The organism is Acidiphilium rubrum (genome assembly GCF_900156265.1).
Lineage (GTDB): Bacteria > Pseudomonadota > Alphaproteobacteria > Acetobacterales > Acetobacteraceae > Acidiphilium > Acidiphilium rubrum.
Window position 1 is genome coordinate 1 of record NZ_FTNE01000019.1, and the last position, 57,671, is coordinate 57,671.

General features: G+C 63.6%; 42 protein-coding genes (1 of these 42 running past the window's edge). 19 read left to right on the forward strand and 23 right to left on the reverse strand.

The genetic code is table 11. The annotated features are described in order from the left end of the window. The 5 genes from BW994_RS13395 to BW994_RS13415 form a co-directional block, all read left to right on the forward strand. A partial coding sequence (locus BW994_RS13395; RefSeq protein WP_076454637.1) for a transposase occupies nucleotides 1–175 on the forward strand: 175 nt, incomplete at its 5' end. A 1,246-nt stretch (nucleotides 176–1,421) separates the two neighbouring features. After that, on the forward strand, nucleotides 1,422–3,194 hold the full coding sequence (locus BW994_RS13400) for a ShlB/FhaC/HecB family hemolysin secretion/activation protein (RefSeq protein ID WP_081849143.1): 1,773 nt from the start codon (nucleotides 1,422–1,424) through the stop codon (nucleotides 3,192–3,194). A 29-nt stretch (nucleotides 3,195–3,223) separates the two neighbouring features. Continuing rightward, nucleotides 3,224–10,660: a two-partner secretion domain-containing protein gene (locus BW994_RS13405; protein ID WP_029312640.1), complete on the forward strand. Its 7,437-nt coding sequence runs from the start codon at nucleotides 3,224–3,226 to the stop codon at nucleotides 10,658–10,660. Between the two features lie 251 nt (nucleotides 10,661–10,911). After that, nucleotides 10,912–14,076, forward strand: a complete 3,165-nt coding sequence (locus BW994_RS13410) for a CHAT domain-containing protein (RefSeq protein ID WP_245594163.1) — start codon at nucleotides 10,912–10,914, stop codon at nucleotides 14,074–14,076. A 1-nt stretch (nucleotide 14,077) separates the two neighbouring features. Next, nucleotides 14,078–15,811, forward strand: coding sequence for a serine/threonine-protein kinase (locus BW994_RS13415; RefSeq protein WP_029312638.1), 1,734 nt, complete (start codon nucleotides 14,078–14,080; stop codon nucleotides 15,809–15,811). On the opposite strand, the gene BW994_RS13420 is transcribed toward BW994_RS13415, so the two are convergent. The 7 genes from BW994_RS13420 to BW994_RS13450 all read right to left on the reverse strand — a co-directional run bounded on the left by BW994_RS13420 (nucleotide 15,791) and on the right by BW994_RS13450 (nucleotide 24,460). Then, nucleotides 15,791–16,372, reverse strand: a complete 582-nt coding sequence (locus tag BW994_RS13420; RefSeq protein ID WP_245594162.1) for a nucleoside 2-deoxyribosyltransferase — start codon at nucleotides 16,370–16,372, stop codon at nucleotides 15,791–15,793. The genes BW994_RS13415 and BW994_RS13420 overlap by 21 nt on opposite strands. Further along, nucleotides 16,353–18,137, reverse strand: coding sequence for an acyl-CoA dehydrogenase C-terminal domain-containing protein (locus tag BW994_RS13425; protein WP_029312636.1), 1,785 nt, complete (start codon nucleotides 18,135–18,137; stop codon nucleotides 16,353–16,355). Before BW994_RS13425 ends, BW994_RS13420 begins: the two co-directional genes overlap by 20 nt. A gap of 21 nt (nucleotides 18,138–18,158) precedes the next feature. Continuing rightward, nucleotides 18,159–20,519, reverse strand: coding sequence for a 3-hydroxyacyl-CoA dehydrogenase/enoyl-CoA hydratase family protein (locus BW994_RS13430; protein WP_029312635.1), 2,361 nt, complete (start codon nucleotides 20,517–20,519; stop codon nucleotides 18,159–18,161). Further along, the gene (locus BW994_RS13435) at nucleotides 20,519–21,655 is read right to left on the reverse strand and encodes a thiolase family protein (RefSeq protein WP_029312634.1); all 1,137 of its coding nucleotides are present in this window, start codon (nucleotides 21,653–21,655) and stop codon (nucleotides 20,519–20,521) included. The genes BW994_RS13430 and BW994_RS13435 overlap by 1 nt, the downstream gene beginning before the upstream one ends. A 24-nt stretch (nucleotides 21,656–21,679) precedes the next feature. Beyond that, on the reverse strand, nucleotides 21,680–22,198 hold the full coding sequence (locus BW994_RS13440; protein ID WP_342667853.1) for a MerR family DNA-binding transcriptional regulator: 519 nt from the start codon (nucleotides 22,196–22,198) through the stop codon (nucleotides 21,680–21,682). Between the two features lie 224 nt (nucleotides 22,199–22,422). Next, nucleotides 22,423–24,075, reverse strand: coding sequence for a long-chain-fatty-acid--CoA ligase (locus BW994_RS13445; protein WP_029312632.1), 1,653 nt, complete (start codon nucleotides 24,073–24,075; stop codon nucleotides 22,423–22,425). A gap of 181 nt (nucleotides 24,076–24,256) precedes the next feature. Further along, a complete protein-coding gene (locus BW994_RS13450) occupies nucleotides 24,257–24,460 on the reverse strand; it encodes a cold-shock protein (protein WP_029312631.1) in 204 nt (67 codons plus the stop codon). A 304-nt stretch (nucleotides 24,461–24,764) separates the two neighbouring features. On the opposite strand from BW994_RS13450, the gene fghA reads away from it, so the two are divergent. Continuing rightward, entirely contained in the window at nucleotides 24,765–25,616 is an 852-nt protein-coding gene (fghA, locus tag BW994_RS13455) for an S-formylglutathione hydrolase (RefSeq protein WP_342667852.1), read from the forward strand. A gap of 17 nt (nucleotides 25,617–25,633) precedes the next feature. On the opposite strand, the gene BW994_RS13460 is transcribed toward fghA, so the two are convergent. Then, nucleotides 25,634–25,951 carry a PepSY domain-containing protein gene (locus tag BW994_RS13460; protein WP_029312629.1) on the reverse strand — a complete coding sequence of 106 codons (318 nt, stop codon included), beginning with the start codon at nucleotides 25,949–25,951 and terminating at the stop codon, nucleotides 25,634–25,636. A gap of 105 nt (nucleotides 25,952–26,056) precedes the next feature. Beyond that, entirely contained in the window at nucleotides 26,057–27,472 is a 1,416-nt protein-coding gene (locus BW994_RS13465) for a glycosyltransferase family 2 protein (protein WP_029312628.1), read from the reverse strand. Between the two features lie 129 nt (nucleotides 27,473–27,601). On the opposite strand from BW994_RS13465, the gene BW994_RS13470 reads away from it, so the two are divergent. Continuing rightward, the gene (locus tag BW994_RS13470; protein WP_029312627.1) at nucleotides 27,602–28,162 is read left to right on the forward strand and encodes a cytochrome b; all 561 of its coding nucleotides are present in this window, start codon (nucleotides 27,602–27,604) and stop codon (nucleotides 28,160–28,162) included. A 49-nt stretch (nucleotides 28,163–28,211) separates the two neighbouring features. Then, complete coding sequence (cueR, locus tag BW994_RS13475) at nucleotides 28,212–28,634, forward strand: Cu(I)-responsive transcriptional regulator (protein ID WP_035229403.1); 423 nt, start codon at nucleotides 28,212–28,214, stop codon at nucleotides 28,632–28,634. Nucleotides 28,635–28,672: 38 nt separating this feature from the next. Here the strand turns inward: cueR and BW994_RS13480 are convergent, their stop codons facing one another. Genes BW994_RS13480 through BW994_RS13490 form a run of 3 tightly spaced genes read right to left on the reverse strand, consistent with a single transcriptional unit; the run spans nucleotide 28,673 to nucleotide 33,244 of the window. After that, nucleotides 28,673–30,850, reverse strand: a complete 2,178-nt coding sequence (locus BW994_RS13480) for an Orn/Lys/Arg family decarboxylase (RefSeq protein WP_029312625.1) — start codon at nucleotides 30,848–30,850, stop codon at nucleotides 28,673–28,675. A gap of 40 nt (nucleotides 30,851–30,890) precedes the next feature. After that, entirely contained in the window at nucleotides 30,891–32,333 is a 1,443-nt protein-coding gene (locus BW994_RS13485) for a sensor histidine kinase (RefSeq protein WP_245594161.1), read from the reverse strand. Continuing rightward, nucleotides 32,330–33,244 (reverse strand): patatin-like phospholipase family protein, encoded by a 915-nt coding sequence (locus BW994_RS13490; protein WP_029312623.1) that lies wholly within the window; start codon nucleotides 33,242–33,244, stop codon nucleotides 32,330–32,332. The genes BW994_RS13485 and BW994_RS13490 overlap by 4 nt, the downstream gene beginning before the upstream one ends. A 374-nt stretch (nucleotides 33,245–33,618) precedes the next feature. On the opposite strand from BW994_RS13490, the gene rpmH reads away from it, so the two are divergent. From rpmH to BW994_RS13530, 8 genes are all read left to right on the forward strand, one after another. Further along, on the forward strand, nucleotides 33,619–33,753 hold the full coding sequence (gene rpmH, locus BW994_RS13495; RefSeq protein WP_076454639.1) for a 50S ribosomal protein L34: 135 nt from the start codon (nucleotides 33,619–33,621) through the stop codon (nucleotides 33,751–33,753). A gap of 50 nt (nucleotides 33,754–33,803) precedes the next feature. Then, nucleotides 33,804–34,202 (forward strand): ribonuclease P protein component, encoded by a 399-nt coding sequence (rnpA, locus tag BW994_RS13500; RefSeq protein ID WP_029312622.1) that lies wholly within the window; start codon nucleotides 33,804–33,806, stop codon nucleotides 34,200–34,202. Further along, a complete protein-coding gene (gene yidD, locus BW994_RS13505; protein ID WP_051657453.1) occupies nucleotides 34,199–34,495 on the forward strand; it encodes a membrane protein insertion efficiency factor YidD in 297 nt (98 codons plus the stop codon). The genes rnpA and yidD overlap by 4 nt, the downstream gene beginning before the upstream one ends. Further along, nucleotides 34,488–36,269, forward strand: a complete 1,782-nt coding sequence (gene yidC / locus BW994_RS13510; RefSeq protein WP_029312620.1) for a membrane protein insertase YidC — start codon at nucleotides 34,488–34,490, stop codon at nucleotides 36,267–36,269. The genes yidD and yidC overlap by 8 nt, the downstream gene beginning before the upstream one ends. A 2-nt stretch (nucleotides 36,270–36,271) precedes the next feature. Then, nucleotides 36,272–36,931, forward strand: a complete 660-nt coding sequence (yihA, locus tag BW994_RS13515; RefSeq protein WP_051657452.1) for a ribosome biogenesis GTP-binding protein YihA/YsxC — start codon at nucleotides 36,272–36,274, stop codon at nucleotides 36,929–36,931. Nucleotides 36,932–37,054: 123 nt separating this feature from the next. Next, on the forward strand, nucleotides 37,055–37,954 hold the full coding sequence (gene argB, locus BW994_RS13520) for an acetylglutamate kinase (protein ID WP_029312618.1): 900 nt from the start codon (nucleotides 37,055–37,057) through the stop codon (nucleotides 37,952–37,954). A gap of 398 nt (nucleotides 37,955–38,352) precedes the next feature. After that, entirely contained in the window at nucleotides 38,353–39,501 is a 1,149-nt protein-coding gene (locus BW994_RS13525; protein WP_029312617.1) for an efflux RND transporter periplasmic adaptor subunit, read from the forward strand. Nucleotides 39,502–39,505: 4 nt separating this feature from the next. Further along, nucleotides 39,506–42,661: an efflux RND transporter permease subunit gene (locus tag BW994_RS13530; protein ID WP_029312616.1), complete on the forward strand. Its 3,156-nt coding sequence runs from the start codon at nucleotides 39,506–39,508 to the stop codon at nucleotides 42,659–42,661. Between the two features lie 68 nt (nucleotides 42,662–42,729). Here the strand turns inward: BW994_RS13530 and BW994_RS13535 are convergent, their stop codons facing one another. From BW994_RS13535 to BW994_RS13545, 3 genes are read right to left on the reverse strand one after another with little or no spacing between them, the layout of a single operon-like run. Then, a complete protein-coding gene (locus BW994_RS13535) occupies nucleotides 42,730–45,780 on the reverse strand; it encodes an efflux RND transporter permease subunit (RefSeq protein ID WP_029312615.1) in 3,051 nt (1,016 codons plus the stop codon). Nucleotides 45,781–45,783: 3 nt separating this feature from the next. Next, nucleotides 45,784–47,037, reverse strand: a complete 1,254-nt coding sequence (locus tag BW994_RS13540; RefSeq protein WP_081849141.1) for an efflux RND transporter periplasmic adaptor subunit — start codon at nucleotides 47,035–47,037, stop codon at nucleotides 45,784–45,786. Continuing rightward, complete coding sequence (locus BW994_RS13545) at nucleotides 47,034–48,623, reverse strand: efflux transporter outer membrane subunit (RefSeq protein WP_081849140.1); 1,590 nt, start codon at nucleotides 48,621–48,623, stop codon at nucleotides 47,034–47,036. Before BW994_RS13545 ends, BW994_RS13540 begins: the two co-directional genes overlap by 4 nt. 201 nt (nucleotides 48,624–48,824) lie before the next feature. Here BW994_RS13545 and BW994_RS13550 point away from each other — a divergent pair, with 201 nt between their 5' ends. Continuing rightward, complete coding sequence (locus tag BW994_RS13550; RefSeq protein WP_081849139.1) at nucleotides 48,825–49,535, forward strand: TetR/AcrR family transcriptional regulator; 711 nt, start codon at nucleotides 48,825–48,827, stop codon at nucleotides 49,533–49,535. Here the strand turns inward: BW994_RS13550 and BW994_RS13555 are convergent. Next, nucleotides 49,500–50,360, reverse strand: coding sequence for a PaaX family transcriptional regulator C-terminal domain-containing protein (locus BW994_RS13555; protein WP_029312611.1), 861 nt, complete (start codon nucleotides 50,358–50,360; stop codon nucleotides 49,500–49,502). The two genes, BW994_RS13550 and BW994_RS13555, sit on opposite strands and share 36 nt — an antisense overlap. A 75-nt stretch (nucleotides 50,361–50,435) precedes the next feature. Between BW994_RS13555 and BW994_RS13560 the strand changes: the two genes are divergently transcribed. Next, the gene (locus tag BW994_RS13560; protein WP_029312610.1) at nucleotides 50,436–50,777 is read left to right on the forward strand and encodes a CidA/LrgA family protein; all 342 of its coding nucleotides are present in this window, start codon (nucleotides 50,436–50,438) and stop codon (nucleotides 50,775–50,777) included. Beyond that, nucleotides 50,777–51,511 carry an LrgB family protein gene (locus tag BW994_RS13565; RefSeq protein WP_029312609.1) on the forward strand — a complete coding sequence of 245 codons (735 nt, stop codon included), beginning with the start codon at nucleotides 50,777–50,779 and terminating at the stop codon, nucleotides 51,509–51,511. The genes BW994_RS13560 and BW994_RS13565 overlap by 1 nt, the downstream gene beginning before the upstream one ends. Nucleotides 51,512–51,534: 23 nt before the next feature. Here BW994_RS13565 and BW994_RS13570 read toward each other — a convergent pair whose 3' ends face one another. The 7 genes from BW994_RS13570 to BW994_RS13600 form a co-directional block, all read right to left on the reverse strand. After that, nucleotides 51,535–52,734 carry a pyridoxal phosphate-dependent aminotransferase gene (locus BW994_RS13570; protein ID WP_029312608.1) on the reverse strand — a complete coding sequence of 400 codons (1,200 nt, stop codon included), beginning with the start codon at nucleotides 52,732–52,734 and terminating at the stop codon, nucleotides 51,535–51,537. A 32-nt stretch (nucleotides 52,735–52,766) separates the two neighbouring features. Then, nucleotides 52,767–54,965 (reverse strand): tetratricopeptide repeat protein, encoded by a 2,199-nt coding sequence (locus tag BW994_RS13575; protein ID WP_029312607.1) that lies wholly within the window; start codon nucleotides 54,963–54,965, stop codon nucleotides 52,767–52,769. Beyond that, entirely contained in the window at nucleotides 54,958–55,725 is a 768-nt protein-coding gene (locus BW994_RS13580) for a tetratricopeptide repeat protein (RefSeq protein ID WP_029312606.1), read from the reverse strand. Before BW994_RS13580 ends, BW994_RS13575 begins: the two co-directional genes overlap by 8 nt. 29 nt (nucleotides 55,726–55,754) lie before the next feature. Further along, nucleotides 55,755–56,645, reverse strand: coding sequence for a DUF1217 domain-containing protein (locus BW994_RS13585; protein WP_029312605.1), 891 nt, complete (start codon nucleotides 56,643–56,645; stop codon nucleotides 55,755–55,757). Between the two features lie 18 nt (nucleotides 56,646–56,663). Further along, nucleotides 56,664–57,005, reverse strand: a complete 342-nt coding sequence (locus BW994_RS13590) for a flagellar biosynthesis regulator FlaF (RefSeq protein ID WP_162176806.1) — start codon at nucleotides 57,003–57,005, stop codon at nucleotides 56,664–56,666. A 16-nt stretch (nucleotides 57,006–57,021) separates the two neighbouring features. Beyond that, nucleotides 57,022–57,420, reverse strand: a complete 399-nt coding sequence (locus BW994_RS13595; protein ID WP_029312603.1) for a flagellar biosynthesis repressor FlbT — start codon at nucleotides 57,418–57,420, stop codon at nucleotides 57,022–57,024. 70 nt (nucleotides 57,421–57,490) lie between these two features. Next, nucleotides 57,491–57,671, reverse strand: the end of a protein-coding gene (locus tag BW994_RS13600) for a flagellin (protein ID WP_029314138.1). It continues 707 nt past the right edge of the window; 181 of the gene's 888 nt are visible here — the last part of the coding sequence; its start codon lies off the right edge, out of view; the stop codon is at nucleotides 57,491–57,493.

Consider the following 57,671-nt stretch of genomic DNA (forward strand, 5'->3'; position numbering starts at 1 on the left):
GCGTCGCTCACGCTGGCGTGGTATCCAGTTCGATACCTTGCGGCTACGCCTGATCAAACTCGCCGTCCAGGTCGAGACATTGAAGAAATCAATTCGCCTGCATCTGCCGCGATCGATGCCGGATCAGGTCATTCTCCGCTACGCTCTGGCCAGACTGCCCAGGTTACTGGTCTGAGCCCAGGGGCGGTTGCCCCGACCGGTCCCGATCTCATCCAACTCCAGCGCCGACACATCGCCAAGCTCATCAAAACCAGCCCAGAGCGGCCGGTGAGTCGTCACGCGCCCACGACGTCAGGTTGCATAGCTAATTGTAGAAGAATTGAATGAAACGCCCTCATGAATAAATGCGGCTAGTAGATTTGCTTAAAAACGTCGAGATATAGTCAGTCGCAGATTCTCGTGAATCACCACTGGACCTGCTCAGCGCCAGCTGTCTCATCGATACGTTGCGTTTCGCTGAAACAGCGCCTCGCACCGCGGCGGGGGCCAATGTTCGGTATGTCGCGATAGCAGAGAGACATGGCTTCACTTCAGCGACGACACGTATCTGTTCGTTAGCTCGCATTGCGGTTTACAAATTAAAAATGTATTATGAGATGAAATATCGAAATTAAAACCTAATTGGCCTGACTATTTTTATTTAATCGCCAAATTTTTACAATGAAAGCCAAGATAAAAATTATGCTTATAACAGAAAATGCAGTTGATAGATAGTATAGAATATCTGATACGAAGCCAAATAATTTTGGATCGCTTGAAAATAAATTTTTAAGGCCAAAATTTAGCCCGAGCGAAAGTAATTGCGTCAAAATCAGTGGACCAAGACTTACTCTTGTTACATAAAATAACATCTTAACCCACCAGAAGAAAAATGTAGCGGAAATTAGAAATACTGGGGATGCCCTGAAATTTTCGAAGTACGGCAGGTTGGTTGTATAATTCAGTGCTACGAAAAATAACGAAACTCCTACGAAGGCAATTGAATAGGTCAGAGGCCGCACGACACTTCCTCCGACTCATTGGCTATGTGCTGTACGCCCGCCTTAGTCACATCAGTCGCCCCTTTAACTCACAACTCGCAGAATTGAGGCGAAGGCACACTCCACCACATTTGGTGTGTTGCCCGACGCTTATCCGATACTTTGGCAATCGGAGCGCGCAAGCACCATCGGACCCATGCTCTGCAACGCTACCTCCTTTGCCAATATGAAAGGAGGGAAGCAAGGTGCAGATCGAGTAAATGGCAATCTTCGAACGCCCCGCTTTTTCTCTACGTCACGTTCGTTGCCGTCTCAGGTTTGTCCAAAAAACCACGCCTCGCCCAAATATCGTGAACGGCGCGTTCGTTTCGGTTAAGCGGCCTTCATGTTTTGGCCACCTTGTGTTATCAATCTGTTAATGGGTACGGAGTGGCGAGACGGATGAGACGGCGGTCGGGGTGGTTGTTGGGCCAGGGGTTTGGCCTGCTCATGGTTGTGGGCGGGACCGTGGCTTATGGCCAGACGGCAGCCCCGCCGGCACTGCTGAATCAGGTGCCGCAGGCATCCCCCATCCCACATATTCTGCCCAAGGCGCCGCCTAATCTCGGCCGGTCGCTGCCGAATTTCCAGCCGCTCGGGCAGGAAGGTGCGGTGCCGCATGCCGCCGTGCCGGTGCGCTCGGCCGCGGTAATCGGGGCGACGGCGTTTCCAGCGTCGGTGCTCGCCCATACCATCGGCCCGCTGGTCGGCCCGGCCGTGCCGCTCGCCAGCGTTGAGGCGGCGCGGCTGCGACTGGTGTCGCTGTATCGCGATCATGGCTTCGTGCTGACGGCGGTGTCGGCCGAGATCAACGCCGGCGGCGATCTGCGTTTCATCGTTACCGAAGGCCGCATCGTCACCGTCAAACTGTCGCGCGACATCGGGCCGGTCGGCTCGCTGGTGCTGAAATTCCTCGATCATCTGACCCGCGAACGCCCGGTCCGCGAAGCCTCGCTCGAACATTGGCTGTTGCTGGCGGAGGAAATCCCCGGCGTTTCGGTCACCGCCGTGCTGCAGCGCAACGATGCCGCCCCCGGCGCGCTGACCCTGGTGGCGGAGGTGCGACACCAACAAGTCTCCGGCCTGCTGACCGCGGATAATCGTGGCTTTCGGGAAACCGGCCCGGCCGAGGGTCTTGCGGTTGCCGATGTCAACAGCATGACCGCGCTGGGCGATCAGACGCAGATCTCGCTGTTTCATACCTCCGGCAGCACCAATAATTTCGGCCAGGCGGCCGAGAGTTTTTTTGTCGGTGCCAGCGGGTTGCGCATCGGGGTCTATGCCGGTGCCGGGCGATCGCAGCCGAGCGGGGTGCTGCGCGAAATCGGCTATAAATCCTACCTCGAAGTGTTTGGGATCAATGCGAGCTATCCGCTGCTGCTGCGGCGCGGCGATACGCTGGCGGCCAAACTCAGCCTCGATGGCACGCAGAACCTGATCGACACGGCATCGGGCATCGGCGGCGGCGAGGCGGCGACATCGAGCGATTCGGTGCGCGCCATCCGCTTCGAACTGAACGAAGCCTTCACCGATGATGCGCTGGGCGGTGATCGCGTGGCGCTGACCACCGCATCGCTGCTGCTCTCGAAGGGCGTGTCGATCCTGGGCGCCTCGGCCAACGGGCGGACCAATGCGGGGCGGGTGGGAGAGACGTTCACCTTCTTCAAGCTCGATGGCGCGATCGAGCGCACCCAGACCCTGTTCAGCCCGTTCGCCGGCGCTACCGTGGCGGTGCAGGGCGCGCTCGGCGGCCAGTATACGCCGGATGTGCTACCCTCGTCCGAAGAGTTCTACCTCGGCGGCAACCGCATCGCTCAAGGCTATTATTCAGGTGAGGTGACCGGCGACAAGGCGCTTTATGCCAGCGCCGAGGTGCAGTTGAACACGCCGGTCGATTTCACGGCGTTCGGTCGGCAAATCAACCTCGGCAGCCAATTTTACGGGTTTTATGACTATGGCGAGAACTGGCAGAACGATAAATTGCTGGCGGGCGAGACGCATAACAACTACCGCCTCGCCTCGGCCGGCATCGGCGCGCGGTTTCGCCTGACCGCAACGCTTGAGTTCGATATCGAGGGGGTTCACCGCTTCGTGACACGGTTGCAGCCGGTCAACAGCGGCGTGGCACCGTTATCCGGCACCGCGGTTTATTGGGGCGTGGTAGCACGCTATTGATGGGCATATGATCGATCGGGCAGCACCTCATGATTGACCATACGGGCGACCTGCACAGCGCGCGGCGGCGTCGATTGTTGCTTGCGTCTACCGCGCTGAGCGCCGCCTTGGTGGCGAGCGGGCCGGTGCGGGCCAATCCACCGGCGCTGCCCGCCAACACCACCCCGCAGGGCGGCCAGGTGGTCGGCGGTCAGGCGAGCATCGCGCAGGCGCCGGGCAGCGTGACCATCACGCAGTCGAGCGCCCGGACCGCGATCAACTGGCAGAGCTTCAACGTGGGCTCGGCCGCGAAAGTGACGTTCAAGCAGCCGAACGCGCAGGCGATCGCGCTGAACCGGGTGATTTCGAACAACCCCTCGATCATCGCGGGGCGAATCGATGCGAACGGCCAGATCGTGCTGATGAACCAGTCCGGCGTGGTGTTCACGCCCGGTTCGCAGGTGAACGCGGAGAGCCTGGTGGTCAGCACCGCCGGCATTTCCGCCAAGAGTTTCATGGCCGGGCACATGGTGTTCGATGCACCGCCGAAGCCGGGCGCGCGCATCGTGAACGACGGCACCATCACGATGAAACAGGCCGGCCTCGCCGCCTTCGTTGCCCCGCAGGTGATCAACCGCGGCACCATCACCGCGACGCTTGGCCATGTCATTCTGGCCGGTGCCTCGACCTTCACGCTCGATATTTCCGGCGATGGGCTGGTCTCGATCGATGTGACGCAGGCGGTGCGCAAGGTCGATCTGGGCGGCCGCGTGGTCGATGCGCTGGTGACCAACCAGGGGCTGATCGTCGCAAACGGCGGCACGGTCACGCTGACGGCGCAGGCGGTCGATGGCGTGATCCAGCACTTGCTCGATGTGCGCGGCGTGGTGCAGGCCGACAGCGTCGGCCAGAGCAAGGGTGCCATTACCATCGCCGGCATCGGCGGTGATCTGCAGGTCGCCGGCAGCCTGCTCGCGCGCGGTACCCAACCTGGCAGCGGCGGCGGCACCATCGCCGTCGATGCCACCGGTGCGGTAAAACTGGCGTCCACCGCCATGATCGATGCGTCGGGTCAGTCCGGCGGCGGTATCGTTGCACTTGGCACCGATGCGGCAAGGGCGGTGGCGGGCACCGCCGACCGCACCGCACCGAAAGCCCAACGGGTCAGCATCGCGCCGGGTGCGGTCGTCCGCGCCGATGCGACGCAGGCGGGCACCGGCGGCACCATCACGGTGCTGTCGGCGCAACGCTCCGATCAGAACGGCGCCTTGTCGGCTCAGGGCGTCGACGCCGGCGGCCGGATCGAAACCTCGAGCGACGGGGTAATCTCGCTCTCCGGCACCGAGACGGTGTTTTCCGCCCACGGGCATGACGGCACCATCCTGCTCGATCCGGCGACGCTGGTGATCGGCAACGGACCCACCGCCGCCGGCACCACCGTGCTCGGCGGCGTCACCACGATCGGCACCGATTCCAACACGATTTCCTATGTCGATCCTGCCAGTCTCGCCGCGCTGACCGGCACGGTGGTACTGACCGCGACCTCCGCACTCTCGGTGCAATCGGCGATCGCGATGGCCGATACCAGCCCGGTCACCCTGGCCTCGGGCGGGTCGCTGGTGATTTCGAGCCCGGTGCAGGTCGGGGGATCGCTGGAAATCGATGCCGCGGGCACGCTGTCGATCGGTGCTGCGGTCAGTGCCACCAACATCACCATGCTCGACCCCGGCAGCCACGGCACGATCGAGATCGACAATATCGTCACCGCCGGCACCCTGCTCGCCATGCTGTCCGGCGGCGGCATCACCGAGGCCAGCGGCGGCTATGTCGTGGCCCCGACGCTCACCTCCGCCGGCGGCACCGTGGGCGGTGACGTCCTGCTGAACGACGCACCCGCAGTGCTCGCCAAAAACGCCATCGGCACGCTCGGCGCCTTCGCCGCCACGGGTACGATTTCGATCAGCGACCGGGCCGTACTGGATATTCTGGATACGCCCCTGACGATCGCGGGACCGGTCAACGCCCGCGATGCGAGTTTCGCTGCCGGCGGCATCACCATCGACGGCGCGGTTTCCACCACCGGTACGCTGGCGCTCGACAGCTATGGGGTGTTGGGCACCAACGGATCGATCACGCAATCGGCCCTCGGGGTGATCACCGCCGGCACGCTGAGCGGCGCGGCCGGCGACGTCACACTGAACAATGCTGCGAATTCGATCACCGTGCTGGAAAATTTCGCCGCAGGCCGGGGGTTGGCGCTCGACGACAGCGCGAGCGCCTTGCTGATCGGTGCCGGCGTGGGTGCCGGCAGTGCCACGATCAACGCCGCCGGCATCACGATCGGCGCCCCGCTGACGATATCGCCCGGCCTCGGCTTCGGCGCGCTGACTTTGGGCAGCACCGGCGGGATCAGCGAGACCGGAAACGGCGGGATTAACGCGGGCGTGCTGAGCAGTGCGGGCACCATCACCGGCGGCGCGGTGAACCTCGGCGGGGGCAACAATATCGGCGAACTCGGCGGATTTACCGCAGCCAGCGCATTCACCCTCGCCGATACCGCGCCGATCACGATAGCGGGCGCGTTGCAGGCGACTGCGGCGACGCTGGTCAGTGACCGCATTTTCATCGATCAGCCGATCTCGGTGAGCGGCGTGCTGGCGCTGGCGGGGAGCGCCGGGGTCGATCAAACCAGCAACGGCACCATCACCGCGGGCACGCTGACCAGTGGCGGCATCACGATCGGTGGCATCGACTTGCTGCTGGGTGGGACGGCGAACACCATCGCGACGCTCGGCGCCTTCGCAACGACCGATGATGTCATCCTCAACGACAGCGGCTCGCCGCTGAGCATCGCGGGGAGTTTCACCGCGCCGAACGCCAGCATCACGGCACAAGCCATGCTGTTCACCGGGGCCGCCACCATCGCCGGACAGCTTGTCCTTGCGAGCACCGGCACGATCGCCGAAGCGAACACGGCGACGCTTACGGCCGGAACGCTGACCAGCCTCGACAACACGATCGGTGGCGATGTCGTCCTGGGGAGCAGCTTCAACCAGATCGGCACGATCGCGGCACTCGGCGTCGGCGGCAGCCTGGTCGTGAACGACGCGGCACCGCTGAGCATCACCGGCCCGGTGCGGGCGGGCGGCATCACCCTGATCGATGCCGGTGGTCTCACCCTCGCCGGATCGCTCACGGTCGGCACCGGCCATGCGATCAATCTGGTCGCCGGCACGATCACCGATGCCAATGCCACGCTGAGCGCCCCCAGCGGCACCATCGCGCTCGCGCCGTTCACCCCGGGCACGCCGCTCGATTTCGGCGGCACCACCGATGGCGGTCTCGCGATCGCGCCAAGCTTCGCCACCGCCGTGGCCGGATCGGGCGCGCAGGATATTGTGCTGGGTCGGGTGCTGCTGCCCGGCGTGACCTATGGGGCCGATACAATCCTCACCGAAGGCGCGCTGCCCAGCTTCGCCGCGACCATCACCATCGATGCCGGCAACACCATAACCAACACCGCCGATCTGCGGGCTCAGGCGATGACTCTGGCTGGCGGCAGCATCGTCAATGACGGCACGCTGGACGCCACCGCCCTCGCGCTGAGCGGCACCGGCTTCAACGGCACCGGCGTGGTGATCGCGCCGACGCTTGCCGGCAGTTTCAGCCAGGCTGCGGTGTTCGACGATGCCAGCAACGCGATCGGCCTGATCAGCGGCCTCACCGCCGGCAGTGGCAGCCTGCTGCTACTCGATGGCGCAACACCCACGATCGGCGGCACGATTGCGGTCGCCTCCGGCGCCGATCTCACGGTCGCGGCGAACCAGATCGCGCTCGGCAGCGGCGGCGCGTTCAGCGTGCCGCAGGGCACAATCACCTTCGAGCCGCTGGTCGCCGGCACGCCGATCGCGCTCGGCGGTACCGGCGCCGGTACGCTCGATATCGGCGCATCCCTGCTCGCCGCCATCACGCCTGGCGCCGCCGTGCTCGAAATCGGCAACAGCCTGTCCGGGCCGCTCGATGTCGCCGCCGCGTTGAGCCTGACGATCCCCGACATCGTGCTGCACGGCAACGGCGTCGCGGTAAACGCATCGCTGGCGGCTGCCGACACGCTCGACCTCGAAAGCACCGGCTCGATCAGCCAGACGGCTCCGATCAGCGCCACTCGGCTGATCGGGGCGGCCAACGGCACGGTGCTGCTGACGGCATCGAACAGCATCGGCATGCTGGGTGGCTTTACCGATCCGAACGGCAATTTCGACCTGACCGACAGCGGCACATTGGTGGTCGCCGGCCCGCTCAGCGCCGCCAATGCCGCCCTGATCGCCGGCGATCTGGCGATTCCCGGTGCGATCACCACGGGGTCGCTCGCCCTGACCGCAACCAGTACCATCGCAGGCACCGGCACGCTGACCGCGCAGACGCTGACCGGCACCGCCGCTGACCTGAGCCTGACCGGTCCGAACCAGATCGTCACGCTCGGCGCGCTCGCGATCACCGGCGATGCGCTGTTCAACGACGCCACCGCGCTCACCATCGCCGGTCCGGTCAGCGCCACCATGCTTGCCCTGGGTGATAGTGGAGCGATCACCGAAACGGGTAGCATTACGGCGAAGACGCTCGCGAGTTATAACACGATCGGCGGCAATGCAGCGCTTACCGGTACCAACAGCATCGCAACACTCGGCAGCTTCGCCGATGCCGCCGCTATCACGCTCGATGATAACGGCCCCCTCAGCATCGCCGGCCCGCTATCGGCAGCCAGCGCCACGCTCAACACCGGCGCGCTCACCGAACCGGGCAGCATCACCGCCGGATCGCTCTCGGCCGATATCAGCGGATCGCTCGCGCTGACCGGCACCAACAGCATCGCCACACTCGGCAGCATTATCGCAGCCGGCAATGCCACCATCACCGACGATAGCGCGGTCATGCTCGATGGCACGTTCACCGCACCGAACGCGACGATCACCGCCCCGGGAATCGGCATCAACGGCGGTATCCAGACCGGTCTGCTCTCACTCGCCAGCACCGGCAGCATCACCGGTGCCGGCCCGATCAGCGCCGCCACGCTGACCGGCAGCGCCGGCCCGCTGGTCTCGCTCACCGGCGCCAACGCCATCGCCAACCTCGGTCCGTTCACCGGTACCGGCAGCATGGCGTTCAACGACACGGTCGCTCTGCTGATCACAGGCTCGCTCACCGCTCCCGCCGGTCTCGCGCTCGGCGATGCCGCATCGATTACCGCAACCGGCGGCATCACCACGGGCACATTGACCAGCATCGGCACGATCGGCGGTGCAGCCCGCCTGGCCGGGCTGAACACCATCGCAACGCTTGGCGATTTCGCCGCCGCCGGCACGCTGAGCCTCGCGGATCAGACCAACGTGATCATCGCGGGCGCGGTCGCCGCCGCCGACGCCACGCTCACCACACCGGGCAGCATCACTGAAACCGGCAGCCTGGCCACCGGCAGCCTCACTGGCAGCGCCGGCGCGCTGGAACTCACCGGCACCAACACCATCGCCACGCTCGGCGCCCTCAGCATCGCCAACGCTCTGCTTCTGCAGGACGCAACCCCGCTCACCATCGCCGGCCCGGTTGCCGCCGGCACTCTGGCGCTGGGCGATACCGGTGCGATCACCGAACCCGGCAGCATCAACGCGGCAACCCTGGCGAGCCTCGGCACCATCGGCGGCTCCGTCGCGCTCACCGGCACCAACACCATTGCCACACTCGGCAGCTTCAGCGCCGGCAACACCGTCGCGCTCGATGACACCGCGCCGCTGACCATCGCCGGCCCGTTCACCGCACCCGATGCCACGATCGCCGCCGCCGGCCTCACCGTGCCGGGCACCATCACCACCGACACGCTCGCCCTGCTGAGCGCCGGCGCCATCACCGCGACCGGCCCGATCGATAGCGCAACCCTGCGCGGGCGCGCCGGCGGCACTCTGGCACTCACCGGCGCCAACCAGATCGGCACCATCGCCAGCTTCACCGCAACCGGCGACGCCACCATCAACGATGCCGCCCCCCTCACCCTCGCGGGATCGTTCACCGCCCCCAACGCAACCATCACCGCCGCCGCCATCGCCATCCAGGGCAGCATCGCCCTTCAGACCACGCTCGCCCTCGGCAGCCCCGGCAGCGTGACGGAAACCGGCGCGATCACCACTCAAACCCTGACATCCGAGGGGATAATCGGCGGCAGCGTCGTGCTGACCGGCACCAACACCTTCGTCGCCCTCGGCGATTTCGCCGCCCGCAACGACATCATTCTGCTCGATACCGCGCCCCTCACCATCGCCGGCACGCTCAGCGCCGCCAGCGCGACCCTCGGCAGCGCCGGCCTTTCGATCCCCGGCGATATCGCCGTGCCGGGCACCGTTTCGCTCGCCAGCACCGGCGGCATCACCGAAACCGGCACGATCGACCCTGCCCTGCTCACCGGCAGCAGCGCCGGGCCGGCCAGCCTCACCGGCACCAACGTCATCGCCACACTCGGTGCCTTCACCGTCGCCGATGGCGCCTTCATGCTGAACGATACCACGCCGCTCATCGTCACCGGCCCGCTCACCGCGGCCGATATCGCCCTGACCTCACCGGGCCTCGCGGTTCCAGGCACCATCACCACGCCGGGCACCATCACCATCGCCGGCGGCGGCGTCAGTGAAACCGGCGCCATCGCCGCCAACCTGATCCAGACCACCGGCAGCCTCACCGGCGACGCCAGCCTGATCGGCACCAATCAGATCGGCACGCTCGGCAGCTTCAACGATACGGGCCATTATCTCTCCCTGAACGATGCCAGGGCGCTCACCCTGATCGGCCCGGTCACCGCCCGCGCCATCACCATCGCCGCCGCCGGCCAACTCGTGCTCGATGGTACCGCGGGCGGCGGCCTGTTCATCCAGGGCCAGGGCCTCGCCACGCCGATCGCGCCCGACGTGCAGCCCCGCGCCGGCATCGATTCAGTGCTCAGCGTCACCAACGGCGGAGCCCAGCAATTGCTGCAAACCGGGGCCTTCACCATCGATACCGGCCCGGTCGCGCAGGCCGCCGGCCTCGCCAACCAGCCCAACGGGGTGTTCATGCTGCTGCCCTCGACCGGCAGCGCCACCTTCGCCGACCTGCTCGCGCCCAACACCACCCTGGTCATCAACCTCGGCGGCGGCATGGCCAGCGGCCAGATGGCGCTCCACTTCCTTGTCGTCGCCGGCAGCGCGGCCGGACAGACCAATTTCGACGGCTCGCTCGGCAATCTGTCCGGGCAGGCCGCCGCACACAACGGCGTCGTGGTCCCGGTGCCCGGCACCAACTACCGCTTCAACGCTTGCATCATCGGCTCGATCAATTGCACCGTTCTGCCGATCCTGAACCTGCCCGAAGCCAGCCCGATCCAGGACTACGACCTGGCCCCGACACGACGCCGCCGCCTTGACCGCGACGTCCGCCTGCCCGGCGTCGCCGCAAAGGACTACTGACCATGCCACGCGCCACCGGCATCACCCCGACCAGACCCGGTGATGAGACTTCGTCAAGCAAGGCAAGGGGCTCCGCCCCTAGACCCCGCCAAAGGCGGAGCCTTTGGAATCCACTAGTTTTAGGATTGGGGAGGGCGGGCACGGGATTGGTCGCGGCGATCGTCGCGACGCCCTTCCCAATCCTAAAACTAACGGGTTCTAAGGGCTCCGCCCTTAGTGGGGGTCCAGGGGGCAAAGCCCCCTGGCCTTGCTTGACCCGAATCCCATCACCACGCGCGATCGGCGTCATCGCCGTGCTGGGTCTGGCGCTGGGCCTTGCCGGTTGTGCGCGGCCGCCGTCGAGTGCTTATCAGGCGGCGGGCAATGTTGGGGCGGGGCTGACCGGCCCGCAGTATGCCCTGGGCCACAACAGCAGTGGTGAGGCGTGTACGGCCAGCCGCGCGAAGGGTGGCGCGCTGGTCTATTGCGGCGGTTGGCAGCATCCGAGTGCGCGGGTGGTATCGGGTCCGGCGACGAATGCCGCGGGGCTGGTTGCGCTGGCGACGTCCGGTTCGTGGCGTGGCGGGCTGGAGGAGCGGTACGTGTGCGCGGCACCGCGCCCGACGACCGTGTTGGGGCGTTATCCGGGCGAGGTTTTGTTGTGCACGCAGCGCATCGGCGGTTGGCCGCATGTCGCGCTCGCGGCATTGATCGATGGCCATGCCTGGCTGGCCGATGGTGTGCAGCCGGCGTTTCCGGTGATGCAGCGCGCAATCGGGCTGGTGAGCGGCGTGGCCACGCCCTCGACGGTGCGGGACGTTTCGGTCGCGACGTCGGACCGGCTGCTGGCGAACCGTCTCGCGGCGGCGGCGTTCAGTTCGGGCGATATCGGCCAGTACGACGCGTTGATGCAGGTCGGCAACAATGCCAACCAGGCCGAGGATTATGCGGCGGCGGTCACCGCATACCGCGCCGCGCTTGCGTTGCAGCAGAAGAGTCTCGGCCCGGACAACCCGAACACCGTGTCGCCGATGGTCGATCTGGCGCTGAATTTGTCGGATGAGGGGCGGTATCGCCAGGCGGATGCGCAATTTGCCCAGGCGCGGGTTCTGGCACCGCACGCGGCGGATGCCACGGCGCTGCCGCGGCTGCTGCATTATCGCGGGCTCGATGCGTTGAACCGCGGCGAGTACCGCCGGGCGATGGTGCTGCTGGCCCGGGCGGAACAGGGTTATGCCGCGCTGTTGCCGGCGGCGGTGTTGCAGCCGCACGCGCTGGTGACCGCCGATGAGTCGAGTTTCGGCGTCGCGGCAAATGGCGGCACGGCGCAGATCCTGACCGCGCAGACCACGCTGCTCAGCCCGGTCAGCCAGCAGGCGCTGCTCGGCGTGATCGAGACGCTGCGCTATTATGGCGTGGTGTTGGCCGATCTCGGTCATCCGCACGCGGCGGCGGCGAAGCTGCGCCTGTCTTCGATGATCGCGGCAGCGAATGGCATAGGCGCGCCGATCCTGCAGGCGCGGCTCGACCGGACGGCCGCCACGATCGACAGCGACACGGGCAATACCAGTGCCGCGGTGGGTCAATTGGCCAACGCCGCGCGCCAGTTCGCCCAGGCGCTGCCGGGCTCGCGCCCGGTCGCTGATACCGCGCTGCTTCAGGGCGCGGTGCTGATGCGCGCGGGCAATGCCGATGAAGCGGTCACCGCGTGCCGCGCCGGCGTCACGTTGCTGAACCGGTTGCGGCTCGGCACCTCGGCGCGGCTGATCGCGCCGTGCCTGTCAGCGCTCGATCGTGTGGCTCTGACCCGGCCGGGCGCGGCGCAGGCGCTGTATGGCGAAATGTTCGCCATGGCCGAACTCGCCCAGGGCAGCACGACCAGCCAAGAGATTGCGGAATCTTCGGCGCGCCTGGCGGCGGATGCCCACAACCCGAAGGTCGCCGCCGCGATCAGAGCGCATCAGGACGCGGTGGTGGCACTCGCCCGGCTATACCGCACGCGCGATGATCTGGTGCACGGCCGTGGCGGCGCGGCGCCGGCGGCCAAGCCCGGCAGCCCATTGGCGATCACCGCGCTCGACGCCAAAATCGCCGCCGCCACCAGGCAACTGGCCGATGCGGACGAAGCGGTGCAGGCGGCAGCGCCGAATTTCGGCCAGCTGGTGCAGGAATCGGTGCCCGCCACCGCGGTGATGCAGCAGTTGCGCCCGAACGAGGCGTTCCTCGACATCATGCTCGCGCCGCATCATGCGTGGCTGTTCATGCTGCAGAACGGCCGGATCGCGGTGGCCCGGACCGGCGTGGGTGAGGCACCGATGACCAAACTGGTCGAGGCGGTGCGCCACAGCATCGAGCCGACCCAATCCGGTCTACCGCCGTTCGCGATGGACGATGCCGCGGCGATCTATCAGGCGACCATCGCCCCGTTCAAGACTGACCTCACGCATACCGTCGCGATGGTGGTGGCGCCGTCCGGCCCGCTGTTGTCGCTGCCCTTCGCCCTGCTGCCGACCGGCCCCGCCATGACCGCTGGCCCGGCCACCACCTCGGGCGGCAACCTGGGCATGACACCGTGGCTGATCCGCAAAATGACCCTGGTCTATGTGCCGGCGGCGGCGAATTTCGTTTCGCTGCGCGCGGTGCAGGGCAATTCCCGCGCCACGCGCCCCTGGTTCGGCTTCGGCGATTTCAAACCAGTCACGCCAACCCAGGCCGAGGCCAGTTTCTCCGGCGGGGCGTGCGGCCAAAGCGCGCAGTTGTTCGCCGGTCTGCCGCCGCTGCCCTATGCCAAACTCGAACTCGCCGCCGCCCAGGCGATTTTCCACGCCCCGGCCAGCGATGAATTGCTCGGCGCGCAGTTCACGGTGCCCGCCGTCGAACACGCAGATCTGGCCGACTACCGGATCCTGCATTTCGCCACCCATGCGCTGCTGCCCTCGGAACTACCCTGCACGCAGGAACCCGCGATCGTGACCTCTGCACCACCTGATGCGAAATCCGCCGCGCGGGCGATGCTGACGACCTCGGACATCACCAACCTGCATCTCAACGCCAATCTGGTCATCCTGTCGGCCTGCAACACCGGCGGCAGCAACGGCCGGGCCGGTGGCGAGGCGCTGTCCGGCCTCGCGCGCTCGTTCTTTTTCGCCGGCGCCCGCGCGCTGATGGTGACGCAATGGGCGGTGAACGATCAGGTCAGCTCCTATCTGGTGGCGACCACGCTCGAACACGTCGCCGCCGCTGACGATGGCGGTGCCGCATCCAGCCTGCGCAGCGCGCAGCTTGCCCTGATCGACAGCGCCGGGTCGGGCGGCGTGCCGGCCAGCGTCGCCGATCCGTTCTACTGGGCGCCGTTCGTGGTGATCGGCGATGGCGGACGGCCGGCGCCGAACCTGGCCAATTACCGGGCGGTCGGTCAAGCGAAACGGTCCTTCTGAGATGGCCGGTGACGATCCGGCCACGCTCGGTAAATACGATGTGGTCCGCCCTTTGGGCCGTGGCGCGATGGGCGTGGTGTTCGAGGGGTTCGACCCGATCATCACCCGGCGCGTCGCGATCAAGACGGTCCGGCTCGACCGCATCGATGAGACCGAGGGAGCAGAGGATCTGCTGCGCTTCAAGCGCGAGGCCCAGGCCGCCGGTCGGCTGACTCACCCCAACATCGTCGGCGTCTACGATTACGGCGAAACCGATGCACTCGCCTACATCGTGATGGAATTCGTCGAAGGCGACACGCTGAAGTTCCTGCTCGATCGCGGCGATCGCTTCACCCCGGCCGATGCCGTGGCGATGATGGAATCACTGCTTGCCGGCATCGCCTACAGCCATGACAATGGCGTGATCCATCGCGATATCAAACCCGCCAATGTCATGATCACGCGCGATGGGCGGGTGAAACTGGCCGATTTCGGGGTTGCACGGATCGAAAGCTCTAGCCTGACCCAGGCGGGCACCATGATCGGCACGCCGTCGTATATGTCGCCCGAACAATTCATGGGTCAGACCATCGATTCGCGGACCGACATCTATTCCGCCGGCGTGCTGCTGTATCAACTGTTGACCGGCGAAAAACCGTTCGAAGGCTCGGTCACCGCGATCATGCACAAGGTGCTGAACACCGAGCCGCCGCCGCCCTCCGCGCTGTCGGTTTCGGTGGCCCCCGCGCTCGATGCGGTGGTGCGCCGCGCGATGGCGAAACGGCCGGAGGACCGCTTTGCCGGCGCCCGCGATTTCGCCCAGGCCCTGCGCGATGCCACCGCCACGGCCGATGATGCCGATGCCACCATGATCGCGACACCCGCCCGCCCGACGATGCGCGTTGCGGACGAACCGGCAGTTCGCCCGCGCCGCACCGGGCTGATCGCGGGCATTGCCGGTGCTGCGTTGATTGCGGCAGGCATCGCCGCCTTCATGGTAACGCGCCATCCCGCGCCGCACGCGGCAGCGCCGCCGAAAACAGCCGCAGTCGCCCGCCCGGTCGCGCCGGCACCGCAGCCGAGCCTCGCGACGCTGCGCCACAAACTCGCCGCCGCAGTGGCCCCGATTTCCTGTACTCTGCTGCACGGCACCATCAGCCCCGGTGGCGCGGCGCTAACCGGCATCGTCGGCACCGGCGAACAGCAGGCGCTCAACACCGCCGCAACCAGCGCCATCCCCCCCCTGCCCGTCACCCTCGCGCTGGAACCCTTCACCGGCCCCTATTGCGGCGTGCTCGATGCGGTACGCGCGGACGCCCCGCCGTTCGCGGCCGACCCCGATCGCCTGCGCCTGCGCCTTGCGCACCACGCCACCCGCCTGGTCGCCGGCCAGCATATCGTGGTCGATCTCACCCTGCCTGACTTCGCTGGCTACGCCGAGGTCGATTACATCTCGAGCAGCGGTGCGATCTATCGCCTCTACCCCAGCCCCGCGCTGCCCGCGGCTCTGCTCCCGGCCTCCGATCATCTGGTGCTCGGCAAATCCGCCGCCGCAAGCTGGGCGGTTGCTAAGCCCTTCGGCCGCGACATGATCCTCGCCATCGCAAGCTCCGCGCCGATCAACACCATGCCGAAATCGTTATCGGGTGATATGAAGGCCTTCCTACCCGCGCTCAAGGCCACGCTGGCAAAGTTGCAGGCGCAGGGTGCCACCATCCGCACCGCCGCGATCGTGCTAGATACCGTCCCCCAGTAGCCGGCGCGCCGCCAGCGCCACGCAACGCTCGAACGCCACCAGCGAATCGAACGCCAGTTCCTCGCCCAGGTGCGGCAGCACCACCGGGCAGGACCCGCCAAACTCCACGGCGCCCACCACCATCAGATTATCCGCGAGCCCGAAGCTCTCGTGCATCAGCCCCGCGACATCATCGGCGATCCTCCCCGCCTGCGCCCGGCTGCGCGCGGCGAACGGCACCGCGCTGTTGGAATACCCGAACACTGGCTTGCCGTGCCCGAAAAACCAGCCCACTTCAACCAGCGTGCCGGCGTCAGCCGAGGCGCCGCGAAACGGCGTGAGGTTCGCGATGATGATGTCGCTCGCCTCCATCATCGCCACATCCTTGCGAAAAATCGCGCGCCACGCCTGATCTTCGCTCATCGCCGCCGTGCTCGCATCATCGAGCGGTGCGAGCCCGACAATGCCATAGCGCGCCGCGATCGCGATTTTCCGCGCCGCCTGCGCGGCCGCATCCGGCAGGAACACATCGGGTCCCGCCAGATACGCCGTGATCGCCCGATCAGAAGGCAGCGTCTTCAAACTCCATCATGGTCGCCGAGCCGGATTGGATGGCGGCGAGCAACGCGCCGGTCTGCGGCAACAAGCGCTCCATGAAGAATTTCGCTGTCTGCACCTTGGCGCGATAAAACTGTGCATCCTCGCTCTCCGCCTTCGGTGCCGCGATCGCGACCATCCGCGCCCAGACGAACGCGAGTGCCGCCAGCCCGAACAGCCGCAGATAATCGACCGATGCCGCGCCGATTTCATCATGGTTCGACATAGCGTTTTCCATGATGAACCCAGTCGCGATCTGCACATGCTCGATCGCCTGCTGCAACGGCGGCAGGAACGGCGCCAGCGCCAAGTTGCCCTCATGCGCCTCGATAAATTCCAGCACCGGATCGAGGAAACGGGTGAGCAGCCGCCCGCCATCCTGCGGCAACTTGCGCCCTACCAGATCGAGCGCCTGGATGCCGTTGGTGCCTTCATACAGCATCGAAATCCGCGCATCGCGCACGTATTGCTCGATGCCATGGTCACGAATATAGCCGTGCCCGCCGTAGGTCTGCACCGCCAACGAGGCAATCTCGAAGCCCAGATCGGTGAACATCGCTTTGACGATCGGCGTCATCAACGAGGCGAAATCATCCGCCGCCTGCTTTGCATCGCTATCGTCCGATTTCGCGAGTATCTCCAACTCGCGCGCCACCCAGCCCGCGAGCGCACGGCAGCCCTCGATGTAGGCGCGCATGGTGAGCAACATGCGCCGCACATCCGGGTGCACCATGATTGGATCGGCCTGCTTGTCCTCGGCCTTGATGCCGGTCAGCGAGCGCCCCTGAATCCGATCCCGCGCATAGGCGACCGCATTCTGATAGGCGGTTTCAGCAACACCAAGCCCCTGGATTCCCACCGAAAGTCGTTCCGTATTCATCATGGTGAACATCGCGCGCAAACCCTTGTGCGCCTCGCCCACCAGCCAGCCCGTCGCACCATCGAAACTCATGGCACACGTCGCCGACGCCTTGATGCCCATTTTGTGCTCGATCGCGGTGCATTGCAGCCCGTTGCGCGGCCCGACCGAACCATCCTCGCGCAGTAGAAATTTCGGCACCACGAACATCGAAATCCCCTTCACGCCGGCCGGTGCGTCCGGCAGGCGGGCGAGGACGAGGTGGATGATGTTCTCGGTCAGATCGTGCTCGCCGGCGCTGATGAAGATCTTGTTGCCGGTGATGCTGTAGCTGCCGTCATCGTTCGGGACCGCACGGGTGCGCAGCATGCCGAGATCGGTGCCGCAATGCGGTTCGGTGAGGCACATGGTGCCGGACCATTTGCCGGATACCAGATTGGGCAAATAGGTTTGTTTCTGCTCCTCGCTGCCGGCGTGTTTGAGCGCGACATAGGCGCCATGCGTGAGGCCGGGATAGAGACCGAACGCGACATTGGCGGAGCAGAGCATCTCTTCGATCATCATCGCGGCCGGGATCGGCATGCCCTGGCCGCCAAAAGCGGGGTCGGCCCCCATGGCGGTCCAGCCGCCATCGCAGAACGCCTTGTAGGCGTCCTTGAAGCCGGTGGGCGTGCGAACGACGCCGTTTTCGTAGGTACAGCCTTCAAGATCACCCGACTGGTTGAGTGGAAACAGCACGCCCTCGGAGAATTTCGCGGCTTCGTCGAGCACGCTGTCGATCAGTTCGGGGGTGAAGTCCTCGTTGCCGGGCAGGGCCGCGATGTCGTTGCTGTCGAACAGCTGGTGCAGGACGAAGCGCATATCTTCAAGCGGGGCTTTGTAGAGGGGCATCGGTCTCTCCGTTCGGTTGGATCAATTACGCAAAGGTCGGCCGGTTTCCAGCGTGTGTTTGATACGCGCCTGGGTTTCCTTGGTACGGAACAGCGCCATGAAGGCCTCGCGTTCCAGCGCCATCACATCCGACTCAGTGACCGGGTCAATGATATCCGCATCACCGCCGGTCAGCACCCGCGCGAGATTGGCCGAAACCGTCACATCATGCGCGGTCGCCATGCCCTTCTTGCGGAACTCCGCCACCGCCATCCCAAGCCCGACCCGGCCGGACTCACCGGGCAGTTGCAGCACGACAGGCTCGGGAGGCCGATATCCCGCCACCTTTGCCAGTGCCAACGCCTTGGCATCGGCCAGCACGCGCATCCGATTCATCGTAATTCCGTCATCGGGTCTCAGGAATTTCAAATCCTTCGCATCCGCCGCCGAAGTCGAGACTTTCGCGGTCGAAACCATCTCGAACACTTTGGCCACAGCCGGCATCGGCCCCTTCGGCGCGTCCTTCGGAGTCTGCCAACGTGCCAGCATCGTGGCACAACCGCCCCACCCCGGCACCAGCCCGACACCGCATTCCACCAACCCTATGTAGCTCTCGGCGTGGGCCTGCACCGCAGCGCAATGCAGTAGAATCTCGCACCCGCCGCCGAGTGCGCGCCCCGCCGGCGCACCGATCACCGGGAACGGCGCATAGCGCAACGCCTGATAGGTTTTCTGACCGTCCTTGATGCTGCCTTCAATCTTGCCCCACATCCGCAAATTCGCGGCGAACACCGCAAGTCCAAGATTGGCCCCGACCGAGAAATTCTCCCGGCCCGGCCCCGCGCGGAGATTTTCGTTATAGATTACCAGCGCCTGGTAACTCTTGGCGACCAGTGCAACGGTTTTATCAAGCAACGATAAAATATCGCCGTCCAGCGAATTCATAATCGAGTGGAACTCAAAACACAGAACACCATCACCGATATCCCACACCGACGCCGATTTATTGGTCAACACTGGCTTCTGGCCGCGCTTGATATCTTCGAGTAACACAACGCCCGCGGGACGTCGCACCGGGCGATAAGTGCCCGCGCTGTCGAATTGCATCAAGGCACCGTCGACAGTTTTATAAAATGTCCCGTCTACAAGCTTCGCCAGGATCGGTGGCACCGCAATGCCGAGCGGACCCAACCGCTCGGCGACCCACGCCGCGCCAAGCTTGTCGATCAACTCGAACGGGCCGTATTTCCAAGTATAGCCCAGGCGCATCGCCTCATCGATGTTGCTGATGTCATCGGCAATCTCGGGTACCAGTGCCGCCGCATAGGCGAGCACCCGCCCGAGCACGCCCCAGGCGTATTGACCGGCAACGCTCTTGGCGCCCACCAGCTTCTTCAGATCCTTTTTGGCGTCCTTCACCTCGGCGATGTCGGATTTCGTGGTCTTGCGCCATTCCAGCACGCCACCGGCGGCCGCCTTGAGCGACAAGGTCTCGCGCAACGCCTCTGCCCCCCGGCCGCTGCGCCGATAAAACCCACCCTTGCCTTTTCGGCCGGTATAGCCTTGATCGATCATCATGCCGATCATCGGCATGTCCCGATTCATCGCATGAAACGCATCCCCTGGCGGCAACAACCGCGCGAGCGATGCATTGACATGCGGCCCCAGATCGATCCCGACCAGATCCATCAACCCGAACACGCCGGTCGATGGCAACCCCATCGGCTTGCCCATGATCGCATCGGCATCCTCGATTTCGATGCCCATCTCCATCGCCAGCACCAGCGCCGTCTGGATCCAGTAGGTCCCAATCCGGTTAGCGATGAAGCCCGGCGTATCACGGCACGCGATTACTGATTTGCCGAGCATCACGTCACAAAACCGCGTGATAGAATCGACGGCGTTTGCATTCGTCTCCGGTCCGGTGACCAGTTCGAGCAGCCGCATGTAGCGTGGCGGATTGAAGAAATGCGTGATCACGAAATCCGGCCGCAGGCTTGCCGGCATCGCCGCCATCAATTCGGCAAGCGGAATCGTCGATGTGTTGGATGACACGACCGAACCCGGCTTCCGCACCGCGGCCAGCCGCGCATACAGCGCCTGCTTGACATCGAGCCGCTCGATCACCGCCTCGACGATCCAGTCGCACGCGGCCAGACGCGCGAAATCATCCTCGGTGTTGCCCGGCGTGATAAGGCGCGCCGCCTTCGCTGACATCAAAGGCGCCGGCTCGATTTTTTTGAACCGCTCGATCGCCCCTTTGGCAATCGCGTTGCGATCCGCGCTGCCCGGCTTGACGATATCGAGCAGCATCACCTTCACACCGGCATTGGCAACATGTGCGGCAATCGCCGCCCCCATCACGCCCGCGCCGATCACTGCAACCGATTTGATTTCGGACATCAAACCGCCTCCAGCACCGTAGCGATCCCCTGCCCACCGCCGATGCACTGCGTCGCCAGCGCATACCGCCCGCCCTGGCGCTGCAACAACTGCGCCGCCTTGCCGGTAATCCGCGCCCCGGTCGCGCCGAGCGGGTGGCCAAGAGCGATGGCCCCACCATCAAGATTGACGCGCGCGGCCTCAAGCTCCAACTCGCGCATGCAGGCCAGCGCCTGGGATGCGAAGGCCTCGTTCAACTCGACCACATCGATGTCGCGCGCCGTAATGCCTGCCCGCGCCAGCGCCTTGCGCGACGCCGCGACCGGCCCGATGCCCATGATATCCGGCGCGCAACCGGCCACTGCCACCGCGGCGATCCGCGCCATCACGGTCAGACCATGCGTGCGCGCATAATCCTCCGAACACACCAGCACGGCAGAAGCGCCATCGGTCAGCGGCGAGGATGTACCGGCGGTCACAGTGCCGTTGGCATCGAACGCCGGTTTCAAGCTGGCAAACCCCTCGCGCGAGGCGTCGTGGCGAATGCACTCGTCCTGCGTCGCGTTCGCCTTGCTCAGCGTGATCGGCACGATCTCATCGGCCAGACGCCCAGCCGTCTGCGCGGCCGATGCCTTCATATGGCTTGCCAGCGCGAACTCCTCCTGCGCTTCGCGGGTAATCTGCCAGCGCTGGGCGACGTTTTCGGCGGTGTCGCCCATTCCCATGTAGGCCGCGGGGTTTTTTGCATGCAGCGCGGGCGAGGGCATCGGATTGTATCCACCCATCGGCACCCGCGTCATGCTCTCCACGCCCACCGCAATGAACGCCTCGCCCGCCCCCATCGCAATCGCGCCCGCCGCCATATGGATCGAATACATCGATGATCCGCAGAACCGGTTGACCGTGGCACCCGCGACCGTAATCGGCAGATCTGCCAGCAGCGCAATCAGCCGCGCCACGTTCAGCCCCTGCTCGGCCTCGGGAAACGCGCAACCGACAATAATATCCTCGATGTCTTCCGGGTTCACCTTGCTGCGCGCCACCAGAGCGCGTACCACCTCCGCCGCCATTTCATCGGGGCGCACCCGGGTCAGCCCCCCCTTTCGGGCCGGTGCGAGCGGGGAACGGGCATAACCGGCAATGACAGCATTGGTCATGATAGTGACTGGCTCCTGAAAATTTTATTTTTGCAGTTTCTGGATCGCGATTTCCGACTGGCGCTCGATATCACCAAGCTCGGCAAGACTCTGTTCAAGCGCGGCACGCTGCTCCTGCAGCTTCGCAATCCGCTTGCGCACGGCAGCCAACAACTGGCGCACCTGGGTATGCTGCGTCGGGTCGATATCGTACAGGTCGAGATAATCCTTAATCTCCCGCAACGAAAAACCCAGCCGCTTGCCGCGCAAAATCAACATCAGCCGCGCCCGATCGCGCGGTGTGTAGACGCGCGTGGTGCCGGCCCGGCTCGGGTTAACCAGCCCCTTGTCCTCATAGAAGCGAATGGTCCGGGCGGTCACGCCAAGCTGGCGCGCCAATTGGCTTACCGAATACAGCGCGCGTGGTGTCCCGCCGGCATCCGCAACCTCCCGCTCATGGCGCGCATGCAGCGCAGCCATCGCCGGGCTCTCAGTCGTCAATACAGTCATGCCCAATCCTGGATATTTTGAAACAAAGTTTCCGGTTTCCGTGTCGATGAACATGGACGATTCCGCGCGTTTACGCAAAGAGGATGGCTATTACGTATAGGATATACCCCACCGATTGTCCAGTGTCGGAAGCCGATGTTAGGCGACGGTAGCAAGGCCTTCTTTTTTGAAAAAAAGAAGCAAAAAACTTTTATTCGTCGGAGCCCATGCCGGTAAAACCGGCCGTACCTAAATCCAAAAAAGTTTTTTGCCAGTTTTTTATGAAAACTTAGTCTTCCCTATGCCTGAACCTTGGCCATTTCCTCAGCCACCAACTCCTTCTTCGACAATTTACCCACCATCGTCTTCGGCAGGCTCTCACGAATCTCGACCGTCTTCGGAATCTCGATCCGGTTCAAATGCGCCTGGAGAAATTCGAGTATCTCGGCCTCGGTCGCCGCCGTTCCGGGCCGCAGCGTCACGAACAGCTTGGGCGCCTGGCCGCGATACGCATCGGGAATGCCGATCGCCACGGCATCCTGCACCGCAGCGTGCTGATACGCCGCCTCCTCGATCACGCGGGGATACACGTTGAACCCGCCACACAGGATCAAATCCTTGATCCGGTCGACGATGAACAAATACCCATCCTCATCCAGATACCCGATATCGCCGGTCCGCAACGCACCATCGACAAAGCTCGCCGCGGTCTCCGCCGGCCGGTGATAATAGCCGCGCATCACCTGCGGCCCGCGCACGCAAATCTCGCCGCGCGCGCCCTGCGCCAGCACGACCTCAGGATGGTCGGGGTCACGAATTTCCACAATCGTACCCGGCAGCGCTCGGCCGACCGAGCCGATCTTCACACGGTCCGGTGGCGTGGTCGTCACGATCGGCGAGGTTTCGGACAGCCCATAGCCTTCCAGAATGGGGCAGCGCGACAGGCGCTGAAACCGCTCCATCCCCTCGAGCGACATCGGCGCGCCGCCGGACATGCAGAAATCGATGAACGATAAATCCATCCCCGCACCGGCAGCGTTGCAGATCGCGGTATACAGCGTCGGCACGCCCGGCAGCATGGTCGGCCGCTTGCGCGCAATCGTCGCCATCAGCAGTTTCATGTCGAGCCTGGGCAGCAGGATCAACTCGGCGCCGATCGCCACACCCAGATTCATCACGCCGGTCATAGCGAAGACATGAAACAGCGGCAGAACGCCCACGATCCGCTCCGTGCCGCGTCCAATCGTCGGGTTCGCCGCCAGAACCTGCTGGATATTGGCGGTGATATTGGCATGCGTCAGCATCGCGGCCTTCGGCGTGCCGGTGGTGCCGCCGGTATATTGCAGCACCGCGATATCCTGCACCGGATCGATCACGACAGGCTTGGGTTTCGCTGCCCCGGCAATCAGCCTATCGAACCGCAGATACACTTCGCCATCCGGCACGGCGGCAAGATCCCTCGCCTTGAACGCGCGGAACAGCAACGCTTTCAGCAGCGGAAGGGCCGCCACCATCGAACAGACGATCACCCGGTCCAGCAACCCCTGATCCACCAGCCGGCCGATCTTTGCCTGGATCATCGCGATATCCAGCGTCACCATGATCCGCGTGCCAGAGTCCTTGATCTGCCCGGCCAGTTCCCGCTCCGTATACAGCGGATTGAAATTCACGACCGTGCCGCCGGCCTTCAGGATTGCGAAATACAGGATCACCGAATACGGCGTGTTTGGCAGACACAGACCGACGCACACGCCCTTGCCTACCCCCAGCGCTTGCAACCCCGCGGCCGCACGATCGGCCAAATCCGCCACCGTTCCCCAGGTCTGGCCACGCCCCAAAAAATCGATCGCCGGGCGCCCGGCAAACCGGCGCGCCGCGTCATCGAGCAAATCAATCAGCGGCGTGGGAACGGCAACAAAATCGACATCGGCATGATTGGCGGTAGCGTCCACTTCGGTGTCCTCCAGAGCCGGCCGGGTTTTGTCCAATGCCGTATCGAACTACCGCTTTGGATGATCCCTTGCCGTTAACGTCAATACTACCAAGCCGGCCCCGCCTTGGCAAGAATGCCGCCCGCGCAAAAAAAACGGGGCCCAGAGGACCCCGTGATCGACAACCCCGAAGTCAGAAACTTCAGACGGCTTTCAGGTTGATGGCGGCAGCCTTGCCCCGTTCCATCGCGATTTCGTATGAGACTTTCTGGCCTTCATTCAGGCCGCGCATGCCCGCTGCCTGAACTGCCGTGATATGAACGAATACATCCTTGCCGCCATCCTGCGGTACGATGAACCCGAAACCTTTTGTGGTGTTAAACCACTTGACAGTGCCGATCGCCATTGTTGCGTCGTCGCTCCTAAGACACACCCACCGTGCGACCGCCGCACGGCTCAAGAGGGACAACCGGGTTTTGGACGTCTTGGCCGCGTACGGAGACCCGTCTCGTGCAACAAGGCAAGCCAAAGTCGATTGCACAGTTAATGACGCAGAAAGATGCGTGCCTGTCAACGCGAATACGCATGGCTTCCGCTATCGATTCACCCTTTCCCGCACGACGTGACAATATTCTCGGCCGATCGCCCTATTTGCACCCGACCCGACGAACGGCGATAAGCACAAGCGTCTGTTCCAGGGAGGATAATCCGTGATCGTATCAAAAAAATTTGAGACAATTTCGGCTCAGAAAAGCTTCGGCGGCACGCAGAGCGTGTATCGCCATGCGTCCACGGAAACCGGCTGCCCGATGCGCTTCGGCGTGTTCATCCCACCCCAGGCCGCTCATCGCCCCGTCCCCGCGCTCTACTACCTCGCCGGTCTCACCTGCACCGAAGAGAATTTCGTGGTCAAGGCCGGTGCGCAGCGCATCGGCGCCGAACTCGGCATCGCGCTGATCGCGCCTGATACCTCGCCCCGCGGCCTGCACTACCCCAGCGAAGACGATGCCTACGATTTCGGCTCCGGCGCCGGCTTCTATGTCGATGCGACCGAAGCACCCTGGCAGACCGGCTATCGCATGTATTCCTACATCAGCCGCGAACTGCCCGACCTGTTGAACGCCGAACTCCCGATCGATCCCGCCCGCATCGGCATCTTCGGCCATTCGATGGGCGGCCACGGCGCGTTGACCATCGCGCTCAAACACCCCGAAACCTTTAAATCGGTCTCCGCCTTCGCGCCCATCGTGTCACCGATGCGCTGCCCCTGGGGCGAAAAGGCGCTCACCGGCTACCTCGGCACCGACCGCAATGCCTGGCGTGCGTACGACGCGACTGCCCTGATCGAAGAGCGCGGCTGGGCCGGCCCGCCGATCCTGATCGATCAAGGCACCGCCGATCCGTTCCTCGAGCGCGAACTCAAGCCCGAACTGATCCGCGCAGCGTGCGCCGCAAAAACCATCCCACTCGATCTGCGGATGCAGGACGGTTACGATCATTCGTATTTTTTCATCGCAACCTTCATGGACGATCATTTGCGCCACCACGCCAGATATTTGTGACGTGGTGGCGCGTCGCCTCAGTCCGGTTTGGCGCCATCGACGCTGTTTTCCAGAACCGCACCGCTCTTCGCATCGACACCGACCTCATGCGTGGCACCTGCCACCTTGATGTCGAACGAATACCGCAGACCCGAACCGCCGCTTTCACGCTCCAATTCCATGTCGGCGACGGTGCCGGCTTGCGCCTTCAACGCAATCGTCTGCGCCTGGGTTGGCGTGATCGACGCATCCTTCTGCAAACTCTGCCCCGTATAGGCGAGGGCCGCACCGCATGACGCAATCGACAAAAAAGCGCCGAGCCCGATCGTCCTGATCGATAGAGTGTGTTTGGTCATTGATCTCTCCTGATGCAGCGGCCGATGCCTGGCCGCATCGCCACAGAACACCATGGCGCCCGACCAGATCATGTCGCCACCTGTGTCGATCGGTAACACGCCGCGTCAGGCGTCCGACTTGCCGGCGAGCGCAACGACACGCTTCTGCACCCCCCAGACGCGTTTGCCGGTCAGAAAATATACCCAGCCCCAGCTTGCACCCAGGTGTCGGAACAGCTGGAAGCTGAAGGGTTCGATCACGGCGGCCAGAATTGCCAGGCCCGGCTTTGCCTGGGTCCGCCCGCCGACCCAGTTGCGATACAGATGCACCGACCAGCCATGAAACCCGAGATCGATCACGATCTTGCCCAGAATGAACCCACCCACCGGAATCAGCATCGCGACCCGGCCGGTGCCGACGTACCACAGCAGCAGTGCGAACGCGCACAGCCCATAGATGGGCTGCATGGTATCGATCGCTTTGACCGGCAGCATCCACGTCCCCAACCGCCGGTAGCGCGCCGCGCCCACCATGTCGCGATACCAGAACTGGGTCTGCAGAAATCCGCCGAACCAGCGCCGGCGCTGGCGCAGAAACGCGGGCAGGTTGGCAGGCGCCGAGGTGCGCCCGCGCGCCGCGCCGATTACCGCGCTATGCCAGCCCAACCCGTGCAGAAACCCGTAGCGGCGCAGGCGGTGGATCAATTCATAATCCTCGACCAGGCAATCCGGATCGAACCCGCCCACCAGCGCCAGGGCATCGCGCCGGAACCCGGCGAACGCGCCCGAAATCAGCAGCAGGCTGTCTTGGCGCATCCAGGCGTAGCGCGAGAGAAAATTGCGGATATATTCATAGGTCTGAAACCACTCGAACACCCGCCCGCTCAGGCTGGCATCGCACACCGGCGTCAACACTCCGGTCGCCGCCACCAGACCCGGTGTGGTCGCGAACGCGGTGCGCATCGCCCCGATCGCGTCGCCGTCCAGGATGGTATCGGCATCGACCGTCAGAACCAGATCGGTCGCGAGATGAACCAGGCTCGCGTTGAGCGCCACCGCCTTGCCGCCGTGCGGCAGGCGCAGCCAGCGCAGCTGCGGCACGATGGGGCTAGGCGCGCTGATGGTACCCGCCACCGGCGGCTCAAGTCGATAGACCGATCGCATTACGGCGGCCGTGCCATCGGTCGAGCCATCATCGGCGATCACGATCACCTCGGGCGGATCGCTCTGCCCGATCAGCCCGGCCACCGTCGCCTCGAGCACCGATGCTTCGTTATACGCGGCAACGATCACTCCCAGCGTCGGCCGCACCCCCACCGGTGCCGGCATCACCATCGCCTTGCGCAATGGCCACGTCTGCCAGACAGTGAACGCCAGCAACACCGTGTCATACGCGATATAGACAATCCCGACCGACCAGGCCGAAATACCGCGCGCGAAAAACGCATTCGCGAACAACGCCACCCACACGGCCATGACCGCGCCGTGGATCGCCACGCTGCGCCACGGCGTCGGCGGTGGCGTCCAGCGCGGCGAATTCATCCGGAGCGTCGGATTCAAAATATCTGGCACGCGTGCTATCCTCATCACAATCGATGGCATGACACATGAGGCGGCTTGACGACCTGCCAAGCAGCCCCATCGAATGGTTGTCCCAGCCGGAGCACGCCGATGACCGATGCCGAAAAATACACCCGCACAGCCGTCCTGCTGCATTGGGGCATCGCCCTTTTCATCCTGGTGAACGTCATCCTCGGGCTTGGCGCCAATTACGCCCCCACCAGCTGGCAACGACCGATGATCGATCTGCATAAATCGATCGGCATCACCGTGCTGTTCCTCGTGTTCGCCCGCATTGCCTGGCGTCTGACCCACAAACCACCCACCATGCCGGCCAGCTACGCGCCGTGGGAACGCACCCTCGCCCACACCGTCCACTACGCGCTGTATCTGCTGATCCTCGCCCTGCCGATCACCGGCTGGATCCACGATTCCGCCTGGAGCGCCGCCGCCGGCCACCCGCTCAAACTATTCTGGATCATCCCCTGGTTCCGCCTCGGCTTCATCACCAGCCTGCCCGCCCCCACCAAACACGCATTCCACATCTGGTTCGGCGCCATCCACACTTACCTCGGCTACGTCCTCTACACCCTCGTCGCCGCCCACATCGCCGGCGCCCTGAAACACCAATTGCTCGACCGCCGCCCGGAATTGCAGCGCATGTGGCGATAACCCATAATGGGGAGCCATTCCGAGGCACCCACCATAAGGGACACGCGACATGGGCGAGCGATTGACGATCGGGGAGGCAGCGGCGGCGAGCGGCGTTTCCGCCAAGATGATCCGGCATTACGAGTCGATCGGGTTGATCGCGCCGCCCGCACGCGGCGGGAATTCGTACCGGTTCTACGACCCGCGGCTGATCCATGAACTGGGCTTCATCCATCGCGCTCGAGATCTGGGATTTTCGATCGCGGATATCCGGGTGCTGTTGTCGTTATGGCGCGACCGCAACCGGCCATCGGCCGAAGTGAAGGCGGTGGCGCTCGCACATCTCGCCGCGCTGAATGCAAAGGTGGCCGGGTTACAGGCGATGAGCGCGCAATTGCGCCATCTCGCGGCGTGCTGCCATGGCGATGATCGGCCGGATTGTCCGATCCTCGATGATCTGGCGGCGCAGGGACGCCGTGCCGCGGCCGGATGACGGTGGTGAGGTAACGAACAGGCGACCTGCAATGTCCTTCACCGCCGCACGCAATCGAGCAGATAATTACCGTCGTTATCCTTGCGAACGCCATGAATATCGGCCTCGAACCCGGGAAACTGCCGATCCCAGGCCGCGGCGAAGCGCAGATATTCGATAATGAGCGGCGAGGACACGCGCTCCCCCGGCACGATCAGCGCAATGCCCGGCGGATACGGCACCACCATCCGCGCCAGTACCCGGCCGTGCAGCGCGTCGAGCCCCACCTGCTCGACCCGGCCGCCGGCGAGTTCGGCATGCGCCTGCTGCGGCGTCAGCACCTGTTCGGGCAGGGTTTCGAACATCGCATTCTGGATCGCGAGAACCCGGCCATCCTGATAGACCGCGTGCTGCGCCGTGCACAGATCGCGCAGACCCATGCGCTCATAGGCGCGCGATTCGCGGACCAGATCGGGCATCACATCGGCCAGCGGCGTGTTGGCCGCATAATGCGCGCGAAACGCCAGCAATTCGGTGACCAGATTGCTCCATTTGCCGCGCGAGACGCCGAGGGTGAACAGGATCAGAAAATGATACGTGCCGATCTTTTCGACCACGATGCCGCGCGACCACAGGAATTTCGCAACGATCGGCGCCGGAATGCCATCCTCATCACCCAGACCCGGGCACAGAATGGTCACCTTCATCGGGTCCAGCAGCGAAAACCCCTCGGTGATATCGGCAAACCCGTGCCAGGCGTCGCCGGGTTTCAGCGTCCAATCCACCTGGTCGAACCCGGCACCCGCCGGTTCCCATAGCTTGAACCACCAGTCGCCACGCGCCGCGAAGGTATCGCCCAACGCCGCGATGCTGCGCCGGAACGCCGCCGCCTCGTGCAAGGTTTCATCGACCAGCGTGCGCCCCGCCGCACCGCGCATCATCCGCGCCGCCACATCGCACGACGCAATGATGCCATACCAGGGCGAGGTACTGGAATGCATCATGAACGCCTCGTTGAACCGGTCAGGATCGAGTTTCTGCGCCGAGCCCTCCTTCAGATGCACCATCGACGCCTGCGAAATCGCGGCCAGAACCTTGTGGGTCGATTGCGTCGAAAACACCAAAGGTTCGACCGGCCCCGCCCCGTCGCTCATCGCGTAAAAACCACGATAAAACTCATGAAAATGCGCCTGGGCGAGCCATGCCTCATCGAAATGGACCGCATCCGCCACCGGCGCCAAAGCCAGCTTCACCGCATCCGCGTTGATGCACAGACCATCGTAGGTGGAGTTCGTCACCGTAGCGATCCGGATGCGCCCGCCCGCCTGCGCCGCAATCGCCGCCGCTTCGAATTGCGCGCGCGGGATCGGGCCGATAATGCCATACGCATTGCGACTCGGTCGCAGATAAATCGGGCTGGCCCCGGTCATGATCAGCGCATGCACGATCGATTTATGGCAATTCCGGTCCACCAGAACCTTGTCGCCCGGCCCGACCAGACCGCTCCAGACGATCTTGTTGGCCGATGACGTACCGTTGGTAACGAAAAACGTCGAATCCGCACCAAAACTCTGCGCGGCCTCACGCTCCGCCTCGCGCACCGGACCCGCATGATCGAGCAACGAACCCAACTCCGGCACCGAGACCGACAAATCCGCCCGCAAGGTCGTCTCGCCGAAAAACCGGTGAAACGCCTGGCCCACCGGCGAGCGCATGAACGCCACCCCGCCACCATGACCGGGCGTGTGCCAGGAATACTTCGCCGCATCGGTATAGCGCACCAACGCCTTGAAAAACGGCGGCAACATCGCATCCAGATACCGATGAATCGCACTCGACACATAGCCCGCCATGAACGCCGGACTGTCTTCATGCAGGTATAAATACCCGTCGATCCGCTCCATCAGCGCCACCGGCGGATCATCCGGCATCCGCCGCTCGCCATATAAAAACAACGGCAGATCCGGCGCCCGCGCCAACGCCAGGGCCACGATCCGGTCCAACGCCTCGATCAACGCATCACGGTCGGCAAATCCGTCGATCGAGACCAGCACGGCCGATAAGCCGGTGTACAGCACGCGCCCGGCCCGCGCATCGTCAACCGTCAGCCCGGCCAGCACCGCATGGCCCCGCGCCTCGAACGCACCAACCAACGCCCGGACCACACGGCCCGCCGCCGATTCTGCGGCATAATCGTCGTCGACCACCGCAATCGGATAATCCTGCAAACTGCTCATCGCCGCTCCTTATGCTCGCCGGTATGATCGTGGCGCCCGATTATATCAGTTCGGTCGGCAGGTTAATTCGGAACAGAGTCCCATGGTCGGAGGTTGCCACCAGGTCGAGTTCGCCGCCATGAGCGCGCACGAGGTCGCGCGCGATCGCGAGGCCCAGACCGGTGCCGCCGCGGCGGGCGGAACCGGTAAAAGGACGGAACAAATTGGCGCGGGCTTGCTCAGGCAGGCCGGGACCATCGTCCTCGATATCGATCGTGACAACGCCGGCTTCGCTGGCCGCCCGCACCGTCACATGCCGGGCCCCCGCCTCGGCAGCGTTGCGGATCAGGTTGAACAGAGCACGAAACATCTGCGTCCGGTCCAGCGGCGGGGCCAGACCGGATGCGATTTCCGCAGCGACCGCGACCGTTTCGACCTGCGCCATCACCTGCTCGGCCACTTCACCGACCAGATCGCCCAAAGGAAACCCGGCCCGCAACACCGCCGGCGGCCCCTCACGCGCGAAGGTCAGCGTCTTGGTGACCAGATCCGTTGCGCGCTCCACCGCGGTCACCAACGTCGTCGCCGCACGCCGTGTGCCAGGGTCGTCGCTGCCCGACAGCCGGTCCGCCACCAGCAGCGCCGAGGACAGAATGTTGCGCAGATCATGGCTGATCTTCGCAACCGCCGTGCCCAACGCCGCCAGCCGCGCATTGCGCCACAAAGCGGCTCGCAACTCCGTCTGCATCGCGGTGAGTTCACTGGCGGCCAAGGCAATCTCGTCATCACGAACCCGCCGGCGGCGCGGCATCGCCAGCGGCGCCGCATGCTCAGGATCGGTCCGAAACCGCGCAATACTCTCGGTCAGCCGGCGCATCGGCAACACCAATATGCGGTCGAGCGCCAGATACACCATCAGCCCGGTCACCAACGCAATCGCCACCGATAACGCCGCGATATGCGCCATATACCGCCGCAAATGATCAGCCAAAGTCGGATTGTGCACGACAATCTGGACAATCACACCCTTCTGCAACGGACTCGGCGACGTCACCAGAATGTCCCGCGGCTCCAGATTGAGCACCACCGCAACCGCCCGCACCATCGAACCAATCAACGTCTCATGCGCAATATTGATCTGGCCCTCCGCATGAACCGTGCCACGCGGCGGCAACACCAAAATACTCCGCCCGCCCTCGACCAGCCGGATCGCCTCCGTGCCCGATAACCGCAACAACTCGTTGCGCGTTGATAAATCGACCACACCATGCGGCGCCGTCGAGACCGTCAAACCCGCCAGATGCGCCTCCGTCACACGGTTGGTCAGCCACGCCATCCGCTCCCGCCCCAAACTCGGCAACAGAATCATCACCTCGACCAGCAACGTCACACCCACGGTCAACCACAACAACCGCGCCGATAAACTATGCCGCACCCGCCGCGCCATCGGCCTCAACATCCGCCGCTCCGGCGCATGACCGCCACGAGGGCCGGTGGCGGTCATGCGCCCGCGCGACCGGCGGTGAAGAGGCGGTCGAGGAAGGTGCGGTCGGCGTTGGCGCGAGATTCGGGGGTGAGGCCGGCGAGGGCCTGGTCGGCGGTGTATTCGGTGAAGGCGAGGCTGGGGGGGAGCATGGCGCATTCGGCGTCGATGGCGGTTTGGAAGGCGATTTCCTGGACGCGGTTGAGGATATCGTTGGTTTGGGTGGGCACGCCGGCACGGAGGCGGCTTTGGGCGCGGATGAGGACGAGACGGGTTGGATTGAGGGCGAGGAGTGGTGCGAGGGGTGGGTTACCGGAGTAGGCACCGTCCCAGTAGGCGATGCCGTCGATGGTGACGGGGGGAAACAGCATGGGCAGGCAGGAGGAAGCGAGCAGGGCGTCGGTTGTGATGTCCTGGTTGGTAAAGATGCGGGGGCGGCCGGATTCGACGGCGGTGGCGGCGATGAACAGGCGTTTGGCGCTGGGGTGGATCAGGGCGTCGGGGTCGAGCAGGTCGGCGAGGATGGGGCGCAGCGGGTTCTGACCGAGCGGGTTGATGGTGGCGGCGCCGAACATGTTGACCAGGGCGGACATGCCTTGCATGGCGATGCTGTTGCCGAATTCGCGGCCGATTTCAAAGCCGGGGACCCAGCGGTCGAGGTGGCCGGTGAGCGGGGCGAACATATTGGTGGCGACAACGCGGTCCCAGAATGCGGCCATGGCGGTGCGGGCGCCGGTGGCGCCGTTTCGCACGAGGCCCTGCACGGCCATGGTGGCGAGAATGGCGCCGGAGGAGACGCCGCACACGGCATCGAAGGTGAAGCCGGTTTCGAGCAGGGCATCGAGCACGCCCCAAGCGTAGGCGCCGTGGGAGCCGCCGCCTTGGAGGGCCAGGGCAGTAGGGCCGGCGGTTCGGGCGCTTTTCTTGGTCATGACCCATACTGTGGGCCGAACGCCGTTTCGGCAAGCGCACAGGGTTCCGGGGTGGTAAAGCGAAGGAAGAAGGAAGGTCTTCTTTTTTGTGAACAAAAAAGAAGCAAAAAAACTTTGTTCGTTTGGGACGGCGCCGCTTCAAACGCCCGTGCTCCAGGGTCAGAAAGTTTGTTGTTTCTTTTTTCCAAAAAAGAAGCGCTTCCTTCCTCCTTGCCTTAAACCCACACCCAACCGCGCTGATTTGTTGACGGCAGCGAGCCGTGATGCTTAAGACGGCGAGACGATGAGCCGCTCCACCCGGAACGCGGCCTCGTGTCCGTTTTTGTCATCATAATGATCTGCCCGTCAGACCGGGATTTGTTGGAGTACAGACCGTGAAGCGCACTTATCAGCCATCCAAACTCGTTCGTAAGCGCCGCCATGGTTTCCGCTCGCGCATGGAGACCGTTGGCGGCCGCAAGGTTCTGGCCAATCGTCGTGCCAAGGGCCGCAAGCGCCTTTCGGCCTGATTTCTGGTGCTGATGTTCGGCACCGATCTCTTTGATTGCGGACCGGCTTGATGCCACGGGCACTTCCTGAGTCTCTGCCGAAACGTGCCGATTTTTTGCGTGCCGCTGCACGTGGCCGCAAGATGGCGCGGCCTGGTGTTGTGGTACAGGTATTCAAGACCAGCCCTGATGATCAGCTCCGGCTGGGGCTGACGGCGAGTCGCAAAACTGGCAATGCCGTGGCGCGCAACCGTGCGCGGCGACGGTTGCGGGCGGCGTTCCGGCTGGAACTGGCGGCGCGCCGGGCGTGCGGCGAAGTGGCGGGCGCGGATATCGTGCTGATTGCCCGCAAGGACAGTGCCACGGTGGATTTCACGCATTTGCGGGCGGACATCGGCGCGATTCTGGATTTGTCATTTGGACATCAATCGTCCGGGCCGGCTGGTGCCGTGAACGGCCCGTCTTCATGACGCCGCAGGCCCGCGCTTTGCGCGGTGCGGTGCGCGCGTATCAGCTCATCGGCGCTGCGGTGCTGGGTGGCCAGTGCCGATTTTACCCTTCGTGCAGCGCATATGCGATGGAGGCGTTGGATCTGCATGGCGCGGCGCGCGGAAGTTTGATGGCGGTGCGGCGGATTCTGCTGTGTCATCCGTGGCATGAGGGCGGCATTGATCCCGTGCCGCCGGCACCGCGACCGGCCCTGATGGTTTGCGACGCTCCCGAGGCTTCCTCGTTACCGAACGAAAAGACAATTCATGGATAATCGCCGACTTTTATACGCTATTTCGATCTCGCTCGTGATCCTGGTGATCTTCCAGGTGTTGGGCGGCTATTTCCTGCCCAAGCCGCCGCCGAAGCCGATCGTGGCGCACAGCACGGTATCGCGCACGATGGCGCCTGCGAGCGGTGCCGCATCGTCCGGTGCGGCGCCGGGCGTACCGGGCGAGGCGACAACGGCCGCGGCCGCCGCGCCGCGACTGATGATCGATGCGCCGGCGATCAAAGGCTCGATGAGCCTGCTGGGCGCGCGGCTCGATGATCTGGTTTTGACCAATTACCATCAGACCGTCTCGAAAAAATCACCGCTGGTGCAATTGCTGTCGCGGCCGGGCGGCAAGAAATCGTATTACGTGCAATTCGGCTGGGATGCGGCACCGGGTTCGGCGCTGGCGGTGCCGGGGCCGCAGACATTGTGGACCAGTTCGGCGGGGACGCTGTCGCCCAATCATCCGGTCACACTGTCGTGGAACAACGGCGCGGGCGTGACGTTCGAGCTGCTGATGACGGTCGATACCGAATATATGGTGACGGTGCAGCAGCGGGTGGTGAATGCCGGCAAGACTGCGGTTGCGGTGTTTCCGTGGTCGCGCATCCGGCGGGACTATCTGCCGACGGTCGAGGGGTCGTTCACGCTGCACAAGGGGCCGATCGGCGCGTTCAAGGGCACGCTCCACGAAATGAGCTATGATGGCGTGAAATCGGGTGGCAAGCATCCGCAGGTCGGCCAGGCACCGGGCACGGCATTTCAGGACACGAATCTGGGCGGCTGGGCCGGGATTACCGGAAAATATTGGCTGACCGCGCTGATTCCGAGCCAGGGCACCGAGATGACCGGTGCCTATCGGTATCTGGAGCGGCCGGGCGATCCGAAGCAGGGAGCCTGGCAGGTCGATTACATGACGGCCAAGGCAATCGATGCGGCACCGGGTGCGACGGCGGGGACCACGCTGCACGTGTTCGCCGGGGCCAAGGTTCTCAGCATTCTGAACGGGTATGAGGCGAAATATCATATTCCGCTGTTCGAGCGGGCGATCGATTTCGGGTGGTTCTTCTTTCTGACCAAGCCGATTTTCGAGGCGCTGGATTATCTGGCCTCGGTGTTCGGCAATTATGGTGTCGCGATCATCGTATTCACCGTGATGTTGAAGCTCGTCCTGTTTCCGCTGGTGCGGACGTCCTACCGGTCGATGGGGCGGATGCGCGCGGTGGCCCCCAAGGTTGCTGCCATCCGCGAGCGGCTGAAGGACGATACGGTCCAGCAGCAGAAAGAGATCATGGCGCTCTATAAATCGGAGGGCGTGAACCCGGCGGCGGGCTGTTTACCGATGCTGCCGCAGATTCCGATTTTCTTTTCGCTGTACAAGGTGATTTTCATCTCGATCGGGATGCGGCATGCGCCGTTCATGCTGTGGGTGCATGATCTGGCGGCCGAGGACCCGACTAATGTGTTCAATCTATTCGGGCTGATTCCGTATCATCCGAGCACGTTGTCGCCGTTCCTGCATCTGGGCGTGCTGCCGATCATCATGGGGCTGACGATGTGGGGCCAGCAGAAGCTCAACCCGCCGCCACCGGACCCGACGCAGGCAAAGATGATGCAGTTCATGCCGGTAATCTTCACGTTCATGCTCGGCCGCTTTGCCGCCGGGCTGGTGCTGTATTATTGCATCAACAACTCGCTGACGATCCTGCAACAATGGTTCATCATGCGCGGCGTGACGCGGCCGCCGCGGCGCCAAGTTGATGTGAAGGCCTGACGATGCCCGAGGTTATCCCCCCCGATCCTGAAATCGGCGAGGCTGCGGCGCTCGAAGCCGGGCGGTTGCTGTTCGCCCAGAATACCCAGTTCGTGCACGCGGCGCAGACGGTGGAAGGCTTGCTCGAGGCGCGCGGCATTGAGGTGGCGCTGGCCGGGCGCTCGAACGTCGGCAAGTCTACGCTGATCAATGCAATCACCGGACATGTCGCGCTGGCGCGCGTGGCGCAGGCGCCGGGGCGGACGCGGCAGCTGAATTTTTTCCAGGTCGGTGAGGGTCGGCTTTCGATCGTGGATATGCCTGGCTACGGCTATGCCGAAGCGCCGAAGGCGGTAAAGCGGGACTGGCAGGGGCTGATGTTTCGCTATCTGCGCGGCCGGCCGAACCTGCGGCGGGTACTGCTGCTGATGGATGCACGGATCGAGGACAAGCCGGCGGATCACACGATCATGGACATTCTCGACAAGGCGGCAGTGGCGTTTCAGATCGTGCTGACTAAGGCCGACAAAATGAAACCCGAGGTGCTGGCCCGCAAGCATGAAGCGATTCTGGCGATTGCGCGCAAACATCCGGCGGCGCTGAATGATGTTATCGTGACATCGAGCGAGACCGGGCTGGGGATTGCCGAATTGCGGGCTTCGATCGCGGCGTTGGTCGTTTGAGGTGAGGGAAGACGAGCACTTCTTTTTTACAAAAAAGAAGCCGTCCCTTCCCTGTTTCCGCCGACTTGACCCCGCGCCCCCCTCACCATAGACGGCCCCAAGCCAAAGGAACCTCGTGCCGCCATGACCAGTACCGACCGCCACGCCGACGCAGCCGAGCAGGCGCGCATCGTTGCCCTCGCCCTGCCCTACCTGCGGCGCTACGCCGGTGCGACGATCGTCGTGAAATACGGCGGTCACGCGATGGGCGAGGACGCGCTGGCCGATGAATTCGGCCGCGATATCGCGCTGCTGAAGCAGGTCGGTATCAATCCGGTCGTGGTGCATGGCGGCGGGCCGCAGATCAATGCGATGCTGTCACGCCTGAAAATCCAGTCGACCTTCGTCGATGGCCTGCGGGTGACCGATGCCGCCATGGTCGAGGTGGTGGAGATGGTACTGGCCGGCACGGTCAATAAAATGGTCGCGGGGCTGATCAACCGCGCCGGGGCGCTGGCGGTGGGGATTTGCGGCAAGGATGGCGGGTTGATCCGCGCGCGCAAGCTGACGCGGACGCGGCGGGACCCTGGCAGTGCGATCGAGACCGCGCTCGATCTTGGGTTTGTCGGCGAGCCTGAGCATGTCGATGTGCGGGTGATCCATGCGCTGACCGGGGCGGGGTTGATTCCGGTGATTGCGCCGGTCGGCGTCGGCGCGGATGGTGCGACGTATAATATCAATGCCGATACGGTGGCCGGGGCGATTGCCGGGGCGCTGGGCGCAAACCGGCTACTGATGCTGACCGACGTGCCGGGGGTGCTCGATCGCGAGGGGCAGTTGATGGCGGATCTGACGGTCGATCAGATCGATGCGATGCGCGCCGATGGCACGATATCGGGCGGCATGATCCCGAAGGTGGAGACCTGTATTGCCGCGGTGCGTGATGGGGTGAAGGGGGCGACGATTCTGGATGGCCGGGTGCATCACGCCTGCCTGCTGGAATTGTTCACCGAGGGCGGCATCGGCACGTTGATCCACGCTTAAGGCCGGATTTTGGTTTGTGACTAAATGTTGCGACGGCAGGGCTGCGTTCGGCGGCAGGCAAGCCCTGCTTTTTTGTAAAAAACCAGCAAAAAACTTTCGTTGATGCGGGAAACTGGCGTTTTCGGTGGCACTGTCCGAACACGGACACCGGTGATCATGCCCGTATTTCGCTCGCGACAAAGCCGGCTCTCCCCTCCCCTCACCTCGCCGATCAAACGGACCCCGACGGGCACGTGATTGACGCGGCAGCGCCGCGGCCTTACGTTCCGGCATGGCAGCATCATTGTCATTTTTTAATGATGAGGTCCGCTTGGCCCGCCGCTGGCTGCGGGCCGGCTTGCCGAAGTCGGGTTTTAACCGATCTTCCCTGTTCTGGTTCGGTCTTGAAAGAGGTTTCGATGCGTCGAGTGACGAGTGGACGTGCCGCCGCGGTTGCCGTTGTGGCTGGTATCAGCATTGCCCACGCCGCCGCCCCGCCCCCGCCCGCCGTGAGCGTGGTGGTGGTGCACAAGCAGAAGGTCTACCAGGAGACGTCCTATATCGGGCGCATCCAGGCGACGCAGATTGTCAATCTGGTGCCGCGGGTTACCGGTTATCTGGAGCAGCGGCTGTTCCACCAGGGTGGTGACGTCAAGAAAGGCCAGTTGCTCTACGTGATCGAGCCTGGTCCGTATCAGGCGGCGTTCGACCAGGCCAATGCGGCGGTTTCATCGGCGGAGGCGACTCTGGCAAATGCCAGGATCACACTCGGCCGGTCGCAAGCGCTGCTACATACGCCGGCGGGTCAACGTTCGACGCTCGATAACGACCGTGCGACCGAGCAGAGCGATGCCGCCAACGTGGCTTCCGCCAAGGCGCAGCGCGAGACCGCCGCGATCAATCTGAGCTACACGCAGATCCGCGCGCCGATCAACGGGCGGATCGGGCCGACCAATATCAACATCGGCAACGTCGTGAGCCCGACCACCGGCACGCTGGCGACCGTGGTGAGCCAGAACCCGATCAACGTGACGTTCTCGATGCCGGCGCGGGATGCGCTGAAACTACGTCAGGAATACGCCAAGCAGGGCGGGCTCGATGCGGTGGAACTGCAATTGCGGCTGCCGGACGGGCGAATGGACAAGCAGACCGGTACGCTCGATTTCACCAGCAACCAGATCAGCCAGACGACCGACAGTCTGGCGATGCAAGGCACCATCGCCAATCCGGTAATCCCCGGGCTGGGCAAGGCGAAGGTGAACAATCGCGAACTGACCAGCGGCGAATTCGTAACGGTTGTGGTGCGGGCGAAACATCCGGTCGAGCAGATCGTGCTGCCGCGCGATGCCGTGCTGTCCGACCAGCTGGGCGATTACGTGCTGACGCTCGACGCACAGAACAAGGTGGTTCGGACCAGCATCAAGCTCGGTCAGACCACCCCGGCGACGGCGACGGTTGCGAGCGGGCTAGCGCTGGGTGCCAAGGTGATCGTCGATGGGATCGAGAAGGTGCACCCCGGCATCGTCGTTAAACCTGATGTGGTGAAATCGCCCGTGGCGCAGGGATAAGCCGATGATTCCTTCATTTTTCATCGATCGGCCGCGTTTTGCGATCGTGATTGCGATCGTGATCACGATCGCTGGTGCGATTGCGATGACTCGGATACCCGTGGCGCAGTTTCCCTCGATCGTGCCGCCATCGGTGCAGGTAAGCGCCACCTATCCCGGCGCCTCGGCCAAGGTGGTGAACGACACGGTCGCGGAGCCGCTGGAGCAACAGATCAACGGGCTGAACGATGAGATTTATTATTCATCGACCAGCGCCAACGATGGCACCTACGGCCTCACGGTGACCTTCAAGCTCGGCAGCGATCCTGACATCGATGAAGTGAACGTTACCAACGCGGTGCAGCAGGCGCTGACGCAATTGCCCTCCGAAGTGCAGAAGGAAGGCGTGACGGTGACTAAAAAATCGTCCTCGGTGCTGCAATTCGTGTTTTTCTATAGCCCGGACAACAAGCTGACGCCGCTCGAGATTTCCAACTACGTCAAGATCAACGTGCTCAATCCGTTATCACGGGTGGCAGGCGTCGGTCAGGCGCATATGTTCGGTGAGCAGGATTACTCGATGCGGGTGGTCTACAACACCAACCGCCTCGCCGAGCTGGGGCTGACGCCGGGCGATCTGATCAGCGCGATCCAGGACCAGAACACGCAGGCGCCGGTCGGTACGATCGGGTTGATGCCGATCGGCCACGATCAACAGTATCAGCTTTCAGTGCAGACCCAGGGCCGGCTGAGCACGGTAAAGCAGTTCGGCAACATCGTGATCCGCGGCAACAAGGATGGGTCGCTGCTGCGGCTCAAGGATGTCGCGAAAATCGCGCTCGGGCCGCAGAGCGAAAATCAGATCGACCGGATCAACGGCCATCCCGGTGTCGCGATCGGCGTGTTCTTGTCGCCGGGTGCGAATGCGGTGGCCACCTCCGCGCGGGTCGAGAAGGAAATCGCAACGCTGGCGAAGCGGTTTCCCAAGAGCCTGTCCAACAAGACGGTGTATAATTCCAGCTCCTTCGTGTCCGACACGATCGATGAGGTGATCAAGACGCTGATCGAAGCGTTCGTGCTGGTCGTGATCGTGGTGTTCTTGTTCCTCGGCTCGTGGCGCGCGGCACTGGTGCCCTCAATCGTCGTGCCGATCGCGCTGCTAGGCAGTTTCGCCTTCATGCTGGCACTGGGTTATTCAGCCAATACCGTCACCTTGCTCGCGCTGGTGGTCGCGACCGGGCTGGTGGTGGATGACGCGATCGTCGTGGTCGAAAACATCGAGCGGGTGATGGAAGAAAACCCGGAGATGTCGTCCAAGGAAGCGGCCAAAGTGGCGATGGCGCAGATCCAAGCGCCGATCATCGCGATCATGCTGGTGCTGCTGTCGGTGTTCGTACCGACCGCGTTCATTCCGGGTCTGTCCGGCCTGCTATTCACCCAGTTTGCCGTCGCGATCAGCACCGCGATGCTGATTTCGGCGCTGAACGCGCTGACGCTGTCGCCCGCGCTCTGCGCGCTGCTGCTGCGCCGGCAGACCCATAAACGCGGCGTCATGGCGAAGATCCTTGGGTTCATCGATCGCACGCGCGACGGATATGCCAATTTCGTCGGCAAGGTGATCAAACGCTCGGTGCTTGCGCTCGTGGTGATCCTGCTGTTCGGCATCGGTGCCGCCGTGCTCGGCAGCATCACGCCGGGCGGCTTCCTGCCCGATGAGGATCAGGGTGCGTTCTTCATCCAGGCGACGCTGCCACCCGGCGCCTCGCTGCAACGCACCGACGCCATGGGACAGAAACTCGCCAAAATGATCCATACCCTGCCGCAGGTGCAGGACGTGATTGCGATCAATGGCTACTCGATTCTGGATTCGGCGACCGAGCCGAACGCGCTGTTCATGGTCGCGCATCTGAAGCCGTTCGGGAAACGGCCGGGGGCGGCGAATTCGGTGCAGGCGGTGATCGGCAAGGTGTTCGCGATGGGCGCGCAGATCAAAGGCGCCAGCGTGATCGCGTTCAACCTGCCGCCGATTATCGGCCTGTCAACCAACGGCGGGTTCACCTACGAGCTTGAGAACGTGCAATCGGCCAGCGAGCAGAAGTTCAACTCGGTGCTCAAGGCGCTGATCGTCGCGGCCAACGGCGATCCGAAACTCAGCCACGTCTTCAGCACGTATTCGGCGAACACACCCTCGATCTATCTCGATATCGACCGCACCAAGGCACAGGCGCTCGGCGTGCCGGTATCCTCGATCTTCGAGGCGCTCCAGGCTTCGCTGGGCGGCTACTACGTCAATCAGTTCAACCTGTTCGGCCAGGTGTGGCAGGTGAACATCCAGGCCAAGGCGCGCGATCGCGATACCGAGGCCGGGATCTGGCGGATCTACGTGCGCAGCAACTCCGGTGCGATGATCTCGATGCGCTCGCTCGCCACCGCGCATACCGTGCTCGGACCGCAGATCATCAGCCGCTACAACGATTCCGAAGCGGCACCGATCATCGGCAACCCGGCACCGGGCGTGTCCTCGAATGCCGCTCTTGCCGCGATGGCGAAACTCTCGGCCCGCGTGCTGCCGGCCGGCTTCTCGTACGACTGGACGAGTACCGCCTATTTGCAGGAACAGGCGAAAGGCCAGGCGATCTACGTGTTTGGCCTGTCGCTCACCTTCGCGTTCCTGTTCCTGGTGGCCCTGTACGAAAGCTGGATCATCCCGATCCCGGTATTGCTGTCCGTCGTGGTTGGCGTGTTCGGCGCCATGCTCGGCATCGTCATCGCCGGGCTGACCTTCGATCTCTACGCAGAAATCGGACTCATCGTGTTGATCGCGCTCGCCGCCAAAAACGGTATCCTGATCGTCGAATTCGCCAAGGAACGCCGCGAGGAAGGCATGAGCATCCACGAAGCGGCCATCATGGGTGCCAAAATGCGGTTCCGCGCCGTGATGATGACCTCGATCGCCTTCGTGTTCGGCTTGCTGCCGCTCGTAATCGCCACCGGCGCCGCCCAGATCACCCGGCGCTCGCTCGGCACCCCGGTGTTCGCCGGCATGATCCTGGCCAGCGGCATCGGCATCTTCGTCATCCCGCTGCTCTACGTCGTGTTCGAAAGCCTGCGCGAACGCACCGGCCGCAAACGCCACACCCAACCCCAACCCCGCATTGCCGAACACGTTGGCGACGACTGAGCGCGGGCGTCAGTAAGGCCAGGGGCTTTGCTCCCGGCCTTTCTGACGTGCCGTCGATCCCAGGCGTTTCAGGTCGTCTCGGCGGTGTGTTGCTGGCCGATCACTAGGTAGACGGCGGGGAGGACAAAGAGGGTGAACAGCGTGCCGATGGCGAGACCGGTCGCAATCACCATGCCCATATTGTAGCGGGCGGCCGCGCCGGCGCCAGTGGCGATGATCAAGGGCACGACGCCGAGCACCATGGCGGCGGTGGTCATCAGGATCGGGCGAAGCCGGATACCGACGGCGTGTTCGATCGCTTCGCGCTTGGTCATGCCGTTGACCTGTCCCTCGTTGGCCACTTCGACGATCAGGATGCCGTGTTTGCTGATCAGGCCCATCAACGTGACCAGACCGACTTCGGTGTAGATATTCAGGCTGAGGCCGAAGCCGAGGTAGATGAAAATGAGAGCGCCGGCGATCGACATCGGGACCGAAACAAGGATAATCAGCGGATCGCGGAACGAATTGAACAGGGCAGCAAGGGCGAGGAAGATAACAATGACCGCGACGCCGAAGGTGCCTAGGAAGCCGCCCTGCTGAAGTACGAACTGGCGCATCGCGCCGCCGTAGTCGATGTCGTAGTCGGCGGGGAGGATTTTTTTGCTGGCCTGTTGCAGCACACTGACGGCTTCACCGGTGGAGACGCCGGGTGCTGCGACGCCCTGGATAGTGGCGGCGTTGAGTTGCTGAAAATGGTTGACCGATTCCGGAATGACGGTTGGAACGATCGTGGCGATCGCGCCGAGCGGGATGGGCACGCCACCAATCGAGGTGATCGGGTAGGTCAGGAGTTGCGAGACGTTGAGGCGATATTTCTGTGAGACCTGCGGGATCACCTGGTAGGAACGATCATCGAGACTGAAGTAGTTGACGTAATTGCCGCCGAGCGCCTGAGACAGCGACGCGCCAACTTGGCTCATGGTTAGGCCAAGGTTGGCGGCCTCGGCGCGGTCGATTTTAACGGTGGCTTGTGGCTGGTCGATTTTCAGATCGCTTTGCAGAAAGATGAATTTGCCGGTCTTGAGTGCAGCAGCGAGGACTTTTTGCGCGACGGTGTTGAGTTGGGCGAAGGATTCCGTGGTTTTCAGCACGAATTGCACCGGCAGGCCTTGCGAGCCGGGTAATGGCGGCGGCTGGAATGCGACGATCTGCTGGCCGGCAACGCCGCCGGCGGCCTCGTTCTGGATTTCGGTCTGGAGTTCCTGCGCCGATTTTTTCCGCTGATCCCAGGGTTTCAGCACCATACCGGCGATCGAGAAGGTGGTGGTCTCGAATTGGAAGGTATGGGCGACCGATTTATGGGCGATCATGAGTTTATTGAGTTCCTGATCCCAGAGGAGTTTCTGGTCCAGGGTGGCGTTGGGAGCGGAGGTAGACGACAGGATGACGACGCCTTGGTCGTCCTGCGGGGCGAGTTCACTTTTCGAGCCAACCGCCAGAAAATAGATGCTGACCAGAATGATGGCCCCGAACGTCAGGGTGACCGGCAGGGTTTTAAGGCTGCCGCGCAGCAGGCGCATGTAAAGCCGGTGAACCTGCTCGAACCGGCGGTCGATGAAGCGTGACAGCCTGGCTTCAAGACTGTGATCGTCAGGGCCGATGTGGCGCAGCAGGCGTGAGGACAGCATGGGCGACAAGGTGAGCGCGACGATGGCCGAGATGGTGACGGCGGAGACCAGCGTGAAGGCAAACTCCGTGAACAGCGCCCCGGTGAGGCCGGACTGAAAGCCGATCGGCACATAGACCGCGGCGAGCACCACCGTCATCGCGACGATCGGGGCGGCGAGTTCGCCGGCCGCGTTGATCGCGGCGGTGATTTTCGGCTCGCCCATGTCGAGATGGCGGTTGACGTTTTCGACGATGATGATGGCGTCGTCGACCACCAGGCCGATCGCGAGCACGAGGGCGAGCAAAGTGAGCAGGTTGATGGTGAAGCCGAGCATCAGCATGGCCGCGAACGTGCCGATCAGCGAGAGCGGGATCGCGATGATCGGGATAATGACCGAGCGCGGCGTGCCGAGGAAGGCAAACACCACGACGACCACGATCAGCAGCGCCTCGATCAGGGCGGCAATCACGTCATGGATCGAGGCGTTGACGAATTCGGCCGAGTTATAGACCACCGCGCCAACGAGGCCGGAGGGCAGCGCCGACTGGATTTGTGGAAATTTTTTGGTGACGGCGTTGACCACGGTGAGCAGGTTGGCACCCGGTGCCACCTGGATGCCGATGTAGACGCCGGGTTTGCCATCGAATGCGACCTGGCCATCGTAAGTGGCGGACCCGAGCTCGACCTTCGCGACGTCGCCCAGCCGGACGATCGCACCGCCCGATTGCAGCAGCACGAGGTTGCGAAACTCGGCGGCGCTGTGCAGGCTGGTAGAGGCGGTAAGTGAGGTTTGGGTGCTGGTGCCTTTGGAATTGCCGAGTGCGCTGATGAAATCATTGCCGGAGAGTGCGGTATAGACCTGGCTTGCGGTGAGCCCGTAGGCGGCGAGCTTGTTGGGTTCGAGCCAGATGCGCATCGCGAAATTCTGCGCGCCAAGGATCTCGGCCACCTGCACGCCCTGGACCGACTGCAATTCGGGCTGGACCACGCGGGTGAGATAGTCGGTGACCTGGTTGGGGCTCAGGACGTCGCTCTTGAAGCCGATATACATGGCATCGAGCTGCTGGCCGATCTGCAGCTTGAGCTGGGGCTGCTGGGTGCCGCTGGGCAATTGGTTGAGGACGGACTGGATCTGCGCCTGGATTTCGGTCAGCGCCTTGTCGGCATTGTAGTTCAGCACGAGGTTGACGGTGATGGTGCTGACGCTGGTCTGGCTGGTCGAGGTCATGTAATCGATGCCGTTGACCTGGGCGACGGCGTGCTCGATCGGGGTGGTGACGAAGCCTGCCATGGTGTTGGGGTCGGCACCCGGGTAGGTCGTGCTGATCGTGATGGTGGCGTTTTCGGTCTTTGGATATTCGAGGACGGCGAGGCCGCCCATCGCTTTCAGGCCGATCACGAGAATGGCGGCGCTGACCACGAAGGCAAGCACGGGCCGCTTGATGAACAGGGCGGTGAAATTTTTCATGGCTCAGTGGTTCGGCACGATGGGATCAGGCGAATTTTGTGGCAGAATTTTATTGTTGATCAGCAGTGGGGTGCCGTTGCGCAACTTCATCTGGCCGGCCACGACCACCTGTTGCCCGGCGGTGATGCCTTTGACCACTGAAACCTGATCGCCACGCGCGCTGCCGAGTGTGACGAACACCTGGCGGGCCTGTAGGGATGGTTGGGCCGCTTTGTCTTTGCTGGCCGCCCCCCCAGCGGCCCCAGCGGGGGCCTTGGATGTATCGTCGTCCTTCACCGCCAGAAACACAGTATCACCGTAGGGATTATAGGCGATTGCGGTCTGCGGCAGGGTAACCAGATTGTCCGGCGCGCCGACATCAATCGCGACGCGGGCAAACATGCCCGGGCGCAGTTCGTTGTGCGGGTTGGTCAGGCTGGCGCGGACCTGGATCATACGGGTGGTGGTGCTGACCGAAGAATCCAGCGCATCGATCGTACCGGTAAACGGCGTCGCTTCGAACGCATTCACCATGATCTGGATTTTCATGCCTGGATGGATGGTGCGCAGCGCCGCCTGGGGCAGGTAGAAATCAATATCGATCGGGTTAAGGGTCTGCAGCGAGGCAATGGTGGTGCCGGCGGCGAGATACTGACCGAGATCGATCTGACGGATGCCAATGCGGCCTGAGAACGGGGCGTAGATTTTCTTTTCGGCCATCAGCGCCTGCTGGCTTTTGACCTGGGCTTCAGCGCTGGCGAGATTGGCGCGATCGGTATCGACCGTCTGCATGCTCACGGCCTGGGCGTGGTATTGGGCGATGTCGCGCTGGTAGGTGACTCGGTCGAGCGCGGCGGTGGCCTGCAATTGGGCGAGCAAGGCATCGTCGTTGTTGGGGCGCAGGGTGACCAGGAGCTGGCCCTTCCTGACATCATCGCCGGAATGAAAATCGATGCTCTGCACGATGCCGGCGATCTGTGCCGAGAGTGCGGCACCCTGGCGGGCGATGAGAGTGCCGGTTGCGGTTTCGCGCGGCTGGAACGGCGTTTTTTCCGCGATGACGGTCGCGACCGTCTGGGGCGGATTTTTCAGTTGGGCGAGGAACTTGCCGATCATGATGTTGCGGAAGGTGCCGTAACCGAAGATCAGGAACAGGACGACCCCGACCAGGATAAGCATGATGACCATGCGCAGGATCGGGCGCGGCGGTTTCTCGGCGCGTCGGGGGGGAACACCGACCGGGCCGGCGGGTGTCGGTTCGAGTGCTTGCGCCGTCATGGCAGGACTCCACAGCAATTTTGTACGTCTTTCGCGATATCTTGGCGGTTCCACCAGCCACCACCGAGCGCCTGGAACAGGGCGGCAGTGTCGGCATAGCGTTGCGCGCTTGCCTTGATGCGGGCAATGACGGCTGTTTCATAAGTTTGTTCGGCCGTCAGCACCGCGGTGTAGGGCGCACCGCCGAGCCTGTATTGATTTTCCGTGACGGCGAGGCTGCGCTGAGCGGACTGCTCGTAAATAGTGTCGGCGGCGAGGGTCGAGGCATCGTAATGCAGGGCGAGCAAGGTGTCCGACACGTTCTGAAAGGCGAGCACGATGGTGTTCTGATAGGTGGCAGCGGCTTCGCGCATGGTCGCGATCGCGGCGCGGCGTTTGAACAGCAGCGTGCCGCCCTGAAACAGCGGCTGCGTGATGCCGGATGCAAGGCTCCACAGCAGGGTTTGCGGCGTGAACAGCGAGGCAGCCGAGAGGGCTTCGTGGCCGACGCTGCCGGTCAGAGTGATCTGCGGCAGCATGTTCGCGGTGGCGACGCCGACCAGGGCGGTATCCTCGTGCAGCACGGCGCCGGCCTCGCGAATGTCCGGCCGCTGGCGCACCAGCGCAGACGGCAGACTCACCGGCAGGTCATGCGGCAGGGTGAGATCGGCGAGGCTGAAATTATTCAGCTGGAACTGATTGGGCAGCACGCCTTCATAGGCGGCGAGCTGGTTGCGCTCCTGGGCGAGCTGGCTCTGCAACGGCGGCAAGGTGGCGCGGGTCTGGGCGAGCTGGCTTTCCTGGGTCAATTCATTGGCGGCTGGGATGCCGCCAAGCGCGACCTGACTGTGCAGAATGCGGAGTTCATGCTCCTCCGCCGCGATGATCTGGTTGGTCGCCTTGATCTGTTCGACCAGCGAGGCATCGGTAACCGCGGCGGTGACGATATTGGCGGTGAGCGAGAGGTAGGTGGCTTCGAGGGCGAACCGCTGATCCTCGGCCTGGGCACGGAGATCTTCGACCTGACGGCGGACGCCGCCGAAAATATCCGGCGCGTAGGAGACCGAGACCGAGGCGTTGAGCAACGAGAACGGCGCGTTGCCGGTCCCGCTGGCCGCGGTGCCGGTGGTGCCGGCGGCCGTCGAGCCGGTGCCGCCGCTGGTGAAGCCGAATGGGCTGCGCTCCCTCGTGGCCTGGAAACTACCGCTCAGCGAAGGGAAGAACGAGCCCTCCTGCGCACGGGTTGTATCGCGCGCTGCAAGCAGGGCGTTCTGCGCGGCGAGCAGGCTGGGGTTGTTGGCGAGTGAGGTAGCGATCAAACCATCAAGTGGACGGGAGTGAAACAGATTCCACCATTCGCCTTCAATCGCTTGACCCATCACCAAGCGTTGTGCCGTGCCGCCTTCGGCCTGCGCGGTCGCCGTAGTGGTAGGAAGCCTGTGCTCGGTGTAGCTGCCAACGCGCGGTGCTGCGGGCTGGTGGTAATTCGGCCCCACGGCGCAGCCGCCCAAAACCGAAGTGCAGAGCAGCGCCGGGCCGAACAGGCCCGAACGGCAGAGGGAACGTGATCGCACCGCAAGGCGCAATTGTGAAGTTTGATCTGTCATGCCGGGTGATGATCGTGACGCGACAGATCGTTGGTGGCCCGAATTCGTGGTGCCAGCATCTGCGCGGCGAAGCCTCCTGAAGTACGGGTTGGAAACTACCGAGTTTTCACCACTCTCGTCAAGCTGATCGAAACATGCAGCGCAGGCGCTTGAAATCAGGGTGGGTCTCTGCGATGTCTTGCATAGTCCGGGAAAGAATTGATGGATACCAATGCAGCCGTTTCACGCACGCCACGCCCTGGTTCGGGCGGTGGGTCGCAGGCATCATCGGCGCGCGGCATCGCCGATACGTTGGAACAGCGCCGCACGGCGCTGATCGCGGCGGCGGAGCGGGTGTTCGCCAAGCGCGGCTATCATGAAGCGACCATGGATGATGTGGCCGCAGCGGCCGGGATTTCGAAACGGACACTGTATCAACTGGTACAGTCGAAAGAGGAATTATTCACCGCCCTGCTCGCCCAGCACCGCAAGCCGTTCGATTTTTCGGTCGAGACTGCGGGACGCTCGGTCGAGGATGTACTGCACGAGATGCTTTCGGTCTGGGCGCATCATGTGCTCAGCCCGTCGGTGGTCGCGCTGCTGCGCCTGATCATGGCGGAATATATTCAGGGCACGACGCTGTCGCGTCTGCTCGACCGCGAAAGTGCGAAACCCTGCCGCGATGCGTTGCAATCCTATTTCAAATCCTGCTGCGCCGCCGGCACGCTCATCATCGCGGACCCCGATGAAGCGGCACAAATGCTCTACGGCATGGTGATCGGCAATATCCACATCGAGATGCTGCTCGGCATCGGCAAGGCACCCAGCCGGGCAGCCCTGGATGCACGAATTGCACGGGCGGTCGCGCTGTTTCTGGCAGGAGCACGGCCGCGCGGTTCAGCGCAGGTCGGCGAAGCGATGGCCAAGGGATGAATCGGCCGGCGGTAGATTGCCGCACTGTATGAGCGCGTTGGCATCGAGCCATTGTTCGGACGCCAGGCGCAAGCCAGCGTAGATCGCGGCACACAGGCGCCGGGCGTCGGCGCCGATCCAGGGCGAGGGCAAAAACGCGACCGGCAGGCGGGGATCGCGCAGCATGATCCTGCGATAATCATGGATGAGCAGGGTGCGCGCCAGCATCGCATCACGCGGGGTGAATCCGCCGGCGATGTCGGCGATCGGGCGGAAGGTTTCGATGAAATCCGCATAGAGTGCCGCAAGCCCTTCGAGCCGCCATGCCTTGGTGGCAAGGCGCATGATGGTGTCATCGGTCGCCGTCGCGGTAACCGCGAGGACGTTCGCCGCGACCGAGGGCGGCAGCGGGCGTTCCGGTGCGATCATGACGCCTTGCCATGCAACGAATCCGAGCCGGGTCAGCCGATTGCGCAGCGCCTCGCGCGCTTCGCCGGCCTCGAGCAGGATCAGGCTGAGCTGTTCAACGTGCGGACGGCGGCTGGGGCCGAAAATATGGCGCGCAGCGCGGACGAATTCGCCGCGCCGCGCCGGGCCGATTTCATAGAAGCTCGCGCGGCTCTGCCGGCTGGCGAGCAGCCAGCCATCGGCCGCGAGGCGAGAGACGGCGGTACGCACCACGCCCGAACCGATATCGAGGCCGGCGCACAGGTCCAGAATGGTCGACAGGGCAACGGCGCCGCCGCGCGGCATGATCGCATCGCCCATCAGCGTCATGATCAGCGACCCGGTATGTGAGGGTTGCTCTTGCAATCGGATCACCAGGGCGGCGACATGGGCATTCATGTTTCGATAACACCTCAATCCGCTATCTTTGGCCAGTACGGCCGGCGTCGGATTCAGGCCTGACACGGAGAGATCATGGTCGGAGCGATCACGCTACTGCTGGTGTGCCAATTACTTGGCACCATCATTGCCCACGCCGCCGGCTGGCCGATCCCCGGGCCGGTGCTGGGGCTGGTGTTTCTGCTGGCGCTGCTGGTCTGGCGCGGCGGGCCATCGCCCGCGCTGCATGAAACATCGGGCGGTCTGTTGCGCCAGCTTGGGTTGCTGTTCGTGCCGGCGGGGGTCGGGATCGTGAACGAATTGCACGTGATCAGGGTCGATGCGCTGGCGATTGCGGTGGCGGTGCCGGTTTCGACGCTCCTGGCACTCGGCGTGACCGGGACGCTGATGCAGATTTTCGCCCGCGGAGATCGCTGATGCACGGTCTGGCGCGCGGCGATCTATATCACGTGTGGGTCTATCTGCAGAGTGGGCCGCAGCTTGGTCTGGTCGCGACCTTGCTGGTCTGGCAGGCAGCAACCTGGCTCGATCGGCGGACCAGCCATGCCGCCTGGTCCAACCCGATCATGGTTTCGATCGCGGTGTTGGCGGTTCTGCTGCTGGCGACCGGCACGTCGTACCAGGCCTATTTCCGGGGCGGGCAGTATGTGCAGTTTCTGCTCGGGCCGGCGACAGTGGCGCTGGCGGTACCGATGTACGCGAATTTCGCGACGATGCGGCGAAATCTGGTGCCAATTCTGGTGGCGGTGACGGCCGGCTCGGTCACGGCTTCGGTCTCGGCCATGCTGCTGGCGCATGCGCTGGGGGCGCCGCGCGATGTAGTGATTTCGATGGCGCCGAAATCGGTCACCACGCCGATCGCGATGGGGATTTCGCAGGATCTGGGCGGGATTCCCTCGCTGACCGCGATTTTCGTGTTGCTGACCGGCGTGTTCGGCGGGCTGGTGTGCGTTCCGCTGTTTCGCCTGCTCCGGATCGTGGACCGGCGGGCGCAGGGATTGGCCGGCGGCACCGGCGCGCACGGGTTGGCGACGGCGCGCCTGTTGCTGGTAAGCGAAACCGCCGGCGCGTTCGGCGGCCTCGCGATCGGGTTGAACGGGCTGATCACCGCGATCTTGGTGCCGTTTCTGGTGCGGTGGCTGGGGTTCTGAGCGGCGCGTCCGCGCTGCGCCGATCAGCACAATGCGTGGCAGAACCGTACGATGCGGCCGCAGGCTTCAGCCAGCGCGGCATCGCCGGTCGCGGTCGAAAGGCGGATATGCCCGGCCATGGCGAACGCCGAGCCCGGCACCGTCGCGACCAGCGCCTCATCGAGCAGGGCGTTGGCCACGTCATCGTCGTTCATCAGCCGCTGCCTTGCCGGCGTACTACGGCCAAGCAGGCCGGTGACGGCGGGAAAAGCGTAGAACGCGCCTTCGGGCTTCGCGCAGATCAGCCCGGGGGCATCCGCCAGCGCGGCCGTGACCAGATCGCGGCGACGGCGGTAGATGGCACGGCGCTCGGCCAACAGGTCCTGCGGTCCATCGAGCGCGGCGACCGCGGCGGCCTGGCTGATGGTGGAAACGCCGGCGGTGGCGGTGCCCTGCACCAGACTCATCGCGGCGAGCCAGTCGGCCGGGCCGGTGCAGAAACCGAGTCGCCACCCCGTCATCGCATAGGATTTCGAGACACCGCTCATGGTGACAATGCGATCGGCCAAGTCCGGTGCGACGGCGGCGAGCGTATGGTAAGCGCCCTCAAAAATCAGATGTTCATAAATATCGTCCGAGATCACCAAGACCTGCGGATGCCGGCGCAGCACCGCGGCAATCGATTCGAGCAGGGCGGCATCGGCGACGGCGCCGGACGGATTGTTGGGATAATTCAACAGCAGCAGACGGGTTCGATCGGTCATGGCCGCGTCGAGCGCTGCCGGGTCGAGGTGAAAGCCACCGGCAGCCGGACCACCGAGAAACACCGGCACACCGCCGGCGAATTCAACGACCTGGATGTAACCGGCCCAGCACGGGGCGGGGATGATCACCGCATCGCCGGGTTCGATCACCGCCATGACGGCATTGAAGATCGCCTGCTTGCCACCGTTGGTAATCAGCACATCCTTCGCGGTGACCGGCAAATGCTGCTCGCGGACAAATTTGCGCGCAACCGCGGCACGGCAGGCCTCGGTTCCGGCGATGGGCGGATATTTTGTCTCGCCCGCCTTCGCAGCGCGATGGGCCGCTTCGATGATATGCGCGGGCGTGGGCAGATCAGGCTCGCCGATCGACAGGGATATGACGTCCTTGCCAGCGGCGCGCAGGGCGCGGGCGCGGGCTGCCATGGCGAAGGTGGCGGCTGGTCTGGTGCGTCGGATGCGGGCGGTGAAACGTGTCATGCAATCCGCAGGACCACAGACACGCCCTCAGATCAAGCGGCGGCCGAGAGCGCGACCGCGCAATACTCATGCCAAGAGAACCGCAACGCGTCATCGAGGTTTTTGCCGAAGCGCGGTGCATCGCATAGCGGGCTTTGCAGCACCTGCGCCCGTAACCGCGCCCGCAGCGCAGCGAGACCCGGCAGATCGCGGGCCATCGCCAGGGCACGTTCGATATACTCATCGGGCGTGGTCGCCACGCAGCCCTCGACCCCGACGTTCGACAAATGACTAACCGAATGGCGGGCGGCAAAAAAATCACCCGCCAGCGTGATCACCGGCACACCCATGTACAGCGCCTCGCACGTGGTCAGGCCGCCGGAATAAGGATAGGGATCGAGGGCGATATCGATGTCCCGATAGGACGCTATGAAAAGCTGATGTGACGCCTTACCCTGAAGGGTCAGCCGCGATGACGGTAGTCCGAGGGCTTCGGCCCGCCCGATGAACCGCTCCAACACTCTGGGTTCGGAGAACTGCGGACAGCGCAAAATCAATCGCGCGTCCGGCAGGCGCGCCAGCAGCCGGGCCCACAGTTCTAACGAAGCGTCGGTCAGTTTCGCCAGATTATTGAGGCAGCCGAATGTCAGATGGCCGTTGGTGAAGGCCGGCAACGCGCTCACGTCTGCGGCTTGTGGCGGCGGCGTATAGCAAACATAACCATCCGGCATCCGAAGCAGTTTTTCGGTGTAGAAGCGGTCGTATCCTTCAGGCGTTTCCCAACGATCGCTGATCAGCCAGTCCATCGTCGGTACGCCGGAGGTCGAGGCCTGCGTCCCGACCCATTTGATCTGCACCGGCGCGGGCCGGTACGCCATGATCGGCGTGCGCCCGCCATCGCCGATGCCGCTCAGGTCGATCAGAATATCGATATCCTGGGTGGCGATGAAGGCGGCCGCTTCGCGATCGGTCATCGCGTCGATGTCATGCCATGCTGCAACATGCTGCGCGAAATCCGGCGCGAAAACATCGCTCGACTCATAGTGACCAAAACAATGCAGCGAGAACCTCGTCTGGTCGAGGGCCTTGAGGCCGGCGAACGTCAACCACGCGACCGGATGGAGACGCAACGTGTTGGACAACAGGCCGATCCGCAAGGGTCGATCGCGATCGGCCGCGGATAGCGGACGCAGCCGCATCAACGGTGAGTCGTCGCGCGGCAGGACGTTGCCAAGGGCTGCCATGGCGTCGCGCAGGGACGCGGCGTTGGCATCGCTGCGATACGGCAGCAACGCACACTCCGATTGCAGCGCCAGGCGCAAATCGCTGGTCGCGGCTTTCGCCGCATCGATGTCTCGGCGCGATCCTTCGAAATCGCCGAGCGCGGCCCGTAACGTACCCCTGTTGAACAGCATCTGTGGTGGCAAAGCGTCATCGCCTCCGATCTGATTCATCAGGGCTTCGGCCTCGCCAAATCGATACAGGCGTGCCATCGCCACTGCCAGATCGTTCATCGTGACCGCGTCGCCAGGCAGCAACCGAGTCGCTTCGCGCAGCAAAGGTTCCGCCATTTCAGGGCGCATCGTGCCGAGATAAACGGCAGCCAGATCTTTCAGGACGAGGACGTCGTCAGGAAGCAGTATGGCCGCAGCCTCCAGCAAGTCAGCGGCCTCGTCGAATGCGCCGCGCGAACTTGCCGCCCGCCCGTCCATCGCGAGCCGTACCCCATCCGACCACTCGGGTGGTGAGGTCACCTCGTCCAAGCCGTATCGTCGCATCACATCCATCAAATCGACCGCATAGAGCAGGCAGTTCGGTGCCAGCCGCCCCGCGGTCGCAAGCGCGTCCGCCGCCGCGACGCCTTGATCGAGCACGGTCAGAGCGTATCCCAGCGCGTGCCAGACCTGATGTTGATCAGGCGCCACATCGGCGGCGCGCTGCAACAATACGACGGCATTCTGAGGGTTCTGGGCGAGCGTGAGAACCCCGCGCGCCAATAGGCTCTCGAACCGGTTCGGATTGCGCAGAAGCGCCGCATCGTATGCCGCGATCGCCTCAGCGCGCCGCCCTTCGCCGCGCCAACTCTGACCGATCCGCAACCAAGGCTCGTCCCAATCCGGCGCCATATCCGCCACCTGAGACATCAGGGTGCGCGCCTCATCACGTTCGCCCTGATCCTCAAGCAGGATGGCCCGGCTCAGCAGCGTGATCGGCGTTTCGATCGCGGGGTCGGAGCGGCCAGCGTCAAGCATGACGTGGCAGATGTGCGGTCGATTTACCGAAGAGCTCCGTAGCTTCGGTCCATCGGCCGGATTTGACCGCCGATTGGATTGCCAAAATCCCAGTTTGAGCGTCAGCCAATCCGCCGACCGTCATGGCCCTGATCTCGATGTCGGCGGCATCGGTGTCGCTGGCTTCGAGCAATGCGCCAATCAATGCGTTTCGCATACCAGCGTTATCACTCCCGGCCGCGATAGCCGCTCGGATCATCGCAACCGCATCTGCGGGTGCCGCACGGGTCAGCGCAGTCAGGCTCGACATATCCGTCGGCATATCCGCCAAGGCGTCGCGCAGGCAGATTGCGGCCTGTTCGGTCTGGCCGAGTTCCAGCAGCGCCTGGCCGAGGACTGACTTTGCCGATGGATTGGTCGGATCCGCGATGACTGCGTCGGCGGCAGCCAACGCGGCACCGACCATGTCCCTGTTCTGGAAATTCAGCCGAGCGCGCAAGACCAGCAAAGGAGCACTATTCGGCGATTCGGTCAGACCTTGGTCGATCGCTGATTTCGCATCGGCAAGATTGCCGCGCGCAAGGGCAATTTCGAGTTTGATGAGCGCAATATCGGCATGGTCAGGACATAGTTTTTGCAATGTCGGCAACAGCAAACTCGCAGCATTGATTTGTCCGCGACCAATCAGGCTGCGAACGCGCTGGACCAGACTTGCCGAGAAATCCGGTGGTGACGTTTGGCTGACCACCGGTTGATCGAGCGTATTGGAAAGTGCGGGCATCTTTTATGTCCTAACGATGAGTGTTGATGTTATGCGACCAGGCCTTGGGCCTTGACCGCCAATGCGGCGAGATTGTTGGACGAACTCGCCGAGGATTGCGCCGTGGATTGCACGACGGCAAGATAACGATCCGCAAATGTCTGGACGAACTGAGGTTTCTGCAAATCCGAGACGTTCAACCCGTTGGTGATCGCCTGCTCTTGCGCGCTCAACGGCTGATAGGCGATTTGCTTGGGAATACCCAACGCGGTGGTGACCACCGATCGCATCACGGAATCACCCAGGATCTGCACGGCCGAGGTAAAGTTCTTCGCGTTCTGAATGAGGTAGAGCGCGTTGGACAATCCCGGTGTCTGCGCATCCAGCGATTGCCGCCACAGGACCTCCGCATAGCCGTTGGTGATCGTGCTGATCGCGCTTGGCTGTTGGATAATCGCCAGACCCTTGGTCGCGAATTGGTAAGTCTTCGCTGTCGATAACCATTGTGAGTTCGTACCGGACAATTGATTGGCCAGTGAATTCGGGTCTGATGGGTTGGACATCAGCGCCTTCTGTGCCAATGCCGTGAAACCCGCTTCGGAACCAAGCCCGTTAGCGGTGAGCAGGACGTTCAGAACCGTCGGATTGGCCAGAAGTTGTTTGACCGATGTGGCGCTGTTGACCGCCTTGGTGAAGGCGGCAATTTGGCGTTGAACCGCCGGTTGCAGCGACTCGGCCTTGATATCCTGGGTCTGATTACGCTGCGCGACCTGCAAGGCCACGATCGGATTTTCCGAACTCGCGCCGGACGTTGCGGCGGTGACATTGCCTTGCGCGATACTGATCAGCGACGAGGCACTGGTCGCGTTGCCGCCTGACCCGCCGAGCGCTGAGAACAGCGTCGAAAGATTGGTCGATAATCCAGCGAGACTAACCGACATGGCAGCAACCTCCTTATATCAGGTACGGCCGCTCAGGCCGTCGGCAAAATTGTCACCGATTGTCGCGATCGTTGTAAGATTTGGCTGATCCTGCTCAGCCATACGGATGACCGCATTAGCGACCGATACGATCTGAGCACGTAACGGCGCCGGCAGGGGATTCAACGGGTCGAGATTCGCAGCCATGACCGTGCGCCACAATGTTACCGTACCAGCAAGCGCACGGGTACGGCTGAGATCGTCCGACGCGCTGCGCAGCAGGGCACTAAAATGGCGGAAAACATCCGCATCTTGATCACGCGGGCTGCGGAGCGCAGAGGCAGTATCATAGGCTTTCACCATACGGGTTGATGAAGACATGTTCGATCCTTTTTGATCATTGATGGGTCTGCAGTACAGCGGTCTCATGACGCATGATGCGACGTGCGAGTTTGAGCGCCTCATAGCAATCATCGGCACGGGCGAACGCCAGCGCCTTGTCGAGAATTTCACGCGCCAATGCCGAAGTCGTCACGGCCTTGAATTCCTCGATCAATTCCTGCGCACGCACCAGCGCGGCGCTGCGTTCATCCTCGGTGCCGATATAGGCGGTCTGCAGTGAGAAATAGATCCGCTTCGCCGGCGAATCGACTTCATCGGGCCGCAGGATTTGTTTACCGAACATAAACCGGGCCTTGGCGGTCAGTTCGATGCGCGACTTCGTGCGGAATCTAATCGGGGCGCCGTTCAGCACCATGATATCGCCCTGACGAAGCTCGAGTACCAGCACGGACATTCTGTCTACCTCAGCTGAGCGGGGGAACGATCTCCGGCCCGCCGAGGCGGCCCGGAGATCACGCGGTGGGTTAGATCAGCTTCGTCAGCAATGAAGGAGACTGATTGGCGATCGACAGCGCGGTAGTGGCAAGCTGCTGCTGAATCTGCAGCGACTGCAACTTCGCGGACTCCGCGGCCATGTTGGCATCGACCAAGGCGCCGAGCCCGTTGCTGAGCGCGTCCATCTTGTTCTGGTTGTAGGTTACCTGG

Bases quoted from the DNA above. Each gene is read 5' to 3' on its own strand.
- BW994_RS13400 (WP_081849143.1), top strand. From the start codon at position 1,422: ATGAGACGGCGGTCGGGGTGGTTGTTGGGCCAGGGGTTTGGCCTGCTC.
- BW994_RS13405 (WP_029312640.1), top strand. From the start codon at position 3,224: ATGATTGACCATACGGGCGACCTGCACAGCGCGCGGCGGCGTCGATTG.
- BW994_RS13415 (WP_029312638.1), top strand. From the start codon at position 14,078: ATGGCCGGTGACGATCCGGCCACGCTCGGTAAATACGATGTGGTCCGC.
- BW994_RS13425 (WP_029312636.1), bottom strand. From the start codon at position 18,137: ATGCCCCTCTACAAAGCCCCGCTTGAAGATATGCGCTTCGTCCTGCAC.
- BW994_RS13430 (WP_029312635.1), bottom strand. From the start codon at position 20,519: ATGTCCGAAATCAAATCGGTTGCAGTGATCGGCGCGGGCGTGATGGGG.
- BW994_RS13435 (WP_029312634.1), bottom strand. From the start codon at position 21,655: ATGACCAATGCTGTCATTGCCGGTTATGCCCGTTCCCCGCTCGCACCG.
- BW994_RS13440 (WP_342667853.1), bottom strand. From the start codon at position 22,198: ATGTTCATCGACACGGAAACCGGAAACTTTGTTTCAAAATATCCAGGA.
- BW994_RS13450 (WP_029312631.1), bottom strand. From the start codon at position 24,460: ATGGCGATCGGCACTGTCAAGTGGTTTAACACCACAAAAGGTTTCGGG.
- BW994_RS13460 (WP_029312629.1), bottom strand. From the start codon at position 25,951: ATGACCAAACACACTCTATCGATCAGGACGATCGGGCTCGGCGCTTTT.
- BW994_RS13465 (WP_029312628.1), bottom strand. From the start codon at position 27,472: ATGAATTCGCCGCGCTGGACGCCACCGCCGACGCCGTGGCGCAGCGTG.
- BW994_RS13470 (WP_029312627.1), top strand. From the start codon at position 27,602: ATGACCGATGCCGAAAAATACACCCGCACAGCCGTCCTGCTGCATTGG.
- cueR (WP_035229403.1), top strand. From the start codon at position 28,212: ATGGGCGAGCGATTGACGATCGGGGAGGCAGCGGCGGCGAGCGGCGTT.
- BW994_RS13480 (WP_029312625.1), bottom strand. From the start codon at position 30,850: ATGAGCAGTTTGCAGGATTATCCGATTGCGGTGGTCGACGACGATTAT.
- BW994_RS13485 (WP_245594161.1), bottom strand. From the start codon at position 32,333: ATGACCGCCACCGGCCCTCGTGGCGGTCATGCGCCGGAGCGGCGGATG.
- BW994_RS13490 (WP_029312623.1), bottom strand. From the start codon at position 33,244: ATGACCAAGAAAAGCGCCCGAACCGCCGGCCCTACTGCCCTGGCCCTC.
- rnpA (WP_029312622.1), top strand. From the start codon at position 33,804: ATGCCACGGGCACTTCCTGAGTCTCTGCCGAAACGTGCCGATTTTTTG.
- yidD (WP_051657453.1), top strand. From the start codon at position 34,199: ATGACGCCGCAGGCCCGCGCTTTGCGCGGTGCGGTGCGCGCGTATCAG.
- yidC (WP_029312620.1), top strand. From the start codon at position 34,488: ATGGATAATCGCCGACTTTTATACGCTATTTCGATCTCGCTCGTGATC.
- yihA (WP_051657452.1), top strand. From the start codon at position 36,272: ATGCCCGAGGTTATCCCCCCCGATCCTGAAATCGGCGAGGCTGCGGCG.
- argB (WP_029312618.1), top strand. From the start codon at position 37,055: ATGACCAGTACCGACCGCCACGCCGACGCAGCCGAGCAGGCGCGCATC.
- BW994_RS13525 (WP_029312617.1), top strand. From the start codon at position 38,353: ATGCGTCGAGTGACGAGTGGACGTGCCGCCGCGGTTGCCGTTGTGGCT.
- BW994_RS13530 (WP_029312616.1), top strand. From the start codon at position 39,506: ATGATTCCTTCATTTTTCATCGATCGGCCGCGTTTTGCGATCGTGATT.
- BW994_RS13535 (WP_029312615.1), bottom strand. From the start codon at position 45,780: ATGAAAAATTTCACCGCCCTGTTCATCAAGCGGCCCGTGCTTGCCTTC.
- BW994_RS13540 (WP_081849141.1), bottom strand. From the start codon at position 47,037: ATGACGGCGCAAGCACTCGAACCGACACCCGCCGGCCCGGTCGGTGTT.
- BW994_RS13545 (WP_081849140.1), bottom strand. From the start codon at position 48,623: ATGACAGATCAAACTTCACAATTGCGCCTTGCGGTGCGATCACGTTCC.
- BW994_RS13550 (WP_081849139.1), top strand. From the start codon at position 48,825: ATGGATACCAATGCAGCCGTTTCACGCACGCCACGCCCTGGTTCGGGC.
- BW994_RS13555 (WP_029312611.1), bottom strand. From the start codon at position 50,360: ATGAATGCCCATGTCGCCGCCCTGGTGATCCGATTGCAAGAGCAACCC.
- BW994_RS13560 (WP_029312610.1), top strand. From the start codon at position 50,436: ATGGTCGGAGCGATCACGCTACTGCTGGTGTGCCAATTACTTGGCACC.
- BW994_RS13565 (WP_029312609.1), top strand. From the start codon at position 50,777: ATGCACGGTCTGGCGCGCGGCGATCTATATCACGTGTGGGTCTATCTG.
- BW994_RS13570 (WP_029312608.1), bottom strand. From the start codon at position 52,734: ATGACACGTTTCACCGCCCGCATCCGACGCACCAGACCAGCCGCCACC.
- BW994_RS13575 (WP_029312607.1), bottom strand. From the start codon at position 54,965: ATGCTTGACGCTGGCCGCTCCGACCCCGCGATCGAAACGCCGATCACG.
- BW994_RS13580 (WP_029312606.1), bottom strand. From the start codon at position 55,725: ATGCCCGCACTTTCCAATACGCTCGATCAACCGGTGGTCAGCCAAACG.
- BW994_RS13585 (WP_029312605.1), bottom strand. From the start codon at position 56,645: ATGTCGGTTAGTCTCGCTGGATTATCGACCAATCTTTCGACGCTGTTC.
- BW994_RS13590 (WP_162176806.1), bottom strand. From the start codon at position 57,005: ATGTCTTCATCAACCCGTATGGTGAAAGCCTATGATACTGCCTCTGCG.
- BW994_RS13595 (WP_029312603.1), bottom strand. From the start codon at position 57,420: ATGTCCGTGCTGGTACTCGAGCTTCGTCAGGGCGATATCATGGTGCTG.